The organism is Leptolyngbya sp. DQ-M1 (assembly GCF_039962505.1).
Classification (GTDB): domain Bacteria; phylum Cyanobacteriota; class Cyanobacteriia; order Leptolyngbyales; family Leptolyngbyaceae; genus Leptolyngbya.
In genome coordinates this window covers 574349-632019 of the sequence record NZ_JAMPLJ010000004.1, presented here as the reverse complement: position 1 = coordinate 632019, position 57671 = coordinate 574349, and the positions used below count along the sequence as shown (strand labels likewise).

At 48.2% G+C, this 57671-nt stretch carries 46 protein-coding genes; 14 read left to right on the top strand and 32 right to left on the bottom strand.

Features of this window, described 5'->3' with window-relative positions; all coding sequences use genetic code 11:
* Window positions 1-387: 387 nt before the first annotated feature.
* The gene (locus NC981_RS16225) at window positions 388-1413 is read left to right on the top strand and encodes a PEP-CTERM sorting domain-containing protein (RefSeq protein WP_348243897.1); all 1026 of its coding nucleotides are present in this window, start codon (window positions 388-390) and stop codon (window positions 1411-1413) included.
* Window positions 1414-1449: 36 nt separating this feature from the next.
* Here the strand turns inward: NC981_RS16225 and NC981_RS16220 are convergent, their stop codons facing one another.
* The 4 genes from NC981_RS16220 to NC981_RS16205 form a co-directional block, all read right to left on the bottom strand.
* Window positions 1450-2121, bottom strand: a complete 672-nt coding sequence (locus NC981_RS16220) for a cyanoexosortase A system-associated protein (protein ID WP_348243954.1) — start codon at window positions 2119-2121, stop codon at window positions 1450-1452.
* 5 nt (window positions 2122-2126) lie between these two features.
* Window positions 2127-2963 (bottom strand): cyanoexosortase A, encoded by an 837-nt coding sequence (gene crtA / locus NC981_RS16215; protein ID WP_348243896.1) that lies wholly within the window; start codon window positions 2961-2963, stop codon window positions 2127-2129.
* A gap of 268 nt (window positions 2964-3231) precedes the next feature.
* A complete protein-coding gene (gene ppc / locus NC981_RS16210; protein ID WP_348243895.1) occupies window positions 3232-6279 on the bottom strand; it encodes a phosphoenolpyruvate carboxylase in 3048 nt (1015 codons plus the stop codon).
* 62 nt (window positions 6280-6341) lie between these two features.
* A complete protein-coding gene (locus NC981_RS16205; protein WP_190377968.1) occupies window positions 6342-6548 on the bottom strand; it encodes a hypothetical protein in 207 nt (68 codons plus the stop codon).
* Window positions 6549-6882: 334 nt separating this feature from the next.
* Between NC981_RS16205 and NC981_RS16200 the strand changes: the two genes are divergently transcribed.
* A complete protein-coding gene (locus tag NC981_RS16200; RefSeq protein WP_348243894.1) occupies window positions 6883-9960 on the top strand; it encodes a DUF1574 domain-containing protein in 3078 nt (1025 codons plus the stop codon).
* Window positions 9961-9986: 26 nt separating this feature from the next.
* Here NC981_RS16200 and NC981_RS16195 read toward each other — a convergent pair whose 3' ends face one another.
* Window positions 9987-11753: a DUF3352 domain-containing protein gene (locus NC981_RS16195; protein ID WP_348243893.1), complete on the bottom strand. Its 1767-nt coding sequence runs from the start codon at window positions 11751-11753 to the stop codon at window positions 9987-9989.
* Between the two features lie 132 nt (window positions 11754-11885).
* Between NC981_RS16195 and NC981_RS16190 the strand changes: the two genes are divergently transcribed.
* A complete protein-coding gene (locus tag NC981_RS16190; RefSeq protein ID WP_348243892.1) occupies window positions 11886-12776 on the top strand; it encodes a CNNM domain-containing protein in 891 nt (296 codons plus the stop codon).
* Window positions 12769-13686, top strand: a complete 918-nt coding sequence (locus NC981_RS16185; protein WP_348243891.1) for a folate-binding protein — start codon at window positions 12769-12771, stop codon at window positions 13684-13686. Before NC981_RS16190 ends, NC981_RS16185 begins: the two co-directional genes overlap by 8 nt.
* 21 nt (window positions 13687-13707) lie before the next feature.
* Here the strand turns inward: NC981_RS16185 and NC981_RS16180 are convergent, their stop codons facing one another.
* Window positions 13708-14229: a DUF4330 domain-containing protein gene (locus tag NC981_RS16180; RefSeq protein ID WP_348243890.1), complete on the bottom strand. Its 522-nt coding sequence runs from the start codon at window positions 14227-14229 to the stop codon at window positions 13708-13710.
* A 191-nt stretch (window positions 14230-14420) separates the two neighbouring features.
* Between NC981_RS16180 and NC981_RS16175 the strand changes: the two genes are divergently transcribed.
* Window positions 14421-15251, top strand: a complete 831-nt coding sequence (locus NC981_RS16175; protein WP_348243889.1) for a M48 family metallopeptidase — start codon at window positions 14421-14423, stop codon at window positions 15249-15251.
* Window positions 15252-15302: 51 nt separating this feature from the next.
* On the opposite strand, the gene NC981_RS16170 is transcribed toward NC981_RS16175, so the two are convergent.
* Together NC981_RS16170 and NC981_RS16165 are read right to left on the bottom strand one after the other, a co-directional pair.
* Window positions 15303-16058 (bottom strand): metallophosphoesterase family protein, encoded by a 756-nt coding sequence (locus NC981_RS16170; RefSeq protein WP_348243888.1) that lies wholly within the window; start codon window positions 16056-16058, stop codon window positions 15303-15305.
* 246 nt (window positions 16059-16304) lie between these two features.
* Window positions 16305-17027: a DUF1995 family protein gene (locus NC981_RS16165; protein ID WP_190377961.1), complete on the bottom strand. Its 723-nt coding sequence runs from the start codon at window positions 17025-17027 to the stop codon at window positions 16305-16307.
* 76 nt (window positions 17028-17103) lie between these two features.
* On the opposite strand from NC981_RS16165, the gene NC981_RS16160 reads away from it, so the two are divergent.
* Window positions 17104-18003 carry a class II fructose-bisphosphate aldolase gene (locus NC981_RS16160; RefSeq protein ID WP_348243887.1) on the top strand — a complete coding sequence of 300 codons (900 nt, stop codon included), beginning with the start codon at window positions 17104-17106 and terminating at the stop codon, window positions 18001-18003.
* Between the two features lie 52 nt (window positions 18004-18055).
* Here the strand turns inward: NC981_RS16160 and NC981_RS16155 are convergent, their stop codons facing one another.
* Window positions 18056-18661, bottom strand: a complete 606-nt coding sequence (locus NC981_RS16155) for a TetR/AcrR family transcriptional regulator (protein ID WP_348243886.1) — start codon at window positions 18659-18661, stop codon at window positions 18056-18058.
* Window positions 18662-18763: 102 nt separating this feature from the next.
* Between NC981_RS16155 and NC981_RS16150 the strand changes: the two genes are divergently transcribed.
* Genes NC981_RS16150 through NC981_RS16135 form a run of 4 tightly spaced genes read left to right on the top strand, consistent with a single transcriptional unit; the run spans window position 18764 to window position 24223 of the window.
* Complete coding sequence (locus tag NC981_RS16150) at window positions 18764-20059, top strand: HlyD family efflux transporter periplasmic adaptor subunit (RefSeq protein ID WP_348243885.1); 1296 nt, start codon at window positions 18764-18766, stop codon at window positions 20057-20059.
* Between the two features lie 2 nt (window positions 20060-20061).
* On the top strand, window positions 20062-21993 hold the full coding sequence (locus NC981_RS16145) for an ATP-binding cassette domain-containing protein (RefSeq protein WP_348243884.1): 1932 nt from the start codon (window positions 20062-20064) through the stop codon (window positions 21991-21993).
* Window positions 21990-23096, top strand: coding sequence for an ABC transporter permease (locus NC981_RS16140; RefSeq protein ID WP_348243883.1), 1107 nt, complete (start codon window positions 21990-21992; stop codon window positions 23094-23096). The genes NC981_RS16145 and NC981_RS16140 overlap by 4 nt, the downstream gene beginning before the upstream one ends.
* A gap of 5 nt (window positions 23097-23101) precedes the next feature.
* Window positions 23102-24223, top strand: coding sequence for an ABC transporter permease (locus NC981_RS16135; protein ID WP_348243882.1), 1122 nt, complete (start codon window positions 23102-23104; stop codon window positions 24221-24223).
* 64 nt (window positions 24224-24287) lie between these two features.
* Here the strand turns inward: NC981_RS16135 and NC981_RS16130 are convergent, their stop codons facing one another.
* Window positions 24288-24896, bottom strand: a complete 609-nt coding sequence (locus tag NC981_RS16130; protein ID WP_348243881.1) for a chorismate lyase — start codon at window positions 24894-24896, stop codon at window positions 24288-24290.
* 27 nt (window positions 24897-24923) lie between these two features.
* On the opposite strand from NC981_RS16130, the gene NC981_RS16125 reads away from it, so the two are divergent.
* A complete protein-coding gene (locus NC981_RS16125) occupies window positions 24924-25355 on the top strand; it encodes a hypothetical protein (RefSeq protein ID WP_348243880.1) in 432 nt (143 codons plus the stop codon).
* Window positions 25356-25410: 55 nt separating this feature from the next.
* Here the strand turns inward: NC981_RS16125 and NC981_RS16120 are convergent, their stop codons facing one another.
* The 22 genes from NC981_RS16120 to NC981_RS16015 all read right to left on the bottom strand — a co-directional run bounded on the left by NC981_RS16120 (window position 25411) and on the right by NC981_RS16015 (window position 50575).
* The gene (locus tag NC981_RS16120; protein ID WP_348243879.1) at window positions 25411-26331 is read right to left on the bottom strand and encodes a class I SAM-dependent methyltransferase; all 921 of its coding nucleotides are present in this window, start codon (window positions 26329-26331) and stop codon (window positions 25411-25413) included.
* A complete protein-coding gene (locus NC981_RS16115; protein WP_348243878.1) occupies window positions 26325-27584 on the bottom strand; it encodes a glycosyltransferase in 1260 nt (419 codons plus the stop codon). The genes NC981_RS16120 and NC981_RS16115 overlap by 7 nt, the downstream gene beginning before the upstream one ends.
* A gap of 51 nt (window positions 27585-27635) precedes the next feature.
* Window positions 27636-29051, bottom strand: a complete 1416-nt coding sequence (locus tag NC981_RS16110) for a hypothetical protein (RefSeq protein ID WP_348243877.1) — start codon at window positions 29049-29051, stop codon at window positions 27636-27638.
* A 5-nt stretch (window positions 29052-29056) separates the two neighbouring features.
* Window positions 29057-30316 carry a glycosyltransferase gene (locus NC981_RS16105; RefSeq protein ID WP_348243876.1) on the bottom strand — a complete coding sequence of 420 codons (1260 nt, stop codon included), beginning with the start codon at window positions 30314-30316 and terminating at the stop codon, window positions 29057-29059.
* Between the two features lie 470 nt (window positions 30317-30786).
* Window positions 30787-31899: a glycosyltransferase family 4 protein gene (locus NC981_RS16100; RefSeq protein WP_348243875.1), complete on the bottom strand. Its 1113-nt coding sequence runs from the start codon at window positions 31897-31899 to the stop codon at window positions 30787-30789.
* A gap of 3 nt (window positions 31900-31902) precedes the next feature.
* Window positions 31903-33126, bottom strand: coding sequence for a glycosyltransferase family 4 protein (locus NC981_RS16095; protein WP_348243874.1), 1224 nt, complete (start codon window positions 33124-33126; stop codon window positions 31903-31905).
* The gene (locus NC981_RS16090) at window positions 33083-33982 is read right to left on the bottom strand and encodes a glycosyltransferase (RefSeq protein WP_348243873.1); all 900 of its coding nucleotides are present in this window, start codon (window positions 33980-33982) and stop codon (window positions 33083-33085) included. Before NC981_RS16090 ends, NC981_RS16095 begins: the two co-directional genes overlap by 44 nt.
* Before the next feature lie 55 nt (window positions 33983-34037).
* Window positions 34038-35066 carry a glycosyltransferase family 4 protein gene (locus NC981_RS16085; RefSeq protein WP_348243872.1) on the bottom strand — a complete coding sequence of 343 codons (1029 nt, stop codon included), beginning with the start codon at window positions 35064-35066 and terminating at the stop codon, window positions 34038-34040.
* 13 nt (window positions 35067-35079) lie between these two features.
* Window positions 35080-36024, bottom strand: a complete 945-nt coding sequence (locus NC981_RS16080) for a glycosyltransferase (protein ID WP_348243953.1) — start codon at window positions 36022-36024, stop codon at window positions 35080-35082.
* A 216-nt stretch (window positions 36025-36240) separates the two neighbouring features.
* Window positions 36241-37317: an exostosin family protein gene (locus NC981_RS16075; protein WP_348243871.1), complete on the bottom strand. Its 1077-nt coding sequence runs from the start codon at window positions 37315-37317 to the stop codon at window positions 36241-36243.
* 87 nt (window positions 37318-37404) lie between these two features.
* On the bottom strand, window positions 37405-38409 hold the full coding sequence (locus NC981_RS16070) for a glycosyltransferase family 2 protein (RefSeq protein WP_348243870.1): 1005 nt from the start codon (window positions 38407-38409) through the stop codon (window positions 37405-37407).
* Between the two features lie 108 nt (window positions 38410-38517).
* Window positions 38518-39603 carry a glycosyltransferase family 1 protein gene (locus NC981_RS16065; RefSeq protein WP_348243869.1) on the bottom strand — a complete coding sequence of 362 codons (1086 nt, stop codon included), beginning with the start codon at window positions 39601-39603 and terminating at the stop codon, window positions 38518-38520.
* Between the two features lie 71 nt (window positions 39604-39674).
* Complete coding sequence (locus tag NC981_RS16060; protein WP_348243868.1) at window positions 39675-40802, bottom strand: glycosyltransferase; 1128 nt, start codon at window positions 40800-40802, stop codon at window positions 39675-39677.
* Window positions 40799-41701 carry a hypothetical protein gene (locus NC981_RS16055; RefSeq protein ID WP_348243867.1) on the bottom strand — a complete coding sequence of 301 codons (903 nt, stop codon included), beginning with the start codon at window positions 41699-41701 and terminating at the stop codon, window positions 40799-40801. Before NC981_RS16055 ends, NC981_RS16060 begins: the two co-directional genes overlap by 4 nt.
* A 39-nt stretch (window positions 41702-41740) precedes the next feature.
* Window positions 41741-42652 carry a glycosyltransferase family 2 protein gene (locus NC981_RS16050; RefSeq protein ID WP_348243866.1) on the bottom strand — a complete coding sequence of 304 codons (912 nt, stop codon included), beginning with the start codon at window positions 42650-42652 and terminating at the stop codon, window positions 41741-41743.
* Window positions 42653-42673: 21 nt separating this feature from the next.
* The gene (locus NC981_RS16045) at window positions 42674-43639 is read right to left on the bottom strand and encodes a glycosyltransferase family 2 protein (protein WP_348243865.1); all 966 of its coding nucleotides are present in this window, start codon (window positions 43637-43639) and stop codon (window positions 42674-42676) included.
* 87 nt (window positions 43640-43726) lie between these two features.
* Window positions 43727-44542 (bottom strand): FkbM family methyltransferase, encoded by an 816-nt coding sequence (locus tag NC981_RS16040; RefSeq protein WP_348243864.1) that lies wholly within the window; start codon window positions 44540-44542, stop codon window positions 43727-43729.
* Between the two features lie 2 nt (window positions 44543-44544).
* Window positions 44545-45813, bottom strand: coding sequence for a glycosyltransferase family 4 protein (locus NC981_RS16035; protein WP_348243863.1), 1269 nt, complete (start codon window positions 45811-45813; stop codon window positions 44545-44547).
* Between the two features lie 194 nt (window positions 45814-46007).
* Window positions 46008-47819, bottom strand: a complete 1812-nt coding sequence (locus tag NC981_RS16030) for an ABC transporter ATP-binding protein/permease (RefSeq protein ID WP_348243862.1) — start codon at window positions 47817-47819, stop codon at window positions 46008-46010.
* Window positions 47820-48227: 408 nt separating this feature from the next.
* Complete coding sequence (gene crtC / locus NC981_RS16025; RefSeq protein ID WP_348243861.1) at window positions 48228-49151, bottom strand: cyanoexosortase C; 924 nt, start codon at window positions 49149-49151, stop codon at window positions 48228-48230.
* Window positions 49152-49175: 24 nt separating this feature from the next.
* Window positions 49176-49787 carry an HpsJ family protein gene (locus NC981_RS16020; RefSeq protein WP_348243860.1) on the bottom strand — a complete coding sequence of 204 codons (612 nt, stop codon included), beginning with the start codon at window positions 49785-49787 and terminating at the stop codon, window positions 49176-49178.
* A 122-nt stretch (window positions 49788-49909) separates the two neighbouring features.
* A complete protein-coding gene (locus tag NC981_RS16015; RefSeq protein WP_348243859.1) occupies window positions 49910-50575 on the bottom strand; it encodes a PTPA-CTERM sorting domain-containing protein in 666 nt (221 codons plus the stop codon).
* A gap of 1327 nt (window positions 50576-51902) precedes the next feature.
* Between NC981_RS16015 and NC981_RS16010 the strand changes: the two genes are divergently transcribed.
* The 3 genes from NC981_RS16010 to NC981_RS16000 are packed head-to-tail and all read left to right on the top strand — an operon-like array spanning window position 51903 to window position 57583.
* Entirely contained in the window at window positions 51903-53714 is a 1812-nt protein-coding gene (locus NC981_RS16010) for an SLBB domain-containing protein (RefSeq protein WP_348243858.1), read from the top strand.
* Between the two features lies 1 nt (window position 53715).
* Window positions 53716-55887, top strand: a complete 2172-nt coding sequence (locus NC981_RS16005; RefSeq protein ID WP_348243857.1) for a polysaccharide biosynthesis tyrosine autokinase — start codon at window positions 53716-53718, stop codon at window positions 55885-55887.
* A 4-nt stretch (window positions 55888-55891) separates the two neighbouring features.
* Entirely contained in the window at window positions 55892-57583 is a 1692-nt protein-coding gene (locus NC981_RS16000; RefSeq protein ID WP_348243856.1) for a hypothetical protein, read from the top strand.
* The last annotated feature ends 88 nt before the right edge of the window (window positions 57584-57671 follow it).

Below are 57671 nucleotides of genomic sequence, written 5' to 3'. Positions count from 1 at the left end.
AACATTCAACCCCACGGGAGGCACGATCGCGCGGCGGCAAATTGTATTCTATGAGCATAAGTTAACAGCCTATACGGAAGCTAAATATGTCAAGTCGGGGAGCCAAAAAGCTCCCCTTATTATTTGGATGCTTTAAAGAAAACAGAAATTCTATTGAGAATTACAAAATTCATAATATTGAAATCTTAATAGTGAAAAATATCAGGTTCCGTGAATATTCAGGTTTAATATTTAAGCTTGTGTAAAATAATGCAGATAGTGCTAGAGAATTCCACAGGATTCTGTTAGAAATACTGAGCTGTTCTACAGCAATGACGATTCTGCGAAGCGACAAGGTTACGGGGGCATCGACCCATTTCTCTCCGTTCTACTGAAAGGTCTCCTCGTATGACAACTGATCCGCATGGTTCCCGGAATTTTCCTGAGCCGCATTCCACCCCGGCAGCGCCTACAAACGCGAAGCTGCCCCAGTTTATGATCGTGCGAAATCATTCCTCGCAACGCCGTGTTTCAGCGCGGCGATCGTCTTTAGCGCGATTAAGCATCGGCATTACCAGTAGCTGGCTTGTCGGTAATATTGCGCTCCCGGCTTATGCTGCTACTTTCATCAACAATTCAGGCATTCAATTTGAACAAGACACAACCCTCGAGTCTAACTTTGTCGAATCTCACGGGGCGTATCAATCCACCTTCGGCGTAATTAACCTGGACACAAAAGAGAAAACGCCGTTGCTAACTGAAACCCAGCCCTCTGACGGGTCTGAAACAATCTTCAAGCCTTCCTCTTTCCGCAGCCACCTTGGAACGGCTACCGACTTCAAGGGCACGCCTGGCAATGCAGTTCCGAAGCCCGTAGCGCAGTACAAATTCAGAGCAAACCAGCGATACGTGCTGTATCTAGAATCTACTTACAAAGGTCGTCCGACTGGCGTAGTTTACTCAAACAATGTCCTGAATCCCAATCGCGAACAGCAGGTGCAATTTGCTGGGGGAGTGAATGATTTGTGTACGAGTGGAATCACGATCGGCTGGGACGATACTGGCTCAAGGCTGGTGCGAAACCGCCAGCAGGAAGACCGGGATTTTGATGACTTTGTGGTGCAGATGAAGAATACAACCTGCGGAATTGGCAGCGATCAAATCACGCCGCAGCCAGAGCCACCGCCATCCGTGGTTGCTGAGTTACCGCCTGCTCCTTCTTCGGGAGGAGTCAGCCCGCTCTGGGCAACACCGCTCTTGCTGCTTCCCCTTGTTTTTGGTTCCGATCGAGGTGGGTCTAACCCAGACACTCCATCAGGCTGCTCAGGCGGAAATTGTAAGCCTATCCCAGAACCGCTGACGATTTTGGGATCAGGAAGCGCGATCGCAATGGCAGCATTGATGGAGCGACGCAGAAAACGCAAGCGCAAGTAGGAATACTGGCGCGGCGCAATGCGCCGCGCCAGTTGCTTAAGATTCAGGCGGATAGTTGTTTTGCCACCATTGCACCCATTCAACCCAAGCTTGTTCGAGTTCTGGTTCAGAACTCGTCGTTGAAGTGGAGGTTATGGGCGTTGACATTCTCACCCAAAGACAGCGCAAATCTCGCAGCGGAACCTGTCCTAGAAACCAAGGCAGCGCCCGGCGAGCCAGCACATCGAAACGATTCTGGGCGTTGCGGAGCTGACCATTTGTGATGGTTGTTTCTCGCGTTGCTGGAATGCAGCCCGTGATGAAAAATTGCTTCGATCGCTGATAAACTGCGTGCGTCCCAACGCTGGATTGAGCGGGCGTAAGCGGAATGCGCTCCATCTCAACCGTACTGTCTTTAACAATATCCGAGACTGAGGAGTAGTTGCGAAGATAGCGCATTTCGATATTGATCGGCTGACCGTTGCGGAGATAGCGGTAATGCTGTCCTGAAACAGTCAAATCATCCACGCTGGTCGCGAGAGAAGGCGTATAGAGCTTTTGTTGCCCGATCGGGCTAGCTTGCACGAATTGCCAGCGAGACAGAGGAATAGAAGTGGGAAATGTGTAGCTCGGTGGCAGCGGTTTTTGTGCAGGGGTGAGCACCAACTTGAGCAACACCAAACCGCTGCTTACGAGCGCTGCGCTTAACCAAAAATTACGAGTTTTCACCCAGTTCAAGCTTGCACCTCCTCTTCTTCTTCTGCCCGATCGACTTGCTCTAACAGCACGTAGCACAGTAAGCCAAACAGCGAAACAGAAATCAATGAAAAAATCAGCGATCCGGTTCCAAGATGCCAGTAGTCGAATGCGTCTCGATTGTTTTGCGCGACTAGGACTGCCATCAGCGCAACTCGAATGCTGTTGACCACAAAAGCGATCAGCACAGCCGCGATCAACACAATCAGCGATCGCATCCAGCCGATCGGAAACACCAGCACAAACAGAATACCGAGCGATAAGTGTTGCCAAATCAACTGAAGTCCAGAGCAGCCGGGATAAACTTCAACGCTCCCGGTCGGTAAATGCAGCAACACTCCTTCTTGAATGACGCGAAAGCCTGCATACCAGAGCAAACTACCGCTAAATTCTGCGGTGAGCGGAGAGATATCGAACTGCGACAGAATGGTGGTCGTGGGGATAGCCATTAAACCCAGAGTCAAGAGTTCGCGCCAATAACAATTGAGCGTGAAGCCAGAAGCAAGTAGCGCGACGCTGATTCCAGACATCAGCGGCAGAAACCGCATAAATGAGTCGTACTCATTGACAGTGAGGCTTCTAAGTAATATCCAGGCAATGCAGGCAAGCCCGATCGCGCTAGCGATGGGAGTGCTTTTGAAGTTGAGTTCCTGCCGTCTGCGCCAAATCATAAACCAAGCGGCTGCCCAACAGACGATCGAAGCTTCCAAAAATTGCCCCTGATGACCGGTTCTCCAGATCAGTTGGAAATGGACGGTCGTCAAGGCGACTGCGAGCGCTAGCAGTAAGTAACGGGTGTTGAAAAACCCTTTCATGGGGTACGACTTTATTTACGACTTTATTAAAGACTGCAAAATCAAAAAAGCTAGGGCTTACGATACTTAGTCTTGCGGATAATTTCTAGTCGCTCAGGATAGATTGCCTAAGTAGATGAATCGTTAAGGGAGAATTTTAAAGCAATGTAATACCCATTCAAACAACAAATGTGGCGGATCACCGATTTGTTGCATTCGCGATCGTAGCGACGCAATTCGTCGCGTCGCTGGATATAGGAGCACAATACCAGCGATAAAATTAGCCCCATCAGCCCGTATTTCTCATCCCCGCAGCAATACCGTTGATGGTTAACAACGCGCCGCGTAGGAGTTCACCTTTGCTGTAGCGCGATCGCACCACCCCTGAAGCTGCCAGCGTTTTATGCTGCCGCAGTCGCTTCAGCAGAGACACTTGCAAAAAGCCCAGAGGAACGATCGTGCCATTGCGTAACTGCACCGATCGCTGAAGCTCTGGATCGCCGTCTAATAAGCGATTGTGTCCGGTGATCGTCAGCACTAGCTCACGCGTGAGCAGATACTCGTTGCGAATCTGCTCGAACACGGGAGCAAAGCGCTCTCGATCTTCAGGCTGCGTCAGTTCATCAACATAGTGACCCGCAATTTGCAGATCGACTTTAGAAAGCGTCATTTCTACTCTGGAAATCGCCATCTTGAAAAAGGGCCATTTGTAGTAGAAGTGCCGTAGAAGCTGCATGTGTTTTTCTGGAGCTTCATCAAGAAAGCCTTGCAGCGCTGTACCCACACCGTACCAGGAGGGCAGCAAAAACCGGCTTTGCGTCCAGCTAAACACCCAAGGAATCGCCCGCAGACTAGCGAGATCTTTCTTGCCACCCCGACGCGCTGGACGCGAGCTAATTTGAAGCTGACTAATTTCCTCGATCGGTGTGACTTGATGGAAGAAATCAATAAAGTCCGGTTGTTCGTAGATGAGCGCACGGTAGTGAGCGCGCGATCGTGCCGCTAACTCTTCCATCACCTGCTGCCACGGCGCAATCTCATCAAACTTATTGTGTAACAGACTGCCCTGAATTACGGCGGTCGTTACCGTTTCCAAGTTGTAAATCGCGAGTTCAGGCAGCGAATACTTTGATGCCAGCACTTCACCTTGTTCGGTAATTTTGATCCGACCATTCACACTATGTCCGGGCTGCGCCAAAATTGCTTCGTAAGCCGGGCCGCCCCCACGTCCCACCGAACCCCCGCGACCGTGGAAGATCCGCAGCACGACCCCATGCTCATCTGCAATACTTTGCAGCGCTTGCTGCGCTTTGTGAATCTCCCAATTGCTGCTGAGGAATCCGGAGTCTTTGTTGCTGTCAGAATAGCCCAGCATCACTTCTTGCAGTGCGGTTTTAACTCCGATCGACTCGAATCCACCCGCTAACAATGCCTTATAGAACGGTAAGTCAAACACGCCGCGCATTACACTGGGTGCTTTTTGCAAATCCTCAACCGTTTCAAACAGGGGCACAACTTGAATCGCTCCAACTCCGGTCACAGGATCGTAGAGTCCCGCTTCTTTGGCAAACAGCAGCACTTCCAGCAAGTCGCTGACATCGTGACTCATGCTGATGATGTAGGTGTGGCAAATGTCGATACCAAATTCCTGTTGGAGTTTGCGAACCATGCGGAAGGTTTCGATCGTTTCGCGAGTGCGATCGGAAAAAGGCATCTCGGTTGGAATTAACGGTCTGCGCGTCTGGAGCTCGGTGACCAGCCATTGGCAGCGTTCCGCTTCGGTCATGTCGTTGTAGGCTTTCGGCAGAACTTGCAGGTACTCCACAATTTCATTCATCGTTTCGGAATGACGCGGGCTTTCCTGCCGAATGTCCAGATGCGCCAAATTAAACCCGAAGATTTCGACTTGACAGATCAAATGATCGAGATCGCGACAGCTTAATCCAGTTGCAGACAAATTGCCTTGAATCAGGCGCAGTTCAGCCAGGAAATCGTCGCCCGATCGATAAAAGGTGGCTTCATCGTATTCGGGGATTTCCTGTTGCAGCCCGTCGCCGTTTGAGAGAACATCATTGCGATCGAGCGCATTTTCAAGTCGCTTGCGGATATAAGCAAGCTTGAGGCGATACGGTTCTTGGCGAAAGCGGATGGATAAGCGATCGTACACATCCGGCATTCGCTGTTGATCTTGTTCTAATGATTCCAGCAAATCCGGTAGCACATCGCTCCAATGCAGCGACAGACTCAGCAAGTCACTCAGCGACTGAATTGATTGAACATAGCGCTCCAGCACCATACGTCTTTGATAACAGGCAGTTTGCCAGGTGACTTGCGGTGTAACCGAGGGATTGCCATCGCGATCGGCTCCCACCCAAGAGCCAAACTGACAGAAATTGCGGCGCGGCATCTGCATTTTGGGGAACGAGCCGTGAACCGCCTCTTCTAATCGCTGATACAGATGCGGAATCGCGTCGAAAATCACTTCTCGGAAGTAATGCAGCGCGTGATCCACTTCATCTAAAACCGTGGGCTTAAACTGATGCAGTTCATCGGTGCGCCACCACAGGCGGATTTCTTCGGTGAGCTGATCGCGCAGGGCATCGGCTTCCCAAGACGAAGAAAGACCGACCGCTTTCAAGCTGTCTTCGACGCTATCGAGTTGGCGCAGGATCTTGGCGATGCGGCGCTGTTTATCGCGAATCGTGTGGCGCACAATCTCAGTCGGGTGCGCGGTAAAGACCAGCCACACATCGAGCTGATTAATCAAACGCTGAATCTGCTGCGGTGGGACATTTAACTGCTTTAAGCGCGGAAACAACCAGTGAAACGTGCCAATTTCACGCCGAGAAGCCGATTCGTGCAGACTTCTTTCTAGAAAGTCGGCTTCGGGTCGTCCGGCATCTTCCTCGGTGGCATACGCCTGCCGTTCATGTTTCGGATCGGGCTGAGCATGTCCCTCACGCGCCATGCGATATTGCAACTGCTGATCGCGCTGTTCGTAGTGTTGCTCAACGATATTGATCAACTGAAAGTAGAGCGCGAAAGCGCGAGCCGCCCGAATCGCCTCATTTAGATCGAGCTTTTCCACGACCTGCAGCACTTCAGACCCGGTAAAGGTCGTCGCTTGTCCCTCTGGAGAACACATCTGCCGCAGTTGATTCAACAGATCGACCAGTTCTTGCCCGCACTCTTGGCGCAACACCGCTTCCCAAAGGTCTTCAACAATCTTGAGCCGATGACGCAGAAATAAATCGGACATCAGCGTGGTGACATCTTCAGAGGTCGCTGTGGTGATGCTGGCTGAAAATTCGTCAGAAGAGGGTCGGGTCGAACTCATACAGTATTCCAGAGGGGTTCAACAATTTTAGGAGAGAAGGGTAAGCTTGGGGAGACGATCGCTCACGAATTTGGCGGGAAATCCAAATGGGGAAGCCGATCGCCCCGAAATAGTTCTTCGCTCATCGTGCCGAGTTCTTGAAGGGTTTGCGCGATCGCGTGTCCTCCAATCAAAGCGACCAAAACGGGAATCGTCGCAACACTTAAGGCGACATCAGGATCAACAAAAGAATCAATAAAGCCGAAAATGTGATCGAAGTCAGAGTTCATTAGATTGTAGATTCCAACGCGAAGTAAACCAGTGTCTAGAGTAACAGTCTAAACGGTGCATCATTTCTCCAGGTGTTTCTAAAGCGATAAAGTCTCGAATTCAGCCGGATCGTGGATCTGAAAAGCTAGCCAGCAACGCGCGGACGGAGCCGCAGCACTTTAGAGTTATCGAGTAGAGTCTGAAAAAATTGCGTCGATCGCACAGTTTGTGCTTACCATAGCTAAAAAAAGTGTATCAAAATCAAAAGTTAAGCTTAAATGCTGCAAGGTCGGATCGAGGGCAAAAAACTTAGACCATGAATCAAGCGAGTTTTGATTCGTGGTGTGCCGCTGAGTGTTGAACATCATACAGGGAAGCAGAATTCGGATGGGGAATCGATCGCCGTATACAGTCTCTTCGTCACCCAGAGCCGTTGGATCACGGTTGCCGTTGCTGCCGTGGCTCTACCGTGTGATCGGCATTCCTAAGATTCAGCTACAAGTGCGGCTCCGTGGAAATAATCTCTATATCCTAGCGGAAGGGCGCAACTGTCCGGATCGATCTCTGATGTTTGAACACCTGGTTCGGGCACTGGCAAAAACCGAGATCGAAACGCTTCTACCGCCTTCGCAGCCGAAAGTTTATCAGGTGATTCTTTACGGTCGTCGCGCTGGAGAACCGCGCCCAGAGTGGGCAGAGGTGATCCACGTTGCTCAGATCGATCGCTATTTAGAGGATCTACAAGGCGCGAAAACCGAGAGTGAAACGACGGTCGCAATCGAGCTTGCCAATTTGGGCCTGGCAAAGCGCGGCAGACCGGATGCGATCGCGCGTTATTTGAGCGAAGCATTAGCTGCGTTAGGCGTTGCGGTGCGTGCCAGCGTCAAATCGGCAGCGCTGCCCGAAGAACCCGAACTGCCTCAAATGGCAAATCTAGCCTCGGTCTTGAGCAGTACGGCTTCACTGACACCGCAAGCGCTGCTGAATCGTCTGTGGGTCGTCTGCGAATCGGTCTACAGTCCCGACACATCGCTGCTGAGTGAAACGATCGCCCAAAAGCTGCGGGACTTAGAACTGGATGGATTTCGCGATGCGATCGTCTTTAGCCGCGTTCGGGGAGAAGCGGAGCCAGAATGGGTGCTGCGGGTCGATCTGACTCCACCCCAGGAAATGCTGAAGGACTGGGCACGTTGGGGCGATGTCGAAGCGCTGACGCGCTTGATGAATAGTGCCGTGCGGGATCAAGGGGTAGACCTATCTGCCACCTTGATGGACAAGACGCTGCACGTGACGGCTCAACGCCTGAATGCCCCCGAAAAAGAGCGAATTTTCGCCGCGATCGCACCGCTGATCGACACGATCGCGCCGCAAGGCATTCGAGCGATGGCAGTTTACGGACTGAGCGGCACGCCCAATCCGATGCCGCACTTGTCGATTCCCGATGCGCCGGTTTGGGTGCAGTGGATGGATTTACCCGCCGCAGAGCATCCCGCTTTGTCTGAATCGACGCGCCTCCTTGCCCAAGAGGGCGACTTGAGCGCGATCGCGTTTTTGCTGACTCGCTTGCTCAATCCGCATCTCGATACGCAGTTAGCCACAGGCGGAATTCGGCTGCAAATCCGACAGAAAGGAGATTTGCTGCACATTATGACCGATGCACCCATTTGCCCGTCGCAGAATCAAGTGGGCGCAAAAGTCGTGAAATTTATTCGGGCATTAAAGCTGCCGGATGTGCAAGGCGTGCGAGTTTATGGGCGACGATCGGGACAAAAGCGCCCCCTGTGGAGCTACGGCGCTGATTTTGCCTCTCGCGATCTCAATAGCACTCGTCGGACACGATCGACCCCCGAAGCGACTCCAGAATTTGCGACTTCAGATGCGTATGTGGGCGATCTGCTAACCAGAGAACCCGGAGCGCTCACGGTTCCAGAGTATGAAGATGTCGAGCCAACGCTCTGGGAGCAAGTGGCTGAGGCAATTCAGGGGGGAATGGCGCGGACTCGACTGTTTACGATCGAATCCGAAACCGCACCAAATACCGCTCGCGCTGCCCATACGTCTGCTCCGAATGACGCAAGAGTGGCGATCGTTTGGGCAGTCTTGGGGATTTTGCTGACGGTTCAAGCGGATTGGCTGCTGGGGCAATGGGTCAAACCGCTGATTGCCGCGAAACCGGCTCCGAGCGCTTCGCCTGCTCCTTTGCCACCAGAGCAACTGACGTTACCGCAATTGTCTCTGCAAAAATCCGCAGGATTTGATACCATTGGTTCCGGCTTTACGCAATCGACCCAGACGTTACTGACACCCGGATCAGGCTCAACAGCGCTTTTAGCCTCGCCGTTGAAGCCGAAAGCCGCGATCGATACCTCGCGATCGCCGTATCCCACGTTCAATGCTCCGCAAATCGATGAAAAGTTCGTGTTGTATCGGCAGTACGTCGCGCAGTATGGTGCGCCTGATGTGCTGATTGTTGGAAGTTCAAGAGCAATGCGCGGGGTTGATCCAGTTGCACTAGAACAGGCTCTTGCAACTCAGGGCTATTCTGGAATGCGAGTGTTTAACTTTGGCATCAATGGCGCAACGATTCAGGTTGTAGATCTAGTTGTACGGCGATTGTTGGCATCGGAAAAACAGCCGAAACTGATTTTGTTTGCCGATGGGCTACGGGCATTTAACGAGGGGCGACCCGATGCGACGTATAACGCGATCGTGTCCTCTCCGGGCTATCGCAAGCTGCCCGAAGTTGCAAGCGATGCGGCTCCCAGTCCCACGCAAGCCTTCACAAAACCTCTAGAGACGATCGTTCGCACTCCTACCACGGTTGCCGATCGCTATCAATCTTTTAATGACCAACTTTTACAGCAAACGGGTCAGCTTTCGACGATTTGGAGTCAACGCGATAAGCTGCAAACCCTGATTAAGCGCAGTTTATCGTTTAGTTTTAGCCCGATCGCGACTTCAGAAGCTGATCCAGAATCGACGATCGTTCAAGATGGACAAGGCTTGATCGATATCAATGGCTTTTTGCCGATTTCTTTGCGCTTTAATCCAGTCACGTACTATCAAAAATACGCCAGAGTTCCGGGAGAAAGCGATGCGGACTACGCCAATTTCAACTTAGACGGCGCACAAACTCAGGCATTGCGATCGCTAGCGCAGTACACCAAGTCACAGGACATTCCTTTGGTTGTGATTAATTTGCCGCTGACTGAGAACTATCTCGATTCCTATCGCCGTGAGCGAGAACAGCAGTTTCAGCAATATCTGATGCGAATGTCTGGGGAACTTGGCTTTACGTATCGCGATCTGCTTGAGAATTGGAAGAATACACCTGACTTCTTCTCTGATCCAAGCCACCTCAATCGTTACGGTGCTCATGCTGTTTCGACGCATCTTGCGAAAGATCCGCTCATTCCCTGGAGGAAACGCTAGGCATGAGCGGAAAGTTCTGACTTTGTTTAGCGCTTCTGGCGTGAGGCAAGCGCTAAAAAGCCGTCGAACTGAACTTGATCGCCAGTAATCGTACTCGCACCGCTAATGCTGCGAATGCTGGCTAATGTATCTTGCACTTGCGTTAAAAATGGATTTCCCGCCATCGATCGACCCATGAACGCGGGTAACACTCCATTGTTCACAAACGCCATGAATGCGCCTTGATTCACATAGAAATAGCCCAAATTCGCATTGGGAAAGGGCGCGATCGCAGCCTGGAAATTCGCGCTTTGGGTGAGATTCCGTTGTGGCTTCGGGTTAAATTCACTCATAGAACCGCCCCCGAACAGCATGATTAGCGTGTTGTCATCTGTCCAACCGTGACTAAATAAGTTCAACGATCGACCGTTAGCAACGGCTCCATAGTTAGCGAAGGGCTGTCCAGCAATCTCGCCTTGCTGTACCAAGGGCTTGCCGAGTCGGGGTGTGATAAATGTATTGAATTTTTTCAGGGCTGCTTCAGCCGCCGGACGATCGCTCGTTTGCATCATCATTCCCATCGCAATATCCAAGTTGGGAGACATTGCTGGAATGAAGCCTTTGCTCGTCGGGTAAGCAAATAGAACATATTCACCGTTCATCCAGGGGAGAACATCACGATCGTCTACCCCAATAAAGCCTTGCAGCGTTTGCCGCACTTGGTCTAGGCTTTTTTTCCAAGTGGGTTGAGTTTCTAGCGCGGTTGTCAGAACACGCCAGTAAACGGCTAGATTCTGACTGTTTGACATCATGTAATTGACTTCGGGCAGTCGCTCTAGAATCTGATTGCGCGTGATGAGCGAGGATCGCAAGTCTTCTGGAACAGCTTGTTTAAGGTTGACGGCAAGTTGCAGGCGCATTCCAGTCGGTTCTGCCCAGACATACCCCTCAGCAGTGTCGTAAAACTGCGAGAGCGGATCAATCTGATTGGGATCGAACGCTGGCGGTACGGGGCTATTTGGATTGATTTTGCGAAGCTCTTCGAGTTGGGCTTGACTGATTTGAGTGATCGCTTTGATGGCTTCGGTGTACTTGCCATATAGGGTCGCGATCGCCCGACTCGATTTCGGATTGTTGGCAATGCGCTGAAACTTGGGATGATCTACCAATTTGCTCTGAGCATCGAGCATCTCTTGAATGGCTGCGGCAGAATCCGAACTGACGAAATAACCGGGGAGAACCGCGATCGCCACCTTGGGAACTTCAAACGCATCAGGTGGAGCAAGTTTGAGATCCTGGTTAGGTTTAGAAGGGGTAAAGTAAATCGGCTTTTCCGGTTCAAACTCTAGAATGGTTGCACCTTTGTACTGAATTTCTTTCGGTGCTTTGGTGCGAGAAGCCTTGATGCGATCGACATACTGATTTAATGCCGCCTGATCTTTAACTGACGAAACCATCAAAACGCTCTTTGCTGACAGTAACGCCACGCCAAACTGATCCCCCAACCACGGCTGGACATCCTTAGCGAAACTCATTCCTGCTTCAGCCGGATAAAAGATTCCTCCCGGAAACGCTAGATCAGTTGGAAACAGATTGAACTGGCTCAATTGTTGCCAGCGATCGTCTTGGGTATTAATCATCACAACGCCCAATGTTTCTACTGGTAGAATCCCAGCAATCGAGGTCGATTGTGTGACCGGCGCAGAAACCGGCTCAGGTTGAGCAAACACTTTCGACGGCGCGATCGGTAGCTCCGGCGCAGCAACCAGATTGAGAGCAGCAAGCATCGTAAACAAAGAACGTTTTAGCAACATAATCGGTGGGATTAACGTAATAATTAAAATCCTGCCTGAGAGGCTAGGATCACTAAGATCGTTGAGTAATCTTTACATTAGGGTTCCCAAACACCCGACCTCATCGTGCTGCGAACACTGGGAGAAACCATTTTGACGACTCTTGAGACATTTGAAATTGAAACCGCAGAAACGCTGGTCAGATTAGCAGTCTTGCTAATTTTTGTGGTCGCTGTTGCGTTCTTTGTGGCAGCAGAACTGGCTATCGTGTCTGCCTCAAAAGGCGAAATCGACTCGCTCGCCCGTCAAAGCGATCGCCCTGGAACTCAAAAAGCCGCTCAACTGGTTCAGAAGGCGCAAAACAATCTCGGACAGTATCTCTCTGTAACGCAAACTGGAACGACGGCTGGAAGCCTCTTACTCGGATGGTTAGGAGAAGGCGCAACCGTTCATTGGATTGAGCCTTGGATCAGTTTGCTGCCGATTGGACATCTTTCTGTGATGATTACAACGCATACGATCGCAACCACGATCGCGTTTCTGATTGTGACTTACGTTGAAATCGTATTAGGTGAACTGGTACCAAAAGTATTGGCGGCTCATGCTCCAGAAAAAACTGCGCTGTTGCTAATTCGTCCGCTTCAGATTTGCTCTTATTTATTTTTTCCAGCCTTGGTCATTCTCAATGCAACGGTACGATTGTTAACTGGACGGATTACCAATCGCGATCGCATTACCGAAGATGAATTTATTCGTAAAGATGAGTATTCTGTGCTGTTAGCTGGAACGGCTGATCTCACAATCGTCAATCAACAATTGCATCTCAGCTTGCCTGCGAGTGATGCCTATCGAACGGTGGCAGGGTTTATGATTCATCACTTAAATCGAGTTCCGGCAACGGGAGATCGACTCCAGTGGGGTGAATTGGAGTTTGAAGCCACCCGCGTGGTAGAAAATCAAATAGAAACGCTTTTATTGCGTCAGGTGACCCGCCCCCTAGAAGGTACACCCGAAAAAACCCTAGCCGCTAGTTCTTATGAGTGAAACAATCAATTCTGGTGTCGTGTTTTACGATCGCACCCCTTGGGGACGCATCACGGTGTCAGATACCGATCGTCTTAATTTTCTCCACAATCAAAGCACTAATACTTTCAAACTCAGAAAGCCGGGTGAAGGCTGTGATACGGTTTTTCTCACCTCGACGGCAAGAACGATCGATCTCGTAACCGCTTACATTCTCGAAGATTCCGTTTTACTGCTGGTTTCACCGGGAATGAGCGAGAAAATTATGGCGTTCCTCGATCGCTATATCTTCTTCGCAGACAAGGTGAAGCTCACCGATGTGACTGAACAAACCGCAGCGTTTAGCCTGCTGGGTGCAAAAAGTCATGACATCGTAAAAGCACTGGGCGCAGAGGATTTAATCAATCAGCCTTATGGAACGCATTGCCTCGTTGATCAGATTCGGATTGCCGTCGGTAGTGGTTTGGCAACCGAGGGCTATACCTTAATCTGCGATCGTAGTCTCAACCTGAAGCAAAAACTAATTGACCTTGGCGTAACCGAAATCGATGATTCTGCCTGGAACACGCTCCGGATCGAACAAGGTCGCCCGCTGCCTGGAACTGAACTCACCGAGGATTACAATCCGCTTGAAGCGGGACTCTGGCACACGATTTCTTTTAACAAAGGCTGTTATATCGGACAAGAAACGATCGCCCGTCTTGACACTTACAACGGCGTGAAACAACAGCTTTGGGGAGTGAAGCTCAATCAACCGGTAGAACCGGGAACCCCCGTCAGGATTGAGGATGAAAAAGTGGGCATCGTTACAAGCGTTACAGGGTCGATCGGGCTTGCGTACATCCGCACAAAAGCAGGCGGTGCAGGCTTAAACGTCGATTTAGGTGAAATTATTGACCTTCCCTATTTGACTCGTGAGAAGCAGGCTTAACTGCTCCTCACTCAGTCGAGATCACGCTTTTTTATTCACCCGAATTGCCACAACGCTACTTGCGAAGTTGTAAGTCGGCCCATCAAGCTCGATTAGCGTTCCCACTTTGACTTTTTCGCCACCCAGCACAGGCGTTCCATCTACCACTGGAACTTCATTTGTCAGCGTCAGCAGCATATCGGTCGTCAAGGCCAGCTCCGGACGAGGATCAGGGAATACCTTCAGCGTACCGTCAGGCTGTGGAGTGGCAACGGTACGCGGTAAAAACCGAATCTGCTTCAAGGTTGCCGTTCCTGAAGGCTGCTTTCGCACCAGAATATTCGTCGTCTCGCCAGGCTTGACAAAACTCTTCGGATCACTGGCACCTAATCCGCGCACCATTACATCCACCTCGACAGGCTGACGTGCCCCTTGCGCCACTGACCCCGATGCCCCTGGAAAAATAAAGATTCCGAACACCACCAGCAGCAGAACGATCGCCGCACCCACATCTAGGATGCTGACTTTACCAAAGAGCCGACCTTGGGAATCCACAATAGCCATAATAATGCTTAGTCTAGATGTCGTCTGCGTTGCCCCTGCTTAAAATCAAACACAATCAACGCCAGTCAAGATTAGCACGACTCCGTGAAGCGATCGAGCAAAATTCTAGTTCTCCCGCAACTAAATTTGATCGAATTGCGTCTTGACCAAAATGTTGACCAAAGCGCCTCACGCATTTTTTCTACCGCTCTATGATTACAAAAACTTTGCGTCGCCGTTGGCTGTATCCAGTCTTATCGATCGCCATGGCTACCGGAATTTTCTTCGGTCAGCCGCTGATTGCTCAAGCTATCTCCTGGGGAGATTTGCTCCGGGGGGGAGTCCAGATTTTTCAAGGCGTCCAGCTTTCCCGCCTCAGCGATAACCAAGAAGCCGAACTCGGTCGCCAAATTAACGACGAACTTACCCGCTCTCAAGTCCGAATTGTGAGCGATCGCGCCTTAACTGCCTATGTCAATGAGATCGGTCAACGGCTCGCAGCCAGTAGCGATCGACCCAATATTCGCTATACGTTCCAAGTCGTCGATCAAAACAGCATTAATGCGTTTGCCACCATGGGCGGTTATGTCTACGTGCACCGAGGGCTATTAAACGCGGCAGACAATGAAGCTCAACTCGCCAGCGTCATCAGTCATGAAATTGGACATATTACCGGAAAACACGCTCTAAACCAAATGCGTCAGGCGGCTGTTCAACAGGGATTACTCGCAGCGGGGGGACTCGATCGCAGCACAGCCGTGAATCTCGGTGTTCAGCTTGCTCTACGCTTACCCAATAACCGCCGCGATGAGTACGATGCGGATGCACGCGGATTACGCACCTTTAGCCGTGCGGGATATGCTCAATCCGAAATGGTCGCCTTTATGCGAAAACTGCTTAGATCAGCTTCGCCTCCCACCTTTCTTGCCAATCACCCTGCGACTTCCGATCGCATTACCCGTCTGCAACAACTGATTAGTGCTAGCCCCAGTCCCGGACGTGCGGGAACGGATGCTGCCAGCTATCGATCGCGCCTCCGCTAAAACCAAAGAACTCGGAGCGATAGAACGCTTCGAGTTTCATTGAATCTAAACTTAGAGCCTTAATGCCTGTTGTCGCCCGCGTTTTCGAGGTTCAACAGGCATCACAATTTCATCCAACATTAAAGTCCGCACCTGATTCGTGTAGACGTTAACCTGATACACTCGCTGAGCATCAATCTCTAACGCGGTCAGCCACCCGCTTTTTGGATGGTATGCGCCGGTGTCGATGTCGATCCAACCTTGTCCACAGGCAACTGCGCCCGGTACAACTCCCTGAAACGTAAACGTGATCGTGTGCCCAGTAATAATTGTTTTATCGGGAAAATAGGGCTGTCTCGAACTATGGAACTCATCCCGAATCCAGCAGAACTCTGAATGCCCTTGCTGCTCGATCGGGAGATCAGGATTAACGCCCGCATGAACCAACCAAACATCTCCTAAGTCTAAATAGGTCGGCAAGGTGCGAATCCACTTAACGTGTTCAGCGAGCAGATCCATTGCGTTATAGCTCGAAACCGTCGCTCGTCCCCCACTTTGTAACCATGCTTGAAGTGCAGGCGGATAAACTTGTTCATTCGGAAACGCTTCGAGCAGCAGATGCTCGTGATTGCCGAGCAGCGATTGATAGGGGCTATTTTTGACAAATTCAATCACCTCGCAGCTTTGGGGGCCGCGATCGATTAAATCTCCGAGAAAATAGACCTGATCTTGCGATCCAGGTGCGATCGTGTCGAGCAAGTTCATCATCCCTTCGTAGTGACCATGCACATCTCCAATCACAATTCGACGTGCGGGTTGCTGACTCATGCGATCGTCCTTCGGAAACACTTAAGACTAGAAATTAGACACTGAAATACGAGAACAGTGGCTTGAGTATATGCCACAATTACGAGCCGTCCACCCCAGAGATGAACGATACTCATAAAATCCTCATGTTTTCTAGGATGCTATCCTCATTGCCTCTATGGTGCATCAGAAATTTCTCGATCGTAAAGTTGGTGCCCAAGCGGATGAGAAAGCACGGTGATATTGGGAAGGAACGCCCTAGCCTTTTTATCTCCCCAGCGCTTTGAGAAATTGCTGAAAGCCGGCAAATAGTCCAGGCTTTGTGGCTTGTCCCAAGACTCCTGCAAAGATTTCGTCCAGTCTTTCGGAGTCTGGGCGCTCTTGTTCTTCAGCAATCAGTTGATACTCGCCGTCGGGAGCATACCAGACTTGCCAAGGAGATGGGTAACAGCGCAAAATTGCCGATTGATCATCCAGCGGGCGCAAATAATAGCAAGGCTCGATCGTGTCTAAAAATCGCAGTCTCAATTGTCGTCCCGCATATCCAATCCCGATCATTGCCACATCTTCGAGCCTGGGATTGAGCAAGATCACCGGACGTTCGCCTGCAGCATTACAAATCTGCTCGACGGGATTCACTTCTACCGAACTCGGCGCAACGAAAACATAGAGTTCGTCTTCAGGCTCGACTTGTTCCTCGACTGGAGTAGTTTGACGCGAACCTGCCACATCTAAGCTACGAATTTTAAACGGAACGTCTTGCCAATCTCGCTTTGCCAGCGCTGCAAATCCAGCATCCGTGAAAAATAGCTTTAATCCTTCACCTCGATCGCGAAAAATTGAAATAAATTTCTCTGCGATCGGCATCGCTTTTAGTTCTGGAAACACAAGCTCAACTTGTAAGCGGGTGTATCCTGCTGCAAGTGCAGCTTGAGTCGCGCTTTGGGCTTGAGCGATCGCGTCATCTAAGGTATCCGGCAGTCCAGTCATATCAGGTTGTCTTAAAACAGCAGTATTCCAGCAAGGCTTATCGTACAATGCCTTTATTCTAGAGGAACGACGGCTCATGCTGACTTCGACACGGGAATTGCTGGAAACAGCGCGACGGAATATTTACGCGATCGGCGCGTTCAACGTCTACAACCTCGAAGGAGTCAAGGCAGTGATCAGCGCTGCTGAGGTGAGCCGCAGCCCCGCGATGCTACAACTGCATCCCAGCGCGCTGAAATACGGCAATTCTCCGCTGGTGGCGATGTGCCTGGAAGCAGCAGCAGCGGCGACGGTTCCGATTTCTGTTCATCTTGATCACAGCACTTCGGTTAAAGATATCGATCGCGTTTTACAAGAAGGTGTGCGATCGATTATGGCGGATGGTTCTCCGATGCCGTATGAGAAAAATCTGGAATTCACCCGCGACATGACCCGATTGGCGCATTCCTACAGCGCGATCGTCGAAGCTGAAATCGGACGGATCAGTGGCACCGAAGATGGATTAACGATCGCCGAAAAAGAAGCGAAAATGACCGACCCACAGCAAGCGGTTGAGTTTGTCCAAGCGACAAACGTTGACGCGCTGGCGGTGACGATCGGCAATGTTCACGGCGAGTATAAAAGCCCCCCTCGTCTAGATTTTCCCCGATTGGAGCGCATTCGCAATTTATTAGACATCCCGCTGGTGCTGCATGGCGCATCGGGCTTACCTGCGGAAATGATTGCCCAATCGATTCAACTCGGTGTCTGTAAGTTCAATGTCAATACCGAAGTGAGACAAGCTTATATGCAGGCATTAAAAGATGAAATTTGCGGTCAGGGCGACAAGGATTTATTAGAAGTGACTGGAGAAGCGATCGCGGCAATGCAAGAGGTGATCATTGATAAATTAGAGCTTTTCGGCTCTGTTGGCAAAGCTCACTTGCATGAAACGCCTTACGCTACCGTTTTAGCCGCTGCTGCACACCGAAACTAGCCTGTAGCAAAATGAGCAGAGGCGATCTAACCGCTTTTTGGATCTATTGGATCTAATCGCTTCTTGAATGGCTGACAATCAGCGCAATTAGCTGATCAACGATGCGATCGCGGGACAAATCAATCCAAGTTTCACCATGCAGCATTTTTTGCAAAATTACCCAAGATACCAGTGAGCCAAAGAAGATTTGGGCGATCGCTTCCGGGTCGTCAATCTTTAATTCTGGATGATGCCGGAAGTATTCACAAAGTAATTTCTTACCGCGCTGTGCTACCGTTTCAACAAACAGTTTTGCTAGCTCTGGGAATCGCTCTGATTCACCAATGACAATCCGTAGGAGCGAGACATACTGACTGTTATCCACCACTTGCGTAAAGTAGATTTCTGCTAATTTCCGCAGCAGCGTTTCAGGGTCAATCTGGTGCGGATCAAGTTGAAATACCACCTCGAATCGGGTGAGCGTTTCGCCTTCAATTAATGACCGGAACAAACCTTCCTTGTCCTGGAAGTAACTATAAATAGTTTGCTTAGAAACACCTGCTTCAGCAGCAATGCGATCCATACTGGTTCCTGCATAGCCCGATCGCAAAAACACAGCCATTGCACCTTTGAGAATCTGATTCCGTTTTGCAGATTGGCGTTCACTCGTCACTGGCATTGGTTAACTTTTTCAACGGATAATCGTTTAATCATACTAGACCGTCTAGTATGATGTGTATTCTGCAAATAGAACTTTGCACTCAGAATCTTGCCTTGTCTTATGACTCAGATACTTCCCCAGCCAGCGAATCAAGCTCCGAGTGCGCCGACGACAAAGCCCTCTCGACGATCGAAGAAAATGCTGATCCTTCCGGGGTTGATTGCGATCGCAGGGATTGGGTTTGCAACCTGGCGATTGATGCCGCAACCTGAAGCGACAACTTTGCCGCTGAGTGGACGGATTGAGGCAGACGAAACTGAGATTGGGGCGAAAACGGCGGGGCGCGTGACGGCGGTGAAGTTCCGCGAAGGCGATGCAGTGCAGAAAAATCAGGTGGTGGCACAGCTCACCGATGAGGAAGTGAATGAGCAATTAAGCGCCACCGCCGCGCAAGTGGCAGCAGCGCGGCAGGAAGAGCAACAAGCTCGATTAGACATTGCTGTGGCAGAAAGCAAAATTCAAGAAGCGCAATTAAATCTGCAACAGTCCCAAGGCGATGCGCGGGGACGAATTAATCAGGCATCTTCGACTGTAGCAGCAGTGCGAGCGCAGTTAGCGCAAGCAAACGCCAATGTCAAACAGGCACAAGCCCAGTTGAAAGAAGCCCGATCGAGAGCGAGTCTTGCCGTTAAAGATCGCGATCGTTTTGCTCAGTTAGTCACGCAAGGAGCGATCAACAAACAACAGTTTGACCAAGCCCAAACGAATGTTGAAACAGCTCAGGCTGCGGTAGATACGGCACTGGCAACCCTACAAGCGCGTCAAGAAGCAGTGACGGCTGCAAGCGAACAATTGAGCGCGGCTCAAGGTGGATTTACTCAAACCCAAAGCACCGGATTAAATCCCGACATTCGTAGCGCTCAGCTAGCTGGACTCGAACAACAACGCGACCAATCGCGATCGCGATTAATCGCAGCCCAAGCGAAAGTGAGAAATGCGTTAGCCAATCAACAGCAAATTCAAAGACGATTAGATTCGTTTGTCGTGAGAAGTCCGATTCATGGCGTTGTGACCGCTCGACCTATTGAACCTGGGGCTGTTGTGGCTACCGGAAAAACATTGTTGACCGTAATTGACTTGAATACGGTTTATCTGCGCGGCTACATTCCGCAAGGTGACATCGGTAAAGTGCGGGTGGGTCAACGCGCTCAGGTGTTTCTTGACTCGAACCCGAAGCAGCCATTGAGCGCGAGAGTTGCCGCGATCGATCCAAAAGCTTCTTTCACACCAGAGAACATTTATTTCCGCGACGATCGGGTCAAACAAGTATTTGGGGTGAAGATTACGATCGATGATCCGAGGGGATATGCCAAGCCCGGAATGCCTGCGGATGGGGAAATTATGCTTAAGGAGTAGACATGACTTCAGCCCTTGAACTCACTCCAAATGTTTCTTACAGCGCAACAGATTCGATCATTCGAGTGCATCAGTTGCATAAACATTACGGGCGGATTGCTGCGGTTCGTGGAATTGATTTTAGTGTAGCTCCCGGTGAGTTATTTGGCTTGATTGGCCCTGATGGAGCAGGCAAAACAACGACCTTTCACATCCTTAGTGGCATTATGGAAGCGACAGCCGGGGAAGTTCAAGTTCTGGGCTTGCCTGCACGGGATGCTCGATTGCAGATTGGTTATCTCACCCAGCAATTTTCGTTGTACTTAGATTTGAGCATCAATGAGAACTTACAGTATGTTGCAGGGTTGCGAGAAGTCCCGGAGCCATTATTTCAAGAGCGACGCGCTAAGTATCTCAAGTTGATGAGCTTGGATCAATTTGGCGATCGTCTGGCTGGACAGTTATCCGGTGGCATGAAACAAAAGCTTGCACTCTGTGGCGCACTGGTTTCACAGCCGAAAGTTTTATTGTTAGATGAACCGACAACCGGAGTTGATCCAGTCTCCCGGCGGGAGTTTTGGGATGTGTTAGCGGCATTAACCGCAGAAGGCGTGACGATTGTGGTTGCAACGCCCTATCTCGATGAAGCAGAACGCTGTAATCGGGTGGCATTGATGTATGACGGAATAATTCAACAAATTGGAACGCCGGCTCAACTGCGCCACGGTTTAGGCTTACATCGTATCGAAGTTCATACGCCCCAGCTTGAAATCGCTGAACAAGCCCTAAGCGAGAGTGCTGCCATTACAGATGTGCAGACATTTGGCGATCGTTTAGATGTGTTAGCGGCTGATCCGGATGCCGGAGAACGAGAAATTCGATCTAGGTTTTGCGATCAGCATCTCAGCTTAACTTCACTACGAGCCGCAGAGCCAACGTTAGAGAATGTCTTTGTTACTAGACTCAGACAGCAAGGATCAGCCCCACAGATTTTAGAGTTTCCGCGTGGACGATCGAGCCGTAAGTCCCCGGAAGACATTGCGATTTATGCTCAGAATCTAAATCGAGTGTTTGGTACATTCCAAGCGGTTAAAAATGTCGATGTAGAAGTTCGCTACGGTGAAATTTTCGGCTTGCTTGGAGCAAATGGAGCCGGAAAAACCACAACCATTAAAATGCTTTGTGGATTGTTACCCGCAAGTTCTGGAGAGATTGCATTGGGTGGAGAATGCGGCAATCTTCGCAGTAGCGATCTCAGGAAGCGAATCGGCTACATGAGTCAGAAATTTACGCTGTATGATGACTTATCGATCGTGCAGAACCTGCAATTCTATAGCGGTGTGTATGGCGTTCCACGCAAGCTGCGCCGCGAGAAGATTGATTGGGTGTTAGCGACTTGCGGACTTGAAGGACAGGAAAATATGCTTACGGGACAGCTACCTGGAGGCTGGAAGCAGCGCGTTGCCTTCGGAGCTTCTGTGTTGCACGAACCCGATATCTTATTCCTGGATGAACCCACCTCCGGCGTTGATCCATTAGCACGGCGGCAATTCTGGCGATTGATCAATGACTTTGCTCGGAATGGAACTGCAATTCTAGTCACAACACACTATCTCGAAGAAGCAGAACAATGTAATCGCCTGAGCTTTATGGTGGCAGGTGAAACTGTCTTAGAAGGTTCACCGAGTCAAATTAAAGCGGCACAGCCCGGACAGTTAATCGAAGTTGTGCTGAATCAAACTCAAGCCGCATCGAACTTGCTGAAACAACAGATGGAGAGTTGGCGCGTGTCTATTTTTGCCGATCGCTTGCACGTCGTGATTGATCATCCCGAAGAAATCGAACAGCTACGATCGCGCCTCATCGCCGCCAACCTATCCCCTATCTCCCTACTCCCCATCCCCTACTCACTCGAAGATGCCTTTATCGGAGTCGTTCAACGCGCCCAACTATGAAACGCATTCTTGCTCAATGTAAAAAAGAACTGGCTCAGTTTCGCCGCGATCGTCTCACTCTAGCGCTGGCGTTCATTTTGCCAACGATGACCCTGTTTATCTTTGGGTTTGCGATTCGACTCGAAGCCAAGAACATTGTGTTGATAGTACAAGACTTCGATCGCAGCAACTTAAGCCAAGCCTACACAGAGCGACTGTATGCGACCAATCAATTCGCTCCGGTGCAGTGGAGCGGGCTTGATCCGGTTCGAGATGGCATCGATCGAGGACTTGCTAAAGCTGCGGTGATTATTCCGTCAAAGTTTAGTAGTGATGTTCAAGCAGGGCGAACCAGTACCGTACAAGTGCTGATTGATGGAACCGATGTGAACAATGCGCGAGTGATTAAAAACAGTATTCAAGCCTTTACTAAGGTGTTTATTCAAGATCAGAACTTGGCGCAGTCACAGCCGAAGATTCTTCCTCGGATTCGACTGTGGTTTAATCCGGGTCGGCAAGAGTCGCTTTACATTGTTCCCGGTGTCTTTGGGGTGATTCTGGCAATCTATCCCAGTCTACTCGCTGCTCTGGCAATGTCCCGTGAGAAAGAACAAGGCACAATCTTGCAAACCTATGCTTCTAGCATCAGTGCGGCTGAATTATTGCTAGGAAAATGTCTAGCTTATTTTATCGTTGGCATCGGTCAGGCGTTGTTTGTAATTGGCTTGGGGTGCGCGGTTTGGCGACTTGGATTTGCGGGTGATCCGACCCCTTTGTTTGTTGGAGGTGCAATCTTTCTGATTGCTAGTGTGATGTTTGGATTGTTTATCGGAGTCAGAGCGAACAATCGATCGGTGGCAGTGCAAGGTGTAGCAACAGCAGGATTTTTACTCGCGTTATTGTTGTCAGGATTTATTTACCCACTGCATAACATTCCTTTTCCGCTATCGCTGGTGACCAACATTGTTCCGGCTCGGTACTTTATTGAAATTTCTCGTGATGCCTTTGTTCGAGGAACAGGTTGGTCTGGTGTTTGGCTCGCTCCCTTGCTGCTCGCAGTGCTTGCTTTTGTCTTGTTTAGTCTTTCCCGCCGCATTCTCGGCCGGATGCAACTTCCTGGGTAATTGATATGAATCTCTTTCGACGTTTCTTAGAAAGCCGTTTCTTTGTGCTTGCAGTCAAGGAAATTAGTCAGATTCTGCGGAATAAACAACTGATCTTCTTGCTGGTGTTCCCACCAACCATACAACTGCTAATTTTCGGATTTGCACTGAGTCCGAATGTGGAGCATATCAAACTCGGCGTGATGGATTACTCGAACACACCGATGAGCCGCGAACTTACCGCAGCAATGACGGCGAACGGGGTCTTTGATGTGAAGTCAAGGACGATCGACGAAACCGACCTAAGCAATCAAGTGAGACGCGGCGATGTCACGGCAGGGTTAGTGATTCCGACGGATTTTAATCGATCGCTCCACAGCGATCGACCGGCTGAAGTTCAAGTCCTGATTGATGCGGTCGATGCCAACACTGCAGGAATCGCCAGTGGCTACGCCACTCAGATCATCAATCAGTTTGGGCGGCAATTTACGCCTGAAGCTGTGCCTCCGATTCAAACTGAAGCCACGATTCTCTACAATCCGGGTCTTGTTTCCAGTTGGTTTATCGTTCCGGGTGTGATTGGGTTAGTGTTGAATTTAGGTAGTTCGCTTGTGTCTACATCTGCTGTAGTGCGCGAGAAAGATACGGGAACTTTGGAGCAGCTTCTGATGACCCCGGCGGCAGACTGGGAAATTATCTTAGCGAAAGTGGTTCCGTTGTTTGTTCTGCTGCTGGGTGAAGTGATGTTAGCGCTCTCGGTAGCGCACTTTATCTTTCAAGTGCCATTTCGAGGGAGTCTGCCGCTGTTCCTGTTTTTCTCTGGGCTGTATGCTTGTGTAGGAATTGGAGTTGGCTTTCTGCTAGCAACGATTTCACGCACGCAACAACAAGCCATTCTCACCTCGTTTTTTATCAATCTGCCTTTGATTCAGCTTTCAGGTGCGATCGCACCCGTTGAAAGTATGCCAAAGTTCTTCCAAATCCTGTCGCTTGCGAATCCGTTGCGCCACTATATCAAAATTGCGCGGGGAGTTTTGTTAAAGGGCAATGGGTTAGACGTGTTGTATCCAGAAGCGATCGCGCTATTTTGTTTCGCGATCGCGCTTTTGTATATCAGCACCAGTAAATTTCGTAGCCAGTTGAACTAGCTTGAAAAGCATTTTAGAAGCGCAATCGCACTTTAGATTAAGGATTAAGCGATCGCTCAAACATTCAAGCTTGCGCTTTGCCCAAATACTTCTCTAAGTAGGGTGAAAACACCTCATAAATCAGCGTAAACGGCTTGCCATGATGCCAGAACAAATAATGTCGCCCCCACAACGGAGTCGAATAGCCAAATGCTGCTTCTAATGCAGGCGATCGACCGTAATGTAAGCCTTTAATTTCGCGATACAACTCCAGGCGCGATCGCGATAAATTCGCCCAAACGGGCTGCGACTTATTCTGCAAATACTCGTCAACATGGCTCAATTCCCACCAAGAAGCAGCATAGCCTAAACGCTGACCTGAAGCAGTTTTCAGCCAAATCTGCCGCCGCAAGCGCTCAGCCGGAATTTGTGCGATCGCAGGGGGCGCGTTGTCGGTAGAGAAACCGATCGGAGACATATCCAGCACATCGACTTCGGTTCGCTCCCCGGTGAGAAGCTGCAAATGCCGAGTCGGAGAACCATCGCCCAGCAGCATCATTTGCCAAGCGGGAGAGAGTTTGCTGTGCGGTAAACCCTGCTGAATTTCGAGTTCGCTGGCTTCCCAGATCGGATCGAGACAATGCCAGGTCGTCGGCAGAATCGCGCTGTCGGTGGGTCGAATGATCGCAGTCACGCTGTTTACATAAGTTAACTTTCTCTTATGATAACGCTGCCTGCGCGTTCGCGCAGTGCAAACATCGATTCAGACACTCGGATTATGGCGCAGGTGGATCGGCTGAGTTTTGGTATTACAACTTTCCAGCTTGGCACGAAAATATCGAGTCATCGCGATCGACATGATGGGTTCGGGGAGTGGATTAATTTGCGTTATCCGATTTTTGCGCTACCGGGGCGCAAAGAGCCATTGATTCAGATGGCGCGGACAAATTTGAATTTACTAGGTGTGTGGGAATCAGTCTATCAGTCGCTTATGCAAAATCTTGCAAACATTACAGCACCCACATTAGTCATCTGGGGCAAGCAAGCTCGGATTATTCCGATCGCTCATGCTCACATTGCCGCGCAGAATTTGCCGAATGCAAAATTTCTCGTGGTGACCCGATTAATCGGGTCACCACGGTCACGGATGTAACGAATCAGGGATCTGCCTCATTAAATTGGGCTAATTCGACTTGTACCGTGTCATCTCAAAGCGTGTCATCTTGAGGGATGAGGGAGCGTTGAGCAACACACATCATCACCAGTGCCCCTTCTGCCGAATTAGGATTAACCCCACTCAGCCACTGTGCCAAACGAATGTTCCAAGAAGAGCGTCCGCACCTACCTTGAAGTACATCCGCTCCAGCAGTACGGTTGTGTGGAAAGAGCTTGACACTAAATCCCATTGGCTCCAAGGTGCTGTAGAAAAATTCAGGTGTCACGCCATCACCTGGACTATGATGAACTTCGGTCGCCACCATCCACTTTTGTTCCTCGCTCGTGGCATGTCCACCGCGCTTTAGCAGGCGATACAATGGTAGACGAACATTCCACAGCCAGTGCGCGATCCTATTGTTGCTCCACATCGTTTTTTGTAGATCGTGATCAGTGATTAACAATCCACCCGGACGCACGATTCGAGCAGCTTCACGTAACACTTGCCGCATATCATCACAGTGATGCAGCGTTCCATTAATTACAACAATATCGGCAAATTCGGAGATAAAGGGAAGGCGTTGAGCATCAGCAAGCACGGGTGTATATCCTAGCTCGGCGGCGATCTTAAGTCCCCCATGAGCAACATCGACTCCAATCAGATGATTTGGCACTCCACAATGATCGCGTAATGCAGCAAACACATTACCCGGACCGCATCCGATGTCTACGACAATCTTATCCTGCCAAGAACCCGTTATCGTAGACCAGCGTTCTTGAAACTCGCGATCGCGATGTACCGCGTCTAAATAGTTCTTTGCCCATTCAGGATGTCCAAAATAGTAAGCATTTGCCTCAATGCCAGGGGAAAGATGATCAATTGGGAATGATAAGACTTCATCTTTCCGAGTTGCAAGAGGTTGTTGTTCAACCGAGATGAAGGGTTCGAGCGATGTGTGATTCCGAGTCAACATATCTGAGTGCTTTTGTCAAAGATGGGACAGGAGATCGGCTGAAAGCAAGGTTCTTTCGGTAAAGGTTGCTTTGCGGCGATCGCGCGATAGGCAGGAATGAGCTGCTGCGCGATCGCTTGCCAAGAATAGCGGGATTGAGCAAGATGCTGCCCGTTTTTGCCAAGTTTTTCGCGCAGGTAGGGCTTCATTAATAGTTGTTCAATTGCCAAAGCTAAAGATTCAACGGTTTCTTCTACCACCAGCCCCGCATCGGCTGCTTCGATTTCTGGTGCAATTTGAATCCCGGGTGTGATCACCACTGGTAATCGAGCATTCAGAGCTTCTGCAACCGCAATTCCGAAGTTCTCAGAAAACGATGGCAACACAAACAAATCTGCGCCCTGTAATAAACAGTCTTTTAGCTTCCCTAATACTAATCCTGGAAATGTGATTCGATCGCTTAAATTTAGCGATTGAGCGATCGTGTGGAGCTTCTTCACATAAGCTGGATCACCGTCACCTGCGAGAATGGCATGAAACGATAAGCCTTGACTTGCTAGATGATGTAACGATTGTAGGAGCAGTTCAGGACGCTTTTTCGGATGTAGACGCGACAAGAATAGAACGATCGGCGTTTCATCGGAAATTTGGTACTTTTCGTGAATCAGCGATCGAGCATCTTCGATTTCAATCAGTGGGCTAACGCCAAGCGGTAAGGTAAGCGTTGGCGTGTCTACACCAAAGTTGCGGACATCTTCGACTTCAGATGGCGCAGTGCAGTGAATTGCGGCGGCTCGATCGAGATTGCGACGTTCGATAAGGGCGGCGTAAACTTGCTTTTTCACTAGGCGTTGTGAGAGTGCCCAAGGAGTAAGCTGTCCCATCGTGCGAACGGTATAGGGAACGCGATGCCAACGCGCGATCGCCGCCGCACAGGTTGGAGCATAGCAAAATAGGTAGTGATTATCTAAAACATCATAGTTCTGGGCATTCTGCCATAACCATCGCGTTGCAGCCGGAGAAAAGAGAAACTCTTTGAGTGCTGGGCGTTTGAAGGGCATAAACCAAACTGGAACATTCGCACCATCTTCTCGAAATTGATAGTTCACTCGCTGGGTGAGTGGAACATCTAGCTCAGTTGCGCCATCATGATTGGTGGTCAGAATCTCAGCGTCCACCCCCAATTGCTGCAATGCCCACACTAAATTCATTGCAACCTGTGGTGGCCCTCCCATGCTAGGGCTTAGCGAGGGAATCACGTGCAGAATTTTCATTTCATTTAACCGGGTTTAGAATTTATTTACAAGCAAGCATCGTCAATCTGATTACCGAATTAGTCCGCTTTTGCGGGCGACAATTAGCCCAATCACAGGTAGCATGGCAGTCGTGAGCCAAAACAAACTTCGCATTGTGATTGAGCCAGCAAAAAAACCAAGGGCGTAAACGACCATTGCATAGTCAGACTGTCGCTGCAATACCAGTCGATTCCACCAGTTTGCCAGCGCTCCCAAGAACAGAGAAGTTGCGATCACTCCCCAGTAGCCCGCCATCATATAAGCTTCACCAATGTATGTAGTCGCAAGCGTATAGCCTTCTACACCCGCAATTTCTTCGATGCTTACACTCAATCCTTCGGGTTTATTTGGTAGGAATACTCTGGGAATCGGTTTGATGATTGACCAAACTAGGATCTCACTACCAAGATAGTTGTGTGCTGAAGGAATTGCATCCGCAACAATACCGAGAGAAGCTAAATTGTAGTCAACTGAGAGCGTTTGTCGAACCGTATCACTGGCGTAAACTCGATTTTCAAGATAGTTCCGCAATCCAATGGTTCTAAATTCCAGCATATGGTAGGAGCCATAGGCCGCCACCCAGAATGTCAACGCAACTGGAATAATCGTGTTAATAAAGGTGTAGCGAGGCAAGGTTAGCAAGTAGCCCACAATGAAGGTGGCAAGATACGCCACAAAGACATTGCGAGTTCCCCCTGCAAAGCCTTGAAACATCGTTAATGCAAACACTGTCACCAATAGACTCTGTTGGTACAGAGGGATCAGATGGCGACGATTGCACAATACGCCAAACAGGGGTGGAATCGCATATCGTAGCAAGCCTAGCTCAATGATCAGGCTGCTTGCGCCTCCTAGCCTTGATCGCGTCCAAGGTTCGCTAAATCGTGCCCCCATCATCGCATTGATCATTTTAATGATGTCGAAATGGACGGACTGAAGCATATAAAGATAGCCCAGTACCGCTGATATCATGACGACTCGAAAGAGCATATTGGTCGAAACATCTTCAAAGTTAAGCCAGGAAGACTGCATGGCTTGCGGTTTGATCAGATGACGACCTATTGCAAAAGCGGCAAAGGCAACGAGAACGATCGCGACCGCATTGCGAGTTTGAGCAACGTCTAACAGCGTATTGAACTCTTCTTGAGGAAAGAGAAACTCCGCCAGAATCAGATAGTAGAGCGAAATTAAGCAAAGCAAATCGGTGCGAAAGAGATTTCGTAGTCCTCTTCTGCTGTCGAGATAGATGCTGGTCGTTAGTCCGATCGCAACTGGAATTGCAGCAGCTCTCGCAATTAATGCAGGCTGATCCGATGGAGACTGCATTCCTATAAATCCAAGCGCCACCCCACCGAGAATTGCTAAGGTTGCTGCACCAGAAGCAGAGGGAGGAAAATGCTCGACTTCGGAGTAGATGTCTTCTGAAAAATCACGGGAGAGTGCCATAGAACTCAAGCAGGAATTTGAGAAAGGGTAAGTTGCGGACGTTGGGGAATGACCTGCTCTAAGATCTGAACCAGTTCTGCAGCTTTGACATTCCAAGTGAGGTGATGCTGAATTAGATGTTGGGCCTGCTGTCCCATTTCGAGTCGTTTGTCATCCTCGCTGAGCATTTGATCGAGCGCGATCGCGGTTTCGTCAATGTTCTTCGGAGGGACAGAATAGCCGTGAACTTCCTGAGTGATGACATCATTAATGCCGCCATCGTTGCAGCAAATGATTGGCTTTCCGGCTGCCATTGCTTCAAGGTAGACCGTAGCGAAGGGTTCATCCCATCCTACTAAGGCAAAACAATCTGCCCAAACCATTTCTTGCAGCACTTCGGCATGGGGCTTTCTTCCGATCAGTTGAATTTGAGCGGTGACATCATAACGATCGACGGCTTGTTGCACTTTCTCTGCATCCGGGCCGCTTCCAATAATTCGCAGTACTGCATCTGGATGTTTACCAGCGATGCGACAGAACGCTTCGATTAACAATGGCACGCCTTTTCGTTCGGCAAACAGCGCACAAGCGAGAATTACTTTTTTGCCTTGGAGCGCGATCGGGCGGGGTGTGCTTAAGGCTTGCTCACTCGGTAGATTGACACCGTTGTAATTGATGCAAACTCGGCTCTTAGGAAATAATCTACGTAAGTCTTGCTGCATCGGTTTAGAAGCGGCAAGAAGAAGTGAAGCGCGATCGACAACCGTTTGCATTGCAGCTTTGCGGCGCGGATGGAGGTCTGCGTCTCGAACTTCGTCGAAGTCTTGATCAAAGGTCACGATCGGGGGACGAATGGCTTCGGGAAGTTGAGCCGCAATCCAACCGTTCGGTAGCGTTTGGTGGCACAGCATCACATCGGGCTGAAAGTCTTGCACCAAACGGCAAAGATTCTGCTGAATCGACTTCCAGGCAAGTTGCAGATACGGTTCGGGATTACGATGTGCCCAGGCTTTGAACGGAGGCACTGGATAGTAGAGCCACCGGGGATAGCTGACACGAACTGAATTTGACCAAGTGAATGTGTCGGGACAGTTGGCGTAGGCTTTTGCGCCGGGGGTGAGTGCGATCGCACTTGGGAGCCAGGAGGTTGGGGAAACGACGAACAGTTCGATGTTCTGCCGTGTGAGGGCTTCGGCTTGAGAAAGCGCCCAGGTTCCCATCAAGGGATTATCTGGTCTGGGGAAGTAGGAGGCAAGTAGGAGAACACGCAGACGGGGAATGGTCATGCTGAGGCGACGGTAGTTGGGAGACGGTAGAAACGGTGGTGTTAAATAAGATGTACATCGCTTCGTCCTGAGAAGAACGATAGGCTCTATGTATATTTAGCAACACCGAAATCAGAAATCAGGACAAATAGTCGATCGTGTTCTCTTTTTTGCGCTTGCGGCAGGCAACGTCGCTTAACAGACGAAACAAATTTCATAAAAGTTGTGACTCCGCAATATCATTGAGGTTGATTGGTAGGAGTCCCCTGAAGATTGACGAAATTCCTACACTTCTCAGGCTTAATTTGCAATCTGAGAAACTGTAGTGTGGAATGCAGGAGAGTTTCGACAGGTCAATCGCGAAAAAGATTCTTGCTTGAATTCTAGGCTGAACTGCTGCGTGCGTTGTTTAACCTTGAACTCCCTGAGTTAGCTAAATACTAACGCAGCTAGGAAAGTGTAGCACCAGCCTTTAAGCAATCTTCATAGATTTACTTTGTGTAACAAATTTTATACTGCTTGGATACCTGCACACTTAGAAGCACCTCACACCAACATTTCGCGCCTGCTTCAGGGGTCAGCGTTGCCGCCTTGATCTGGGAAGCTTGACTCGCTTGCTGTATCGCTTTGGAATCCTGAGTATAAAAAGACAAGGCTTGATAAAGCGCGATCGCATCACCCGCAGGCACGATCGCACCATTAACTCCTGGCTCGACTAAATCAACTGCCGCTCCAACCGCATCAGAACAAATGATTGGCAATCCCGCCCCTACTGCTTGATTCACCACCACGCCCCAACCGTCATAGCGACTCGGCAACACAAATAAATCTGCTTGCTTAAAAAACTGCGGTAAATATTCAGGATCGTGAAAGCCTGCATAGTCTATTTGTTGTTGAGTTTTGGACGAGAGCGATCGCATCATCTCAGGCAGTTCCGCTTCACGCCCAACGAGCAACAATCGCGCTTGAGTGCCGGATTGAATTAATCGATCGAAGGCTTGCAGTAACAGATCAACGCCTTTGCGCTCGATCATTTGGCCACAAAAAAGAATCGTGATCGGTTTGCGGGGACGCTCGATCGAGCTTTGGAACTCGGATAGATTGCAGTAGTAAGGAATGTTAAAAATGGGATGCTTGGGAAAGCGCTGTTGATAGTCTTGTTGAGCGCGAGAACCAATTGCCGCGATCGCAGCACATCGATTCAATGCGGCTGAAAAGACTTTCTGTAACTGCCCTTTGATGCCGCTAGACTCTCCGACCATCTTTTCACCCCAGAAAATGCAGGGAACTCGCTCCCCATAAAACCGGAGTATCAGTTGCGACATCAGATTCTGATAGCCATTGAGCACAACGACATCGACATGCTTCAAAGCGGGAAGATGCCAATTGAGATGGAATCGCGACAATCCCCAAGTTAAATGGAATCCTGGAAGCACAGTTTCGTAAGCTTGAATTGGCTTCTCAGTCCAGGGAGAATCTGCACAACCGGATTCAAGATAGTACACCTGTAAATCAATTTCTGGACAGCGAGACAAAGCGTAAAACAGATCTCGCTGATAGGGAGAAGGCACGATCGAATAAATGACAACTTTAAGCGGGCGCATACGTCAAGAAACAGCCAGAGACACTAAAGATTGCAGACGATCGCTCAGTTGCTCTAAATTGAGAGCAGAGCGTGATCGACTTCCTTGGGAAAGTTCGATTAGCTGCTGCGGCTGATCGAGGAAGGATTGAAGGACTTGGGCGATCGCAGCTCCTGAAACTTCAGGCAGCACCCTTCCATTGATGCCATCGCTCACCACTTCTCCGCAGAACTTTGACACAATCAACGGGAGCTTCCAGGCTTGGGCTTCGAGTTGTGTCAGTCCAAATCCATCTGACAGTGTGGGAAACAGAAACACATCCGCCTGCTGATAATATTGAGCCGTCATACTTCGAGGAACGCCATTGAGCCAGCGAATCTTTAGATGCTCGGTTGAGGGCGACTCGATTTCGGAAGATCCTACAATCCAAAATTCGATCGGTCGATCGCGCAATTGTGCCGCTGCTTCTAAGACTGCTGCAATCCCTTTGCGTAAGATCACTCTTCCAAGAAACAACACTCGCAAGGGACGCTCTGAAGAAAACTGCGCTGGATAAGCCCGCTGAAAGGTTTGAGCTTCAAGCGGAGGACGATACACCAATGGAACGACTCTTAATTTATCTGCATGGATGCCTGCTTGAATTAGAGCTTGGCGCGACCATTCTGAATTCACAAGAATACAATCTGCGATCGAACATTCTTCTCGCCAACTCTCCCAATATGGAGGCGGTACCGGACTCCAACTCGGAGAGAGTGTTGGATATCGTTGCTGTTCCGCTTTCACGATTTGTTCTTCAACAATTCCGGGATCAATCTGTCCTAAAACCGTGTACCAACCTTTGGATTTTGCATATTTCAGCAGGTCGAGAGCGGCGTAGCTATAAGTGAAAAAGATTGCGCGAGATCCTTGCGGTGGATGAGTGCGAAACTGTTGTAGAACTTGATGCTGAAACCAATGATTTCGAGCAATCATGTCATTCCAAAGCGTTGTTTTTTTTAGTTTTTGCCTCAATTCAAACTGAATCAGCGAAGCGGTCATTGATTCAACTGACGCATTGGCTAAATCGGGATGAAAGCGATCGCGCAAACTCCGCAATTGTGGAATTGGAATAGATTGAATCATCGATCGTGGAGTCACCCAAGCATCAGTAATCAATCTCGCTAACTGTCCGGATTGATGCAGAGCGCGAGGAATGGCGTAATGCTCACGCGCACCGAGTTGGCAGCAAATCCAGGGGGAAGGATTCATAATGTCCGGTTTGGCGAAGATCAAGGTAAGAACTGAGTGATTGGGATGAAACGATCTGACGGTGATGTTGATGTTGATAAAACGTTTGAGGAATGGCGACCAAGCCTGACAGAATTCCAGCAAATCGTTGATGTCGAATCAGCCAGAGCACTCGATTAAGACATTGTGCGATCGCAAATCCCCAGTAGTTCGGCGGATAGCGCAGATAAGCCAGCAAGGCGCGATTGGTAATACTTGCAGCCGTAATTTTTGGATTGAGATGATGCACTAAAGCGGTGTCGTGAAAAACTCGCAGCCAAGGACTTCTGAGGATTCGCCAACCGAGATGGTGCAATCGCAGTGAAAGATCCACTTCTTCCATATCGTAAGCCATTGGAAGTTGAACATATCCGCCTGTTTGAAGAAACACAGATTTGCGATAGGCACAACCACATCCCACAAAATCTGCCACCCATTGAGCAACGGGATTATCGGCGGTAATTGGCTCATTTTGATGATAAATTGCTGATCCAATCACCGCAGCATCAGGAAAGCGATCGAACAATTGCAGCAAGCGACCGAAGTAATCAGCATCGATCGGATAAGAATCATCATCGAAGCTGGCAACAATTTCATGTTTTGCTTCGGCGATCGCGCGATTGCGTCCGCCGCCCGGACCCACTTGGCTTGGACTACGAATGATTTTAATGTTCGAGAGATGTGCGATCGCGGGTTCTGTAACCGCATCATCACCATCAATGTGAACAATAATTTCGCTCGGTCGAGGCTGACAGGCTGAAATCTTTTCCAGTGCCTCGATTAATTGAGCCACACGATTATACGTTGGAATCACGACGCTCAGTTCGCAAATGCTCATAGTAAGGTTCAGTAAAGTAACACTACGCTTTTTTGGCGGACAAACCTAAGTTGTTTTACATCAAGGATTGATAAAGTTCTTCTGTTCTTCGCGCAACTTTGTCCCAAGAAAACTCCAATGCGTGTGTTCTAGCAGCTTGAGCCATTTGATCTCGTTTTAACGGGGCACTAGCGAGATGAACGATCGACTCAACCAACAAATCAGCGTTCCTTGCTTCAGAAAGCATTGCAGAGTCCGAATTCACGTACTCCGGAATTCCACCAATTTCTTCGGCAATCACAGGTAAGCCGCAGGCAAGTCCTTCCAGAATTGCATTGTTGGCGGTAGCATTCTCAACAGTCATCAGCAGGCAAGAAGCAGATTGATAGGCTTTTACAAGCTCAGCATCGCTTAAGCCGCTGATAAACTCTACATTTTCTAACTCAGAAAAATACTGATAGAAATCTTGTGAGCTAACAACTTTGAGGCGAATATCTGGATATCGCTTGAGCTTGATTGCAACTTCTCTTAACAGCGGAAAATTTCTTTTATAGCTACCAATCGACAAAACGACAAATTGATTTTCAGTTCTCCGATCACTAGAAGGTGTAAAAAACTCAGTATCAATTCCATGCGGAATACAGTGAATCTTCTCAGAAGCGATGCCGCATGACTCAAAAAAAGCTCGTTGTGTCTCACTCATAATAATCAGCGCGGATAAGCTTTGTAGCCGTTTACGATACGGCAGAATGCTGGGTAAATCTTCCGGGCAACAGTGAAACGTACAGCATAACGGAAACGAGGCTACACGATTGATCCAATCGGCATATCCCAAATCGCGCTCTGCCCAAAGGAAGTGAATCAAGTCTGGGTGGCTCTTGTGAAGACGCTGAATCAAACGCCATTCGAGTTCTAGCGAAGTTAACTTGTACCATTGTGATGCAGCAAACGTGCGAACAAGCCGATTTAGCGCTCTCTGTTTTAGCGTCCTGGGTTCGGCTCTCAATGTTGATATAGTTGTACAGTTCGAGATGTATTTTGAAATGACCGGATAGCTAGAATAAGAGCCAAACCCGTGATTAGAATAAACGAGAAGCGAAGTCATGGGTGATAACACTTTAGTGAAGCAGCGATCGCTTAAATTGGGCAATTTGTTCTGCAATCGAAAACCCGAAGCACTGATAAGCGAATCGATAGAATTCCGGCGCGGCTGCCCCTGATGGCACGAATTTGGCTTGGGTTGCTCGAATCTTTGCGACAACGGTTGCTGCCCAGCGTCGATCGCTCAGCCAAATCATCCGCGCACATTCAAACCGAGCTTGATTAATCGCAGATTGTCGCTCTGGAGTCAGTAATGCTTGTTGCTTCAAATAACTCTCTAAGCGATCCTTAATCAATAATCGTTGTTTTTGTGTTTTGGATTTATCTTTTTTACATAAAGTTGATTCGCTCCACTGCCGATAGACTGAACCCGCGTCAGGACAGTAATGAAATTGCTTGCCAGCCATGAGTAGACGCAGATACAGTTCATGTTCCTGACAGCAGGGCTGATCCGGTTTCCACCCACCTACATCCAGTAATGCTTGCTTTCGCCAAAGCGGGCTACCTGTTTGGGGAAGATACCAGCGAGCGAGTAAAACCCAGGGATCGTGAGGTTCAGGAATCACTTCAACTTTGCGATGAGATGTGTCATCCTGGCAATACTCATAGATTGAAGGACTATAGAGAATATCAGCCTGCGGGACTTGAGTGAGATGGTTCACTTGCTGCTCGATTTTCTGAGGAAGGAGGTAGTCATCGGCATCAAGGTATTGCAACCAGTCTCCGGTACTCAGTTCAAGTAGACGATTTCGGGCTATGTTTCCGCCTTGGTTTGGTTGCGTCTCCCAGCGAATGCGATCACCATAACTCTGAATGATTTCTAAGCTGCGATCGCTCGAACCATCATCGACCACAATCACTTCAATGTAAGGATAAGTTTGGTTCAGAGCGCTGTCAATTGCCTGAGCAATCCAGCGATCGGCATTGTAGCAAGGAATGAGAATGCTGACTTTGGGAAGCATCATGAAACTCTTGACAGTAAAAAACTGGATGCCGTGAGATACTCAGTTGATTCAGTGGAAGCGCGATCGCTAATTTTCAGAGTTGTTTTTTGCCAAATTGCATTTGCGCCAATTCCCGACGCGATCAAACTAGGAAGCAGTGCGAGTTGGAGCGGACGTGTTCAAGTTACTTTAGTAAAAGAACTTGGTAAAAAAGGACGAAATTTCAGCTTGCTTTTACGCTGCGGCATTAGACGAATCACTTTCAGCTTCACAAATCAGTCCCATGCGCATGCCCAGTCTTCTAGAGTAAGATTGAGGAGTTAGATACTTTTGCCGCATTGCAAGAATATTACAGCGAATTTCTTCAATATCGCTTTGAGATAGGCTGAGCAACCGTTTAATTGCCTCAATCCAGTCTTGATGCCGCACTGCTACACAGTTGACTTGATCCTGTAAATCAAGATTGTAAAGTTCTAGTTCATCTGCGTGAAGAACGGGGATGCTGCCGCGTACTAGCGCTTCGATCACGCGATGAGTTGTACGCATATAACCCGGAGGGCACAGAGTAAAGTCAGATTCAGATAAATAATCAATATACTCCACAGGTGGAACTCCTCTAATTTCTCCTGGATTGTCTCCGTATTCAATCCATAAATAATCATTGCGATTCAGATTGGACTGAGCTTGGGAAGCCAGGTAAGATTGCACAGTTTGAATGATTTGAGTTCTAGATTCTGGATTACGGTTACCGATAAAGTTAAAGCAATATTTTCTCAAGCTGCTTTGCTTCCAATCATCAGCAAATAATTTTGCGGAGAGAAGAGGATCATCTAGGAAGTTAGAATGAACATCAATTCCCAAATGATACCGCTTTGACCACGCTCGATAGATATCAAACTCGTACAAGATATCAGGTAGAAATACGCGCTCGGACTTCAAACTAACAGGGAAGTATTTCACGATCTCTTTCAGTTGGCTCACCAACATTCGTGTATAAGGGAGATTGCCGCAAGTTGAAAAGATGCCAATATGCTGAGCATAGCGAGAAAGATTAACCAAGTCTCTAGTAATAGGGCGCGATGAAGTTTGAATATATAACCACTGTAGCTGAATCGGTTCAAACTTCTGTAGAACTCTAACTCTCTCAAGCTTTTCTAGCTTCTCATAATAGAATGAATGTCCTTGATGGTTGCCTTCATGCTTGGGTTTAGTCATGATATCGACTGCATATTCAGACAATTGCGCAGCTTTGGCAATCATGTAAGTTTGAAATTCAACTGTTTCTGACCAGATTCCAACTCTACGCATCATGAATCATTATCTCCCACACAGACAGGGTTGTTTTTGAAAGATACTTCGTGCTTTATTCTTCAAAGAAATAGACTAGGTTGTGATTCGCTACTCTCTATGCTCCGGTTGACATGAATTGCTGAGTTGCCTACCGTCTTCCAAATCAGCGAACCACTCCTGAATCTGGTTCCTATCATACAAGGGAACTAGTCCCAAGCGAGGATGCTTATTGCGATGATGGGCTAAACTCGCTATCTTTTTAGCAACCGATAGGCGAAGTTGTCCAATCGGAGATCGCCATTCAGGACGCTGTTTATAGCGCTGAATGCAAGATTCGCTCTCAGTTGCATATCTTTTCCATGCTTTCGTTTTTTGCGCCGCATAACGTCGAAAAGCAGCAAGTTGATAAGCGGAGAGCTTAAAACGAAAGCCATGATCGCAACACTTTAGAAAGAAATCATGATCCATTGCATAGTGAAGGCTTTCCTGCAATGGACCTACCGTTTCCCAAACTTCTCTGCGCCAAAAGGTAGAGTGTTGTCCTAAGTGTGCATGATGCGACAATAGTATCGCCATTGCAGGATGCACTCCAGCACCACAGGCACGAGTTCCATAGAAGAATTGAGTTTCGTGATAGTAAGCTATCCATGCACCTGTTAAAACGTCTGTTTTTTTAGATTGATTGAACTGTCTAGCCACATGGTGGAGGGTGCCAGGGAGATATAAATCATCGCTGTTGAGCCATGCTAAGATGTCTCCTGTGCAATGAGAGAAGCCTTTATTAATAGCGTGGCTTTGTCCTCGATCTGGTTCGCTTACCCAGTAGGTCAGGTACTTGTTGTACTTCTGAATAATCTCCATTGAGTTGTCTGTGCTGCCGCCATCGATGATGACGAATTCTAAATTAGGATAGTTTTGCCAGAGTACCGAGAGAATCGTTTGCTCTAAAAACTCACCCTGATTGTAACTGGGCGTTACAATGCTAATGCGAGGCAAGTTTGAAATATGACTTGATCGGAGAAGTGACTGATGATACGCAAGCCATTTTTGACTATGCTCACTGGTCAGCAGTGCTAGTGTTTCTGTCCGAGAAGGATCGGGATTTACGGGCATTGTTTAACTCTCCAAGCACTCTCGTTTGTACTTTTCATATGTTCTGAGAAATCGAGAAAAGAAATGATTTGAGAGGCATAACTATCATTTCTGATGAAGCCATCTCATCTAACCCAAAATAGAGTGATAGACTTCTATCGTTTCGGCTGCGGTTTTGTCCCAGTTAAATGTTCTAGCACGTTCTTGCCCCTTTGCAATGAGTCGATCGCGCTCACCAGGATAGTTTAATATTACTTTCATTGCTTCAACCAAATCATCAATTGACTCTGGATCGATCAACAAACCCGCGTCTCCCACAACCTCCGGAATGCTCGAACCGCTACCTGCAATCACAGCAGAATGACATGACATTGCTTCTAGGGGAGGAATCCCAAACCCTTCATAGCGGGAGGGATAAACTAGGGCAAGACTACATCGGTACAGTTTAGCAAGATGACAATCGCTGACTTGTTCGTAATGCTCAATGTGATCGCTGAGATTTAGTTCTTCGATCAGGGACTTTTCCCAGGGCTGAATTTTTCTACCCACGGCACAGAGCTTTAGATCAGAATAGTGCGGTGCTATCTTTGCAAAAGCAGATAGCATTTTATCAAAGTTTTTATACTTGCTGCGGCTTCCAACAAAAAGAAAATATGGCTGCTCAGGCACAGGCTCGGAGCCGTAAGATTGGCTAACATCAATGTCCGAAGCTAAATGGGTAACTGCTATCTTACTGTCTGGTATATCGTATCTTTCCAATAAATCCTTTTTAGTGTTGTGTGAAATACAAATAATTGCTTGTGCAGCTTGAATTGCCTGGCATTTCTCTGCAACATGGGAATCAGTTGGAAAGAAGATTTCATGAATCAAATCATAAACAGTAAGAACCAGTGGAATTTTAATATTTTTAAAGTCTTGATTTGTGAGAAGAGAATAATAGGTTGGATGGAGCAAATCGCAGGGATACAAGTGCTTTATTGCCCGGAAGTATTGAACTTCTGCCCAATCACAAACTCGTGTTGGGCGAAATAACCCACGTTGAAAGAAGATTTTTTGAAGATTTGAGTGGGATGGGAAGTTAACAAATTGGGGTTTGGAATAAGTAATAGTAGGTGTAATACTATTCGGTAATCTGCTTATAATACTGGTAAAGTAGCGATTAATTCCTCCAGCCGATTGGATGTCGTAGATCTTCCCGTCATATAAGACATTCATCGTCTGATTCCTCTCAGTTTTACTCATGGTTGTTGATAGACTTGGTACATTTTGCGTTAATGGAAAACTGCTTACTTGATCGACGAAAGTGCAGATTCGTAGACCTGCTGAGTTTTTTGTCCGATCGTGTCCCAATCGAGTCGATCACACGCAGTTTTAACGCGCCGACTCAAATCTTCTAGATTGACCTGAGTACTGTTTTTGAGGACTTGGAGCAAGCCTTCTTGATGCTGTGGTAGATACAGTAAATCACCTGCTGTATCTAAGGTTTCAGCAATACTATGAAGGCGCGGCGCAACACTTGGTTTATCGTAAGACATTGCTAGGATTAAGCTACCTGATGTCAGAATTCGCTCAAATGGCAGAACAACAATATCCGCAGCACTAAAGTAGGTCGGAATATCATTGTTCTCGATGAATTTAGAATGAATGATGACATTCTTGAGTTTGGCGGCTTTCTCAATGAGGCTACAACCATACCCCTCATCTAGCGCCTTTCCAGCAATTAACAACGTATCTTGAGCAACGGGGTAATCTTGCCACGCCTGAAGCAGCCGTTCAATTCCCTTGTAGGGGCGTAACATTCCTAGAAATAGATAGATTCGTCCTTCAATCGGCAATCCTAAATGATGGCGAGCCTCCGTTTTATCGATCGCTTCCCCGTACACGCCTCGATAGTGACCATGCGCGATCGCCGCAAGCTTGGTTGAGCAGATATGATAAGTCTGTGCGATTTCAGGAACGATCTGAGCATGATGAACGATCGCACGATCGACAAGCTTCATTAAACCTTGCTGTGTCCATCGTTCTAATCTAGGGAATCTCGCATCATGCGCGATCGTGTTGTGAATTGTCCAAACGATCCGCACTCCTGCGAGTCGAGCGAGTAAAATATCTAGCAAAAATTTGATGCAGTACAAGAATTTTACCAGCCAGGTTTCTCCTTTGAGATAAGGACTGAGCCAATGAAGATGCAGAACATCAATCCGTACAGAGCTACTCTGAATTGCTCTAAATATAGGAAACACTCTGCGGTAGCCCACTGGGAATTCAACCCCAAGATTACTCTTTTCTAGCGCTTGTGATAACAAAGATTGGTAGGGATTGTCAGCTCGATAGTCTGGCATCATCAACACTTGCAGCGATTTCTGCTGAGTTGCGCTTTGTCCCAATGGCTTTGATTGAATCGTCTCGGTCATGGCTGCAATGCTCTAAAAAAATCTTGATGCACTAGTTGACGGATGCCTTCGCTGTACATCAAATGCCGAATTTTGCCAACGTAGTGGCGACTGGGAGCACCATTGATACCACCTTCTAAATGCACATCGTAAGCAGACGGCAGCAATTCCACACCAAAACGGGAGCTACAGAGCGCATACAGGGTTTGCTCGATTCGCCAAAAGTGACCAATGATATCCGGTAGCGCTAGAAACTCTTCGATCCAATCGAGATTGAGCGACGCCTTATGGATTAATCCTAGACCTGAATTAAATCGATCGGTCAACTCAAACCCGCACTGTTGCCGCACTACGTCTGCATTAGTCGTGTAGGCGTTGGCAACATCCCCATTCACGGTATTGAAGCGATAGTTTGGGTCTTCGATCCGGGTTAACAGTTCTGTCGGTTCTTCAAAAAATAAGACATCGCTATCGAGCAGCAACATACGATCGCTTTCTAAGTACGCAGCAAAGTCGAAGACTTTAGGCGAGAGCTGATTGGCCTTGCGAAACTGTAGACAACGGGGATGATTCTCTAATAACTTCAAAACTTCCTCATCTGCTGATATGCGATGAATGAGGCGAGCATCTGGAAAGTGTTGCTGTAAAGTCGAAATTCCCTCCGAGGTTAACGTCCCATCGTCGTGGATGCAAAGTGCATATTTCCGCTGAGAATATTGATAAAAAGACTTGAGCGCCCAAACTAAATTTAGCCAATCTGAGCTAGAAGTTAAAACATGGATCTCGCAAGTCAGATCTGTTGTTCCAGATATCGGCTGAGTACTCAAAATGCGGTGTCGAACCACATCCCGGTAGTAAGCCGTAGGTAAGCCGTGCTGATACTTTTGTTGAAGTTGCAGAACCAAACCACCGATCGACATTTTCATTCACCTATAACAACACTGAGAGCACGATTGAATCTATGCCAAAAGTAATCGCCGAGCTGTGCCATACCAGGGACGGAACCCAGATAATGCAGCAGATAACCCAACCTGCGATGTGAGTTCTCTCCAGGCTAATTCGGGCTTGCCTTGGTTTTGATAAAACCCAGCTTTGCGAACGGCAAGCCACTTCTGCTGCTCTTGAATCTCGCGCTTGACCGTTTGGCGATCGCGCTCGTCTAAACACTGAAGATATTGAAGAGCCATCCGCACTTCATCTTCTCGAAATCCATATGCAATTCCTTGCTTCAATGTTTTGCTCTGTGGATGCCATCGCCAACGACCTAAAATATCAGGGATCAATTGCGGCTCGATCCCGGTTTGGAAAACGACTCGCACATAGTATTCGATATCCATTCCATAGTCATAGCTTTCATCAAAATCCCCACATTGCTCAAGCAAATGTCGTCGCATAAAGCACACATTTGAACAAGGAAAGACGTACTGAATTTCACGCTGCCACGGCGTGAGATAATCTCGGCGGTTCAATGGGCGCTGTGGTACGACATACCCTTTGAGACCCGTTTCATCAAAAATCTCCGAAACCCCTCCTAACCAATTCACACCCGGGTTTCTGAAGCTTTCTGCAACTTTTTCTAGGCTACCAGGACACAGCAAATCGTCACTGTTTAGATAAGACCAAATCTCCCCGGTGCTTCTTCTTAACCCTTTTGTAATGGCGTGGGTTTGACCTCGATCGCGCTCACTCACCCAATACGCCAGATGGTTAGAATACCGTTTGAGAATCTCAACGCTTCCATCCGTGCTGCCGCCATCAATCACAATCAGCTCTAAGTTTGAATAGTGCTGCTCCAAGACTGAACGGAGTGTTTCCTCTAAATAATCAGCTTGATTGTAAGAAGGAATGGTAATACTAATTTTAGGTAACATAAACTGATGCTGATTTGGATGTCAATACTGCACAAATGAGGATGTGCTTAAGGTATACGCATTAGATTGAAAGTCCCATTGTGCAATCTGCCCAGTGTACTGCTCAAGTTTCAATGCTTTACGCATTAAATGGCGGACTCCCGTGTACGGCTTCCACCGCTGATATCGTTCTAGATCAGCCCAAATCTTCTGATAAGCTTGCTGGCGCTCATCTGGCCATTCTCCAATCACCTGATTCATTTCATCAAAGTAAGCAGTTAGATTGTCGCGATGGCGATTTGCCTGACGAGTAAAGAAGCCGCCCAAGAGGCAGGAAACAGAAACTAAGTCTGCGTGTTGTGCAAACCGAGTCCAGAGTTCAAAATCTGCTGCGTACTTCAAATCAGTTCGTAATGGCCCAGCCTTTTCCCACAGAGAACGCCGCCAGAAAAGGCTCTCCTGCTGAATCCAACCCAATCGATCTCCTCGAAATAAGCCGTTATAGATACACTGCCGTGGATAGGGTTGCAACGAACCAACGTGCCGAATTACCCCATTCTGAATCTGAGTGGGGCGACCGATAATCCAGTCAATCTGTGGGAATTGCTGAAAGATCTCAGCCACGACATGCAACGTCCAAGGCAGATAGATATCATCGCTGTTGATCCACGCCATAATCTCGCCTGTTGACTTTGAAAAGCCTTTATTAATGGCAAAATACTGACCCGCGTCACTTTGATGTTCCCAGTAGGCGAGGTGGTCGGAATAGCGGCTGATGATATCAACGCTCCGATCGGTGCTACCACCATCAATCACGATGTACTCGCAATTTGGATAGTTCTGGTCGATCACCGATCGGAGCGTTTTTTCAAGAGTAAACGCATAGTTGTAGTTTGGTGAAACGATTGAGATTTTCGGATACTTTTCCAGACAAGAACCAGAAATATTAGCGATGGGCCAACTACTCAGAAACGTTAAGCCTTTATCCTCGGTGATAGCATTCATCATACTGCTCATTAATGTGCAAAAGAAGGCGATTTTGTAGTCCTACTGAAACTCATCCACAACAAAATTATTTAGCGCAGCGGCGATCGGTTAATGATACTCTTGCTCTAAAAGTCGCTGGTTTAGCTTCTGTCGTTGCTCTCGACTCGCGTAATAGTGCTCCTTCCTGAGAACGCCGTCTTCTCTTACAAAAGCCATGTTTGCTTGCGCCATCGCATTATCTAGCATCCTGTAACCGAGATCGAAGATGTCATAAATCACAAATCCTCTCTCCTTCATAAACTGAAAGCAATCGAATGCAGTGGGTCCTCCCTGGAAGAAATCGAAAAAAGAGACTTCTAGAATAATCAAGTCTGTTTTCTGCAACAGCGCAGTGGCTCCTTGGAGAACATCCAGTTCTGATCCTTGAGTGTCAATTTTGATTAGATAGGGTGCTTCTAGCTTCTTCTCTAAAACGATTTCGTCGAGCGGCAGCGCCGGAACTGCTCTTTCATAGCCATTGACATCTGAATCCTCATCTTCTTTGTAGATTGATGATCCAACTAAGTCTGGATGGACATTGATTGTAATCTCACCGCGCTGAGCAGTAGCGGCAGCTAACACATACTCAGCATGTTCTAGATCCTGAATCCATTGTTCGAGGTAGGGAACATTCTCTTCCAAAGGTTCAATCAAAAGGTGGTGAGCTTGCGGGAAAGCGCGATATAGCTCAGGCGTACCTGTAGCAGCTCCAACATCAATCACGGTTTTCGGAGCAAGTCCGTTTTGAATTGCTTGATTTAAGCAACCATCAAAAGAAGTGCGATCGACGGTTAGACTCTGAACCTGAGCGCGGTGAATCTCAAGCCCTGCATGACGAAACGCTTTTTTTACCAACCGTTGTGGAAACTGTTTGAAATCAATCATGGTTAGGTTGTAGTCGTGGTTAGTACCGCGGAAGAGTTTAAGCTTGAACCGAGAAGCTGCTGGTAAAGCTGAATGTGCCGCTGTGTTTGAAGTGTAAGACTGTATTCCTCTAGAGCAACTGCGCGACAGGACTGGCTAAGCTTTTGTCTGACGGCATGATCCTCTAAAAGTGAAGCAATTCCTTGACTTAAATCGACCGCGTCTTCAGCAGCAGCTAAGTAACCTGTTATCCCTGGACGAACCAAGTCCGGTACGCCGCCGACGTTGAAGGAAATGGTGGGAGTACCACAGGCAATACTTTCCTGTAACACCAGGGGCGAGTTATCAGCGCGAGTTGGAAACACAAACAGGTCTGATGCAGAATAAACTACTGCTTTTAGGGGTTCATGCTCGATGTAACCCAACTGGAGAATCTGAAACTCCCTCAGTTCCTTTTCAAGCCCCACTTTTCGTCCACCCATCGCCAGCAGCACAATCTCAGATCGAAGAGACTGCGGAATATGCTGCAACGCTTTAATCAAAAGATCCATTCCTTTACGGCGATCGTTTAAGTCAGCGGCTGAGATCAGGAGTACACGTTTATTTGCAGGAATTCCAAGCAAATCTTTGCAGGTCGCCGCATTGAGCGGTTTAAAAAGATTCGTATCGAGTCCATGAGGAATGTAGTGAATCGGAAGATGATTGAACAGACTCGTTTGGGCAAGCTCTGTCATCCAACGACTAGGAGCAACAAACGCCAAGTTTGAGTGATGATAAACCCATTCCTTCAACTTCCACTCAAGATGGGTACTATCATAGCGAACAGCAGGTGCAGTTTTAGGATAAGGACACCGACCGCAGCCAGTTTGCCAGCGGGTGCAATCGTAGCTATAAGCACAATGACCCGTGAGCGCCCACATATCATGCAGCGTAAGGATCGCTGGCTTCTGCTGAGTTAAGGTTGGGATTGCTAGATAGTTAAAAAAGCCACTGTGAATAATATGAAGATGAAGCACATCTGCATCCTGATACGCTTCCAAATCTCTAATCTTGAAGCTACCCACTCGATGGATATCGTTTAAGCCAATGCGCTGAGTCCATCGCTGAATCTGTCTCTCTAACCGAGGGGATTGAGGAATTTCCAAGCTCTCAGAAGATTCTAGGGTTTTCATTTTGCAAAGAATCTGGCTTGCAATGCCTTGCTCCTGTAACCCCTGATGCAGGCGATACATCGCGATCGCCCCGCCGCCGCCTCGATGTAAATCGCTATAGTTAATCTGTAGTACTTTCACAAGTGGGAATCAAGTAGAGAATTGTAGAAGAGCAGATTAGAAGATCAGTTGTGGAATCACGAATGTTGCGGTTGCCTTTATCTAAGCAGATGCAGTTCTGGTCGCTTGAAATTCTTGACAAGCTAACGCCTTTCTTTTCTCGAATAGCGCCAGACCCTTCTTTCTACTGCCAAGGCGCAAGCTTGAGCCGTCAGCTAAACAACCATATTTTGAGTTTGCAAATCCCAGTAGCAGGCATACCGACCGTGTTGATTCATCAGTGCCCTGTGATTACCGCTTTCTACGATCTGTCCTTTCTCCAAGACAATAATTTGATCCGCTTCAGCGATCGTAGAGAGGCGATGAGCAATGACAATGACAGTTCGATCCTTTTGAAATCTAGCAAGAGCTTGCTGAATTAATCGCTCGGATTCGCTATCTAACGCGCTAGTTGCTTCATCCAAAATCAAAATCTCAGGCTGTTTCAAAATTGCTCTAGCTAATGCTAATCGTTGTCGTTGTCCACCTGACAGACGATAACCCCGTTCACCCACAATAGTGTCGTAACCCTCCGGCATTTCCACAATGAAGTGATGAGCCTGAGCTGCTTTAGCAGCCTCAATGACTGCTTCAGGCGTTGCCTCTGGTGCGCCATGCCGCAGATTATCCAAGATACTACTATTGAAAATAAAGGTATCTTGACTGACAACTCCAATTCGTTGTCGCCAAGCTGCCTGATTGTAGTACTCCAAAGGTTTGCCATTGACGATGATCTGCCCCAGATTTGGCTGATACAATCCGATTAATAGATCAACGATCGACGATTTACCCGCCCCCGATTGTCCTACCAGTGCCGTGACCTGATTTTTAGGAATCGTGAAGCTTAGATTTTGCAGCACAAAGTTTTCGTCATTCGTGTACGAAAGGCTAACCTGCTTGAAGTTAATATCAGTTTGCAGTAACTCGAAGTTTTCGCCTCCCATTGTTACGAACTGCTTATTACGTCTGTCTAAGATTGTACTGAGTCTTTGAAGATTTGCGCTGTTGTCAGCGAGTTGAGTGAAGGCTCCAGCAACTCCTCGTAGACGGATTGCTAATCGCTGTAAGGTTAACAAAAAGGTAAGGAGTAAGGGTAAGATGCTTTCGGGTGTACTGCTGATCACCATCGTAAGGCTGGCTAGAACTGCCAGTGCGATCACAGGTAGCACATCGAAAATCGGCTCTGGCAGATAAAAGACTTTGGCTCGTTTCTGGAGCTGTGTCTGCACGTTATGAAGCAACTGGAACGTTTCTGCGATCGCACGTTGCTGAGTACCGAACGTATGAAGCAATCTGAGCGCCTGAATGTTCTCTGTCATATGCTTAGACAACTCCACTTGAGCAGAGTTGAGCCGGAAAGCAGCAGATCGCAGTTGAGGAAGTAATCGTTGTTGTACTCCAATCACCACAAGTGCTAATAATACAGCGACTAGGGCAAGAGCAGGAGATAGCTGAATCAGAACCAAAGCATAAACGCTGGAGAATGTGAGGCTGACAATCAGCTCATTCACCGTCTGAATCTGGCGATTCACAGTCATTGCTGCGTCATTCACAAACATTACTAAGTCGCCCACTTTGTATTGGCTTGCACACGCAAAGCTGAACGACATAATTTGCTCGAAAATTCGTCCTGTGACTTGGGGTTGTGCTCTTGCTGATAGATAAGCTGTACTCAATTTATTAGTGTAGCCGCTGAGCGCGAGTAGAATTTGTAAGAGAACAGCGCATCCCAATAATGCGAGAAATTGTTGAGATTGAGTTAGAGAGAAAGCCGATAGCAATTGCTTTAGAAATTGGGGTTGTTGGCTCTGTTGTCCTTGAGAAAGGATAGAAACAGCCAGGTAGATGACGCCTAGAGTGCTTCCTTCTAGCACAGCACTAAGCAGATTTGCGACTAGATTAATCGCGAGTAAACCCCAATTCTGATAAGCGATCGCTGTAATCAAACGATAAGCGGGTAAATTGAGTGTTGTTCTGAGTTTTTGCAACCTGAAAGTCTCCTCTTACTGTAGGGCTTGAACTACTGTCTTGTGTTAGCGAACTGAGATAGCAAACAGAGCAATTTAAGCTTCTAATTTTTTGTCACACCTTCTCCGTCATTCGGCTTCTTTCAACGATGTTGAGAAGAAGTTACGCTGAAGAGACTGAGATCTACAGACCGTCAAAGCCCCTTTCCAAGAGAGAATTATTGAGTTGATTAAGCCATAAACTTCTATGTTTTATTTTACGGCTTGTTGATCTTGAATCAGGAGAATCCTAAAGCAAATCGCTAGTGGTCAATTAGACAGAACTTACAGAAAATTTGCAGTTTGCTTTGGACTCAGTAGATTATTTTATCCAAGAAATTGTTGAATTATTTAATTTAATCGTCATGATTCTGGTGCTTAAAACAAGGGCTATTTGGCTGGTTTTCGCTTCGCGATCGCCATCACAACGTAGTAGTAGATCGTGAACAAAATTGTTGAAAAAATTTGCCCTCCCCAAGGGCCATGCCAAAACTCAAATGCGGATCGTCCCCAGTAAGCTTCGGACATGGCAAGTAACATAATCCGTGGTACATTCGCGATAAAGGCTAAAACAATCCCGATCGCCATCATCAATGTGATTTTGATTGGACTTTGTTTAAGAAACAATCCCAGTACAAAACTGGCAACCGCTAAAATTGTTGCCATATCAAATCCACTACAGCCCCAATTTACATCGACCGTCTTTCCTGCCAGCGTGATCCAGGTTTCGTTCTGAACGGCAGCATGACCGATCGCGTTGAGTCCTCCAGTTCCGCTCCATGCCATAAAGTTTTCCAGCATTCTGGGGGGCGTGAACACTTGCCACAAGTTTTTTGCAACCGCAGTCGGCTGAGGGAATAGTCCAAGTCCAAGTAGGGCGATCGGCAATGGATAGCGACGAAAGAAAGGCAGTCCCCAACTGCTTAGCGCAATTCCAATTAGGATCAGGATGAAGATCAATCGTTGCGCCCATTCGGAGAAGAAGCCCAGCGGGGATAGAACAATTCCGCAGCCAATTATAATGTGTCCGAGTAAGCGATCGTCCTCAGAGGCCGCGAGAACCATGATTTGCTTTCGTTGTTGCCAAAGACGATAGCTGCCGAGTCCGATCATGATTGCCATCAACACGCTTGCCGAACCGTGAAAGGATCGAACAATCAAATTAAACAACCAGACCGGAAAATAAGCCGCTCCAACCAGTAATCCTCCTGCAACGAGACGAGTATGTAGAGTCTTGATACTTGCTCGCCAGAGATGGTGCGCGATCGCTTTTAGCTTCACAGAGTTGATCGCGCTTGCTTTTTGCCAGTTCATGATGATTTCCCAAGCAAATCGGGACTAATGTTTGCGGCTCAGTTGCAGCCCGATTCGCCCTAAGCAGAGTAGTCCTAATCCCACCACCGCTAGGTTTCCGACGGTCGAAGCTCCTGTTTTAATTACGGTACGCTTCGCATTCTCTTTAACGGTTGAAGCTTGCCCAGTCAGTTGATTCGAGACTCGCTTAATGTCTTCTAAGCTGACATTTGCACCGAGCGAAGCTGGGTTTGCTTGAGCGTTGCGGAGTTGGGTTTGCAGTTGGGAAGCTTGGGAGTCGATTGTGGAAACCGCCTGCTGTTGTAAAGATAAAGTATCACTGATTGCAAGAAAGCAAGACAGTAGATAAATCACACCGATCGCTAAACAAAACGTCGAAAACTGTCTGAGCCGACGGCGTGCGCCAATACTACCGAAGATTGTTAGAGCAGCTCCCAGAATGAAAATCAAACTACGATCGCTAAATTGTTGCAGAAACCCAACGCGCCATTCGATGCTGCCGAGTTGAGGTGGAAGCAGCACGATGAGCATATCGATCGCGAAACCCACTAGACAAACGAGACCCACGACTTGAGCGATACCTTTACCTGTCGGAGCCGATGCAATTTTTTGAGGAGCCGAAGAAAGAGAAGCCATAATAACAGTGAAACTAACTGTGGGATGAAGAAGACAAACATTTAAGTGAGCTAAACTGCTCTGAGAAATCCGGCTAAAAGATTAATCCTATTCTCAGAGCAGCGGATCAGAAGAGAAAGGGATTAAGCCTTTACCTCTACTGTTCCAGGTTCTGCTTCAGGCGATGCTTCTCCTTTGCGCTTGCGAAAAGCGGCAACACCAAAGCCAATTAGCCCAGGCAGAAGCGCTGGGGTCGGAACTGGGGTCAGTTCGATCGAGCCACCATTACTATTGTTTCGGAGCCTGAACGAGACAATAGAATCTCCAGTAGGACTGTTTCCAATACCCGACGGTTGGAAGACCCCTTGTAACTGTGCGTCAAAGTTACCAAAGCTATCACCCAAATTTCCAATGTCCCTGAAGCTTGCACTCAACAGTTTGGTCAAGGTGAAGGTGATGGTTTGCTGCCCTGATTTTTCCAGAGTCAAGAATGAAGGAATATTGAGAGTAACGTCAACAGGAGAACCATTGCTGACTAATGCAGGGGAAAAACTCAGATCCTTAAGGGTAACAGAGCCTCCCGCATAGTTTGCAAATGTCCCACTCAGGGCGCTTCCAGGAGCAGCTTGAAGCGTGAAAGCGGTGTTTACGAGATCAACACCCGTGTTTTTCACGCTGTTAACTTTTCCACCGATATCGATGCTTAGAGCTCCTGTTAGACCCGCAGCCTGGGCGGGTGTTGCAGTTGATAGAGCAACTGTCGCAGTTGCTGCGATCGCAGCTCCTAAACTAATAGACTTGAAATTCATGGTGTTCACTTACCTTAAGTTGTGAATGAAGTTACGTGATTCATTAGCTGAATCTAAATCGCTACCGAGACACAAGAAGTAGTTAGCCTACTTCTATTCAGGTCAACGAAGGAGGAGTAAACAACTTCCTCTCTTTCGACTCCAGGCAGAGCAATTTAATCACTCGCGTCGATAGCGGGCTGCACCAGCGGTAGAAGCAAAACACCTGATTTCCTGGATGGAAATCACGAAGCGTTGCTGATTTCCTTGCCTGAATTCTAGTAAAAAGCTTATGAAGCTTTAGGTAAAACATTGGAAGCGCAGGAAAATCTCAATGAATCAGCAGAATCCGTAGCGTCACTCGCTTTCGCGACATCGCCACACTTCCCACCGACCGTATAACACTGAGAACCGCGATCGTAATTCCACTGGCACGATTTACGCACCCTTCTGGAGTCGTTCCGGATAGATTGGATGTAGCGTAAAAGATTTAACCAACTTCTCCAGATATCAATCGAACGCAAACGGAGCTCAATCAAGCTCTGCAAAACCCAGAGCGCTAGCAAACTATACCTAAGTGAAATCATTACAGTCCGGGGGCAAGAATTGAGGAAGCTAGGATAACCAACTATGTCGTTCAAATGCAGTTGTTTCTATGGTGCTGAAGTTGAGATCTAGCATTAATTTGCTATTAATCAACTAGGCAAAAATGCAGCTTGAAACGATCGTTCTGGCTCCTACAAAAGCTAAACGTTGAAAACCCTGAAACTTCTTCTTGTTAACTCTTTGTCGAACACTATTTCTTTTAATTCAAATAGTCTCAACTCAAAGGACAGATGCAGTGAAGGCGAGGGCGATTTAGAGCGCTCGACCAAAACAACCCGGAAAACTCTACAAAAACAATGCTTGATAATCAAATTCATTCCACTCAGCATAGAAATTCACTGCTGCTGATCGAAATCGAGCAATTATCTTATTGTTTGTAGGATTACCTGCGGCTGCTGGAGAATAATGTACAGAACTTTTGCAGTAATGATCCCATGCCGTAATCTTACACACGGTTTCTTTATATACAGCTTGCTTTTCATAAAAGGCTAATAAAGTCGCAACGGCTTCACGCGGATTTACCCTGATTAGAAGACTTAGAGCCAGTGGAAACAGGACTTTGACGCTGATAAAACTCAAATTAACTTTAACTTCACCAAAGCTTCTTAGTCTCTAAAATCGTGGCGCACGATTCGTCATAATCCGAGTTTTTTACGTAGGTAATCCTGATCCAGACCTCGGCATCTGTATAAAAGAGGGAGTGACTTGCTGTTGTCCCTTCCCTATTTGTCCTTGTATAACGATGCGCCTCCTCACCCTGGTACAGCTTTCTACCGCCGCGACCTGTCCGCTTCTCCTGCTCTCGCTGCCCAAATTGGGTGCTCAGCCTGTAACACCCTCAGATTCACCTAAACTCGAAGAAAATAACGATTTTCAATCCTTTTTACGTTCTGCTGCGATCACTGCACCCACTCCAAGCGTTGCTCCTCCAAACTTTACCGCCCAAGCGACGATCGCAGCGCCTCAATTTAGTACAAAACTTAGTGCAAAACCCGTCACTGCTCCTCCAGCGGTCACCGTTAAATCTCAAGCGAAGCCTGTTACGAAGCCCGCTGCTCCTGCAATCCGGACTAATTTCACTCAGCGGCCCGATTTCTCCTGGGATCGAATCGTCGAACGCTCTTTACCTGCCTCGCTGCTAATCCGTCCCGCCTCACCCATTGCTGCCAAAAAAGCGATCGCCCCTTCAAATCAAGTCAAAGCTTCAAAACCAAGACTGAAACAAGCCCAAACTCCGCGTCAATTAAACACACCCTTAATCACCGCAATTCCACCTACACTCAATGATTCTTCCGCAGTATTACCCCCGATCGACACTCCTTATGTCTTAGGAACAGGCGACACAATTCAGCTTACCGTTGTCAATGTGCCAGAGTTCAGCGGACAACAGCAAGTTGGAACAGATGGATCAATCCTGCTTCCGGTTGTGGGTCGAGTCGGTATTGCTGGATTAAGTGTCCCAGAAGCCGAAGCAACGCTCGCCAATCGGCTCTCGCGAGAATTGCGCCGTCCCCGCATTCTGATCACTGTACTCAAATCTCGACCGCTTCGAGTTGGCATTGCTGGAGAGATTAAGCAACCCGGATTCTATACCCTATCAGCGGCAGATGCGATTCAAGCTCCCAGTATTGTGCAAGCGATTCAGCAGGCTGGTGGAGTCACGCTTTCGGCAAATCTGCAGCGGGTGGAAATTCGACGACGCGATCGCGTCAAAGGAACACAGAAAATCACGGTCAATCTCTCGGAAATTGCTCAAACCGGAGACCTCAGCCAAAACCTTTCACTGCGCGATGGTGACTCGATCTTTATTCCGACGGTCGATGCGATCGATTTAGCCGCGATCGGACAGCTCGCAGAGTCGAACCTCGCCACCACTGGACAAGCGATCAATGTTGCCTTAATCGGTGAAGTCACTCGACCCGGCGCTTACAAAATGGAAGGTGCGAAAGAGGGGGGCAGCCGTCCGACCCTCACCCAAGCGATTCAGCAAGCAGGTGGAATTACGGCTGACGCAGATTTACGCCAAGTCCAAGTGCGACGACTAACTCGCAGCGGTAAACCACAGTTGATCAGCTTGAACCTGTGGCAACTGCTTCGAGAGGGCGATCTGAGTCAAGACCTGCTGTTGCAGCCTGGAGATACCATTCGTCTGGTCAAAGCGCCAGACATGAGCGCAGAAGACCTGATTCAACAAGGAAACGCAAACGTTTCACCAGGCGCGATTCGCGTCAACGTCCTCGGTGAAGTGAAAGGAGCCGGAGCCGCGCAGCTCCCTCCGAGCTCCACGCTGAATCAGGCTATCCTTGCCGCAGGTGGACTCGATCGCCGTGCTGCCAAAACGGTAGAACTCATTCGCCTCAATCCCAACGGAACGGTCACTCGGCGATCGATTCGCATCGATCTCAGTCGCGGCATTGATCCAGTGAACAATCCTGTCCTTCGCAACAACGATGTCATCGTCGTGGGTCGATCGGGCTTCACGAAGTTCTCTGATGGGCTTTCAGATGTTCTGTCACCGATTTTCCGTTTGCTCCCACTCCAACTCCTGTTCTGACATGATGCAATCTCCCCAGTCGAACTCGCTATCTACCCCACGCAACGGCAGTACCCCAGCTAAACCCCTCTCGGTTTCTCCTCCCGGTAGCTCCCCCAACAAACCCGAAGAAAAAGATTTTCGGCAGCATCTTCAAATGGTGCGGCGGCGCTGGCTTGCGATGTCTACAGTCGGCATCGCTGCTTTTTCATTTTTTGTCTGGAGAACCTTAACGACTCAGCCGGTGTATGAAGGGGGCTTTCGACTGTTAGTTGAGCCGATTAATCAGCCGAATCGGAATATCTCTAGTCTTACAGGTGATCGACCTGCTTCTGAAGACTATGACTACGACACTCAAATCCAGGTGCTACAAAGTCCTGAACTTCTCTTTAAAATGATCGAACGGTTAAAACCCCTACAACCTCAACTCAACTATAGGGTGGTTCGGAGTGGATTGACCATCAAGCGTGTTCCTAGAACAAAGATTCTTGAAATTCGATATCAGAGCGGCAATTCAGCCGAAATTCGTGCCATTTTAGAACAGCTATTGAAAGATTATTTAGCTTACAGCGTCAACGAACGACAATCTGATCTCAACCAAGGATTGAAATTTGTTGAATCTCAGGTTGCGTCTGCTCAAGGTCGAGTTGATCAATTGCAGCGCCAGCTTCAAGCGTTTCGTCAAAACTATCAGTTGATCGAACCAGACAGCGCAGGTGGACAAGTCACGGCACAAACCGACCAAATAAAACAGCGACGATCGACGCTAGAACAGGAAATTAGGAGCGCGAGGGCATCAATTGATAGTTTGCGGGGTGAGACGGGCGCGATCGTTGCGTTGAACAATAGTCAGACGTATCAAGCCCTGATTCAGCAACTCCAAGGAATCGAATCGAAAATTGCTTTAGAATCAACTCGATTTGGTGATGAGAGTGCTGCAATTCAAGATCTCAAAGATAAACGAGGAAATTTACGGGGCTTGTTGCGCGAGGAAGCGAGAAAAGCGATCGGATTCAAAGCGGCGGAACTCCTGACTCAACTGCAAGGGCTAGAAATGCAGCAGCGAGCGCTTGTCCAATCCGAGCGAGCTTTGAGCCAGCAATTTCAGCAACTCCCAGTCTTATCGCGGCAGTATACGGATCTTCAGCGAGAACTTAAAATTGCCACGACAAGCTTAGAGCGATTCTTAGAGACTCGTGAGAAGCTACAAGTTGAAGCTTCTCAGAAAAAGCTGCCTTGGCAAGTGATGGAACCTCCACCCGCCCAAGCAGCCTTGGTATCTCCGAATGTGAGTCAGGATCTAACCACGGGTGCCGCGATCAGTGTGGCACTCGCGATCGGGGCTGCCTTACTGTTAGAGAAAGTTGATGCCAGCTACCGCAACGTGGGCGATCTGAAGAAAGCTTCTGCTGTCCCCGTTCTCGGTCAGATTCCGCACGAGCCGATGATTCAAACCGAGCGCGAGTGGAAACTGTTGCCACAGCGGACTAAAAAATCGAAGAAAGGCAAGAAGAAGCGGCTCAAACGTCTGGAAGACTCCACAGGAACAGTGCTTTCCCTGCCGATTACATCTTTTCACGAAGATGCTGATCCAGAGGATGTGTCTGAGTTCTCGGAAGCCTTTAGAATTTTGAGAGCCAATCTCCAGCAGCTAAATCCGGGCCATCCGGTGCGATCGCTGGTCGTGAGTTCTGCGGACGTGGGCGATGGCAAATCCACTGTTGCGCTGTATCTGGCACAAACGATCGCGGAAATGGGGCAGCGGGTGTTGCTGGTCGATGCTGATTTTCGTCGATCGCAGCTTCAGAAGAGATTACAGCTGTCTGACGAGCGGGGGCTAAGTCAAGTCTTGTTTGAAAATGTCGAAGTGCAAGATGTAATTCAGCGGCCGTTTGCGGATCTTCCGTTCTATGTGTTAGGCAAAGGCAGCAATGTTTCTGACCCGGTGCGAGTATTGACTTCGCCTCGAATGCCTGAGTTGAAGCTGAGCCTTACACAATCCTTTGATTTTGTGGTCTATGATGCGCCGCCGCTGGATGATATTGCTGATGCGATGTTACTGACTCCGCACACGGATGGGTTGCTCTTAGTCGTTCGGCTTCAGAAAACGGAACGGGTGTTGGTTACGAAAACTCTGGATAATTTGGCTGTCTCTGGCATTCCCGCATTGGGGATTGTCGTGAATGATATTTAATTCAATGCTCTATTTTCTGTTCATTTGGGTTATTCTGCTGGCTGGATGTGCGAGCATTGGCATCGCTTTACTGGCTCGATTGAGTGCAACAAGCTTAGAAAGAAGTCACGATCGCTCGATGACTGCCCTCTGGATTGGATTGACTACACTCGCTGTTTCATTCCTCGCTGCTTCATTAGTGATTCCCTTATCGCCTTTGGTGGGTGCGATCGTCTTTGGTAGCTTGACCGCACTCTCGCTGCGCTCTAAACTAACCCGCGCTGAACTCAGACATATAGCATCTAACCTTAACAAAGCAGTGATTCTCCGATTTTTTGGAGTTGCAATTGTGGTCGCTGCAATCACTAGCCAGCCTATTACCTGGGTGGATACTGGCTTTTATCATTACGGCATCATTCAGTGGCTCGCTCAATATGGAACAGTGCCAGGACTCGCTTTGCTCTATAGTCCTTTGGGCTTTACGTCTGCCTGGTTTGCCCTTGCTGCCCCTCTAAATCCAAGCTTCTCTGAAGCGCGTTTGAGTGCGGCTGCAAATGGGTTTGCTGCACTCATTTTTGTATTGCACGTTTGGAGTTGTTTAACCCAGATTCGTCAACGTCAAGGCACGATCGGGGATTGGTTTATTGTGATTACGGGATTGTTTTTACTGCCGTTGTTCTTGCTTTCAAAAACGCTACAGGCAATTTTAGTTTCCCCTTCTCCTGATCTACCCGTTGTCTTTTTGATCATTATTGTCGCTTGGTCGATGTTAATCGTTGGCGATCGGCGTTCGCGGCTCATTCCTTTAATACTTGCATCAGGAGCCGTCACCATCAAGCTGACAGCGCTGCCACTGTTGATGATGTCAAGTCTATTTTTTGTGATAGGAACGCGGCGAATTCAGCAATGGCTCATCGGAATGGCGATCGTGAGCGTAATTCTAGCTCCCTTGTTCGTTTCCAGTATCCTGACTTCTGGATGTCCTCTGTATCCTTCTACCACAATCTGTTTTGATTTACCCTGGTCTCCAAGTTCTAGCGCCCTACAGCGAGTCGCGAACAGTACGCATCGCTGGGTGTCTTGGTATGGAACTCAACCCGTAGATCTGAACGAGTGGCTTGCCTTGATATGGACTTGGCTGAATACTGCGAGGCGGAATCAAATTGTCGTTGCGCTGAGCTTGGTTTCTGTTTTATGTCTAAGTTACTTTGCAAAGCACTTGGCAACGTTTCCAGGTCAAGGACAGTTTTGGGCGATCGCAACCGGATTGTCAGGCATAGGATTCTTGACGCTAACCTCTCCATTGCTGCGGTTTCAACTTGCCTACATGATTCTGATTCCTGGCTTGTTAATGGCTCATTACTGTACAGCTATTTTTCGCAAACGAATTTCGGGTAAACCTGGGAGAAACAATCTTGTAGCAAAGAGGTTCTATCTACCCTTCAGCGTTCGCTTATTAACTCTGAGTTTGATGCTGGTTGTTGTCATTCAGACTCATGCGATCTCTCACATCGTCCTACCGCCCCGCTTGCCGAATGTCGGAGTTGTTCAAAAACAAGTGAATGATTTCGTCTATTTCTACCCCAGCAACGCTAAGAATCGAATGTGCTGGGCAGCACCCTTGCCTTGTAGCTCGATACCCCCAACAAATATCAGAATTCGCGATCGGGATCAAGGAATCAAAGGGGGACTGATTCGGCTTCAGTCGCAGTTTTGAGTGGCTCGAAGGACAGCATCCTGAGCAAAGTACTTGGCTTCTTAATGATTCGTCCTTTAAAACAACAGTGATTTCCTCAGTAGACTTT

Coding starts and splice junctions, on each gene's coding strand:
- NC981_RS16225 (WP_348243897.1), top strand. CDS start 388: ATGACAACTGATCCGCATGGTTCCCGGAATTTTCCTGAGCCGCATTCC.
- crtA (WP_348243896.1), bottom strand. CDS start 2,963: ATGAAAGGGTTTTTCAACACCCGTTACTTACTGCTAGCGCTCGCAGTC.
- ppc (WP_348243895.1), bottom strand. CDS start 6,279: ATGAGTTCGACCCGACCCTCTTCTGACGAATTTTCAGCCAGCATCACC.
- NC981_RS16205 (WP_190377968.1), bottom strand. CDS start 6,548: ATGAACTCTGACTTCGATCACATTTTCGGCTTTATTGATTCTTTTGTT.
- NC981_RS16195 (WP_348243893.1), bottom strand. CDS start 11,753: ATGTTGCTAAAACGTTCTTTGTTTACGATGCTTGCTGCTCTCAATCTG.
- NC981_RS16185 (WP_348243891.1), top strand. CDS start 12,769: ATGAGTGAAACAATCAATTCTGGTGTCGTGTTTTACGATCGCACCCCT.
- NC981_RS16180 (WP_348243890.1), bottom strand. CDS start 14,229: ATGGCTATTGTGGATTCCCAAGGTCGGCTCTTTGGTAAAGTCAGCATC.
- NC981_RS16175 (WP_348243889.1), top strand. CDS start 14,421: ATGATTACAAAAACTTTGCGTCGCCGTTGGCTGTATCCAGTCTTATCG.
- NC981_RS16170 (WP_348243888.1), bottom strand. CDS start 16,058: ATGAGTCAGCAACCCGCACGTCGAATTGTGATTGGAGATGTGCATGGT.
- NC981_RS16165 (WP_190377961.1), bottom strand. CDS start 17,027: ATGACTGGACTGCCGGATACCTTAGATGACGCGATCGCTCAAGCCCAA.
- NC981_RS16160 (WP_348243887.1), top strand. CDS start 17,104: ATGCTGACTTCGACACGGGAATTGCTGGAAACAGCGCGACGGAATATT.
- NC981_RS16155 (WP_348243886.1), bottom strand. CDS start 18,661: ATGCCAGTGACGAGTGAACGCCAATCTGCAAAACGGAATCAGATTCTC.
- NC981_RS16150 (WP_348243885.1), top strand. CDS start 18,764: ATGACTCAGATACTTCCCCAGCCAGCGAATCAAGCTCCGAGTGCGCCG.
- NC981_RS16145 (WP_348243884.1), top strand. CDS start 20,062: ATGACTTCAGCCCTTGAACTCACTCCAAATGTTTCTTACAGCGCAACA.
- NC981_RS16140 (WP_348243883.1), top strand. CDS start 21,990: ATGAAACGCATTCTTGCTCAATGTAAAAAAGAACTGGCTCAGTTTCGC.
- NC981_RS16135 (WP_348243882.1), top strand. CDS start 23,102: ATGAATCTCTTTCGACGTTTCTTAGAAAGCCGTTTCTTTGTGCTTGCA.
- NC981_RS16125 (WP_348243880.1), top strand. CDS start 24,924: ATGATAACGCTGCCTGCGCGTTCGCGCAGTGCAAACATCGATTCAGAC.
- NC981_RS16120 (WP_348243879.1), bottom strand. CDS start 26,331: ATGTTGACTCGGAATCACACATCGCTCGAACCCTTCATCTCGGTTGAA.
- NC981_RS16115 (WP_348243878.1), bottom strand. CDS start 27,584: ATGAAAATTCTGCACGTGATTCCCTCGCTAAGCCCTAGCATGGGAGGG.
- NC981_RS16110 (WP_348243877.1), bottom strand. CDS start 29,051: ATGGCACTCTCCCGTGATTTTTCAGAAGACATCTACTCCGAAGTCGAG.
- NC981_RS16105 (WP_348243876.1), bottom strand. CDS start 30,316: ATGACCATTCCCCGTCTGCGTGTTCTCCTACTTGCCTCCTACTTCCCC.
- NC981_RS16100 (WP_348243875.1), bottom strand. CDS start 31,899: ATGCGCCCGCTTAAAGTTGTCATTTATTCGATCGTGCCTTCTCCCTAT.
- NC981_RS16095 (WP_348243874.1), bottom strand. CDS start 33,126: ATGAATCCTTCCCCCTGGATTTGCTGCCAACTCGGTGCGCGTGAGCAT.
- NC981_RS16090 (WP_348243873.1), bottom strand. CDS start 33,982: ATGAGCATTTGCGAACTGAGCGTCGTGATTCCAACGTATAATCGTGTG.
- NC981_RS16085 (WP_348243872.1), bottom strand. CDS start 35,066: ATGACTTCGCTTCTCGTTTATTCTAATCACGGGTTTGGCTCTTATTCT.
- NC981_RS16080 (WP_348243953.1), bottom strand. CDS start 36,024: ATGCTTCCCAAAGTCAGCATTCTCATTCCTTGCTACAATGCCGATCGC.
- NC981_RS16075 (WP_348243871.1), bottom strand. CDS start 37,317: ATGATGCGTAGAGTTGGAATCTGGTCAGAAACAGTTGAATTTCAAACT.
- NC981_RS16070 (WP_348243870.1), bottom strand. CDS start 38,409: ATGCCCGTAAATCCCGATCCTTCTCGGACAGAAACACTAGCACTGCTG.
- NC981_RS16065 (WP_348243869.1), bottom strand. CDS start 39,603: ATGAATGTCTTATATGACGGGAAGATCTACGACATCCAATCGGCTGGA.
- NC981_RS16060 (WP_348243868.1), bottom strand. CDS start 40,802: ATGACCGAGACGATTCAATCAAAGCCATTGGGACAAAGCGCAACTCAG.
- NC981_RS16055 (WP_348243867.1), bottom strand. CDS start 41,701: ATGTCGATCGGTGGTTTGGTTCTGCAACTTCAACAAAAGTATCAGCAC.
- NC981_RS16050 (WP_348243866.1), bottom strand. CDS start 42,652: ATGTTACCTAAAATTAGTATTACCATTCCTTCTTACAATCAAGCTGAT.
- NC981_RS16045 (WP_348243865.1), bottom strand. CDS start 43,639: ATGATGAATGCTATCACCGAGGATAAAGGCTTAACGTTTCTGAGTAGT.
- NC981_RS16040 (WP_348243864.1), bottom strand. CDS start 44,542: ATGATTGATTTCAAACAGTTTCCACAACGGTTGGTAAAAAAAGCGTTT.
- crtC (WP_348243861.1), bottom strand. CDS start 49,151: ATGAACTGGCAAAAAGCAAGCGCGATCAACTCTGTGAAGCTAAAAGCG.
- NC981_RS16020 (WP_348243860.1), bottom strand. CDS start 49,787: ATGGCTTCTCTTTCTTCGGCTCCTCAAAAAATTGCATCGGCTCCGACA.
- NC981_RS16015 (WP_348243859.1), bottom strand. CDS start 50,575: ATGAATTTCAAGTCTATTAGTTTAGGAGCTGCGATCGCAGCAACTGCG.
- NC981_RS16010 (WP_348243858.1), top strand. CDS start 51,903: ATGCGCCTCCTCACCCTGGTACAGCTTTCTACCGCCGCGACCTGTCCG.
- NC981_RS16005 (WP_348243857.1), top strand. CDS start 53,716: ATGATGCAATCTCCCCAGTCGAACTCGCTATCTACCCCACGCAACGGC.
- NC981_RS16000 (WP_348243856.1), top strand. CDS start 55,892: ATGCTCTATTTTCTGTTCATTTGGGTTATTCTGCTGGCTGGATGTGCG.